Genomic DNA, 57,671 nt, shown 5'->3' with positions numbered 1-57,671 from the left:
GGTTCGGCGTTTTCGTCCTCGCGCGGCTGGCCGAAATCGAAGGTCGGCACCAGTTCGTCGTTGAGCTTGATGTCGGCGTTGAACAGCCGGCCCATCTTGTTGCGGAAGCCCATCAGCGGGCCGACCTTGCCGTCGCGCAGCAGGGCTTCGATCTCGTCGATCTCGAACTGGCGGCCGGCGACGATCTTCCAGGTGCTCCAGTCGCAGGCCTGACAGGCGAACTTCTTGTAGTTCTCCTTCACCACCCCGCCGCATTTCGGGCACGGCGTCTTGAGCGTGGTGAAATCGCCCGGCACGGTGTCGGATTCGTATTGCTTGGCGCGCTCGACCATGTCGCGCGCCATCTGGGCGATCTCGTCCATGAAGGCATTGCGCGTCAGCCCGCCCTGCTCCATCTGCGACAGCTTGTATTCCCATTCGCCGGTCAGCTCGGGCGAGGTCAGCGACGATACGCCCAGGCCCTTGAGCAGGGTGATCAGCGAGAAAGCCTTGGCGGTGGGGATCAGCTCCTTGCCGTCGCGATGCATGTATTGCTCGCCGATCAGGTTCTCGATGATCTGCGCGCGGGTGGCCGGGGTGCCGAGGCCGCGGCCGGCCATGGCGGCGCGCAGCTCTTCGTCGTCGACCATCTTGCCGGCGCCTTCCATGGCCGACAGCAGGGTGGCTTCGTTGAAGCGCGCCGGCGGGCGGGTCTGCTGCGCCTTGACCTCGATCTCGTCAGTGCTCACGGTTTCGCCGCTGGCGACCAGCGCCAGGGTTTCGGCGTCGTCGCTCGGCTTGTCGCGGCCGACCACCACCAGCCAGCCCGGCTTGACCAGCACCTTGCCCTCGGTCTTGAAGGCTTCGCCCTCGACACGGGTGATACGGGTGGTGACACGGAATTCGGCGGCCGGGTAGAACACCGACAAGAAACGACGGGTGACCAGGTCGTAGATCTTCTGTTCCGGCTCCGACAGCGACTTGGGCGCGGTCCCGGTGGGGATGATCGCGAAGTGGTCGGAGATCTTGGCGTTGTTGTAGATGCGCTTGTTGGGGCCGGCCCAGCCTTCGCGCTTGATCTCGTTGGCGAACTTGGCGTATTCGGCCGGCAGGTTGCCGAGCACCTCCTTGACCGTGTCGACATAGTCTTCGGGCAGGGCGCGGGCGTCGGTCCGCGGGTAGGTCAGCACCTTGTGGCGCTCGTACAGCGCCTGGGCGACCTGCAAGGTGGCGCGCGCCGAGAAACCGAAGCGGCCGTTGGCCTCGCGCTGCAGGCTGGTGAGGTCGAAGAGCAGCGGCGATTGCTGGGTCGACGGCTTGGATTCTTCCTCGACCGAGCCCGGCTTGCCCGCGCACTTGGTGCGGATCGCCTCGGCACGCGCCTTGTCCCACAGCCGTTCGGCGCGAGCGTGCTCGTCGTCGCTTTTCTTGAAGCCCTCGTCGAACCAGCGCCCGGCGTAGCTGCCTTCGGCGCAGCCGAAGCGGGCATGCAGCTCCCAGTAGTCGCGCGCCTTGAACTCGCGGATGCGCCGTTCGCGCTCGACCACCAGGGTGAGCGTCGGAGTCTGCACCCGGCCGACCGTGGTCAGGTGGAAGCCGCCGGTCTTGGAGTTGAAGGCGGTCATTGCCCGCGTGCCGTTGATGCCGATCAGCCAGTCGCTCTCGGCGCGACAGACTGCGGCTTGGCGCAGGCCGTCGACCTCGTCGGCCGAGCGCAGGTGGGCAAAGCCGTCGCGGATCGCGCCAGCCGTCATCGACTGCAGCCACAGGCGCTGCACCGGCTTCTTGGTCTTGGCGTGTTCGGCGATGAAGTTGAAGATCAACTCGCCCTCACGCCCGGCGTCGCAGGCGTTGATCAGGCCGTCGACATCCTTGCGTTTGATCAGCCGGGTGAGCAGCTTGAGCCGGTCCTCGCTCTTGGCGATCGGCTGCAGCGCGAAGCTGGAGGGGATCACCGGCAGGTTGGCGAAAGACCACTTGCCGCGCTTGACCTCTTCGTCGGGCGGCACGGTGAGTTCGAGCAGGTGGCCGACCGCCGATGCCAGGACGTAGTCGTCCGACTCGAAATAGTCCTTCTGGCGGGTGAAGCCGCCCAGCGAACGGGCGATGTCCTGCGCGACGGACGGTTTCTCGGCGATGATCAGTTGTTTGCTCATGGCATGCGGAAGAACCGGCATTCGCCGGTCAAGGTTCCCGGTAAATCAGGTGGTTAAGCGCGGCATCATAAGGAAGCCGCAGCGGCACGCGCAAGTGGCCTGAGCCGTTGCACGCCTTAGTGGAGCAGCGGCGAGACCTCGTCGTCCTCGCTCAGCAGTTCGTCGAGCACCAGCGAATCCATCGGGTAGGCCTGCTTCCACAACACGATCAGCACGATCACCTTCAGCCGCGACACCGAGACCTGCGGGTCCGGCAGCGCCATCAGGCGATCGAGGATCAACTCGCGGGTGGCACCGTTGAGCACGCCGGAATCCTGGAGAAACAACAGGAAACCGATGCCCTCGAGGCCGAGCTTGGCCGTTTCCTCGCCCGAGTACAGACGCACGGCACCGGCAGATGGTTCGCCGAAGGCGGTGTAGTCGCTGGCCGTCTGGTTCAGCTCCGACAGCCAGTCGAGCGCGTCGCTGATCTCGTCTTCCTCGAAGCCTGCAGCCGTCAGCCGGCGTGCCAGCTGCTCCGGCGCCGGGCAGGCCTCGGCGTGGATATAGGTTTCGAAGAGATAGACAAGAACGTCGAACATTGCGGGGCTCTAGATAAGTCGCTGGAAACGGCCCCCAGGCAGTCGCGCCAGATGACCGTCCAGTTCCAGTGAAAGCAGAATGGCGTACAGCGCATCGGCCGTCAAGCCGGTGCGGGTCGCGAGTGTATCAAGGCTCACCGGGTCGTGGCCCAGGGCGGCCAGCACCCCGGCGTCGTCGACAGGGGGCTCGGCCGCGGCGTCGGGGTGACGCTCGGCGGGTGCCGGTGCCGTGTCGGCATGGCCTGAAAAGGCGCTTTCCTCAAGGATGTCCTCGGCGGTTTCGACCAGCTTGGCGCCGTCGCGGATCAGGCGGTGGCAACCTTTCGATTGCGGCGAATGGATCGAGCCGGGGATGGCGAACACCTCGCGGCCCTGCTCGTTGGCCAGACGAGCGGTAATCAGCGACCCGCTGCCGAGCGCTGCCTCGACCACCAGCACGCCCTGCGCCAGGCCGGAGATGATGCGGTTGCGCCGCGGAAAGTTGTGCGCCGCCACCTGGGTGCCCAGTGGAAACTCGGTGACGATGGCGCCATGTTCGACGATGCGCCGGGCCAGCGCCTGGTTGCGTGCCGGGTACATGCGGTCGGCGCCGGTACCGATGACGGCAATGGTGGTTCCCCCAGCGTCCAGCGCCCCGGCATGGGCGGCGGCGTCGATGCCCAGCGCCAGGCCGCTGACGATCGACAGCCCCGCGCGTGCCAGCGCGCCGGCAAAGGCGGCGGCGTTGGCCTCGCCCTGGGCCGTGGCGCTGCGCGCGCCGACGATGGCCAGTGCGGGCCGGTTGAGCAGGTCGGGGTCGCCCTTGACATAGAGCAGCGTGGGCGGATCGGGGAGCTCCAGCAAGCGCTGCGGATAGGCGGCGTCGGCCAGGGTGAGGATGTGATTGCCGGGCTGGGCGACCCAGTCGAGGGCGGCGGCGACCGCCTCGCGGCTGTCGTGTTCGCGCAATTGCCGGGCGGCCTTGTCGCCGATGAGGGGGGCGAGGGCGGCGGGGCCGGCCTGGAAGATGTGCCCGGGCAGCCCGAAGGCGCTGAGCAATCGGCGCTGACGCTCGCCGCCGATGCCGGGGACGAGCGTCAGGCGCAGCCAGTCGGCGAGACCGGCGGTGTCGAGGGTTTCGGTCAGGGCGTGCGGACCGTGTCGCTGACCTTGACCGGAGCGGTGGCGTCGACCACCAGGCCATACGACACCCGGTCGAAGACGCGGAACAGGAAGACCAGGCCGTAGCGATGCTCCGGCAGCTGGAAGTTTTCCTTCTTGTTGGTGTCCTCGTCCTTGTACACCACCGAGCCACGATGGCGGTACAGCGCCAGCACATGGCCGACTTCGACGCCGTCCTGCTGGCCGACGCCGAGGGTGATCACGCCCTGGCGGCCGGTTTCGCTCACGCCACCGTAGATGGCGATGACGCGGCCTTCGACGCTGTTGGTCGGGGCATGCGGCACATAAGACAGCAACTCGGGGCGGTCGGCCGGCAGCATCAGTTCGCCGGTGCCGATCTCCTGGCGCGCCATGGAGATCTCCAGTGCCGCCGGCTCGCCGGGCTGGGTCACGTCGGCGGTGCCCAGATGCACGGCTTCATAGCCGAGGATCTTGTCGTTCAACGGGTCGATCAGCGGCTTGGCCGGGCGATAGATGTGCCAGGTGCCCACGCCAGCGGTCACGTTCTTGGCGAAGACGGTGTCGCCCTGGCCGGTGTAGAGGCGGTTTTCCTGGGTGGCGACGATGGTGGCGGACTGGGCGATGCGCTTTTCGTCGACCACCAGCGGATGGGTCAGGAAGGGCGCGATCTCGTTCTGCGGAATGCTGGGGATCGCCTGGTCGGTCGGTTCGGTGTAGATCTGCGGCTGCAGCTTGCCGTCGCCGACCCGGCGCCCGAGGCGCAGGTAGGGGCCGCTGCGGTCGAGCACGATGACTTGGCCGGGGTAGATCAGATGGGGGTTGTGGATCTGCTCTTTGTTGAGCTGCCACACTTCGGGCCAGCGCCACGGCTCGCGCAGGAACTTGCCCGAAATGCCCCACAAGGTGTCGCCCTTGCGCACCGTGTGGCTGTCGGGTGCGTTTTGCGCCAGCTCGACCGGCGAAGCCGCCACGGCCGGTTGGACGAGGGCGGCGACGCCGATGACTAGAGAGAATATAATGCGGATCATCACTCGCTTCCGTGTCGATGCGGGCGGCATTCCGACGCCCTGCCGGGAATCTGTTCCATCTATGACGGTCAAAATACCCGGAAGTTGAGCGTCCCGATGACAAACGTGCAATCGTCGGGCATGGCAAATTACTTGAAATTCTGCACGTAATCCCATAACGCGGCAAGCTTTTATGGCACTACTCCCAATCCTGCATTTCCCTGATCCGCGGCTTCACACCAAGGCGGCGCCAGTCGCCCGGGTGGACGATCGCATCCGCACCCTGATCCGCGATATGGCCGAGACCATGTACGAGGCGCCCGGCATCGGTCTGGCCGCCACGCAGGTCGACGTACACGAGCGCGTGGTGGTCATCGACGTCACCGAAGACAAGTCCGGTCTGCTGGCGCTGATCAATCCGGAAATCCTCGAGCGTTCCGGCGAACAGGTCGGCGAAGAGGGCTGCCTGTCGGTGCCCGGCATCTACGACAAGGTGGTGCGCGCCGAACGCGTCAAGGTGCGTGCGCTCAACACCCAGGGCGAGCCCTTCGAGCTGGAAGCCGAGGGCCTGCTCGCGGTGTGCATCCAGCACGAACTGGACCACCTCGACGGCAAGGTGTTCGTCGAATACCTGTCGACACTCAAGCAAGGCCGCATCAAGAGCAAGCTGGCCAAGCGCGCGCGCATCACCGCCTGAACCCGGGCGGCGCCGATGAGAATTGCCTTTGCGGGGACGCCCGAGTTTGCTGCCACGGCGCTGCGCGCGCTGATCGACGGCGGCTTCGAAGTGGTGCTGGTGCTGACCCAGCCGGACCGCCCGGCCGGGCGCGGCATGAAGCTGCAGCCCAGCGCCGTCAAGCAGGTGGCGCTGGCGCACGGCATCCCGGTCGATCAGCCGGAGAAGCTGCGCACGTCCGAGCAGCAGGCCGCGCTGCGCGCCGCCGCGCCCGATGTGCTGGTGGTGGCGGCCTACGGCCTGATCCTGCCGCAAGCGGTGCTCGACATCCCGCGCATCGGCTGCCTCAACATCCATGCGTCGTTGTTGCCGCGCTGGCGCGGGGCGGCGCCGATCCACCGCGCCATCGAGGCGGGTGATGCCGAGACCGGCATCACCATCATGAAGATGGACGCCGGCCTCGACACCGGCGACATGCTGCTGCGCCAGGCGGTGCCGATTCCGCCCGACGCCACCACCGCGACGCTGCACGACACGCTGGCCGCGCTGGGCGGCGAGATGATCGTCGATGCCATCTGCCGGCTCGCCATCAAGTCGCTCGAGGCCGAGCCGCAGCCGGCCGAGGGCGTGACCTACGCGCACAAGATCGACAAGGCCGAGGCGCGGCTCGACTGGCGTCGGCCGGCGGTCGAACTGGCCCGCCAGGTGCGCGCCTTCGATCCCTTTCCCGGCGCGGTGGCCGAGTTCGACGGGCGCACCTTCAAGCTGTGGCAGGCAACGGCGGTCGACGCCACGGGCACGCCGGGCACGATTCTGCGGGCCGATGCCGACGGCCTCCTCATCGCCTGCGGCGCCGGTGCGCTGAACGTCACGCAGCTGCAGCAACCGGGCGGGCGCCGGGTGCCGGCCGCGGCCTTCCTGCAGGGCTTTGCGCTGACGTCGGGGCAGCAACTGGCGTTGCCGACGGCCGATTGAATCTTTTGCAGCACCCCCCATCTAAGCGGAGCGCGGGCCGTTTTGCCCGCATCTGACGACGAGGAAACACAATGTTCGGAAACTGGATCAAGACCTCCATCCTGATGGCGGGGATCGTGGCCTTGTTCGGGGTGATCGGCGGCCTGATCGGCGGCCAGCAGGGCATGCTCATCGCACTGCTGTTCGGCGGCGGCATGAACCTGTGGGCCTATTGGTTCTCGGACAAGATGGTGCTGCGCATGTACAAGGCGCGCGAGGTCGACGCGAGCACGTCGCCCTACTTGTACAACATGGTGCGCGAACTGGCCGGCCGGGCCGAGTTGCCGATGCCCAAGGTATACCTCATCGACGAAGCTCAGCCCAATGCCTTCGCCACCGGGCGCAACCCGGAGCATGCCGCGGTGGCGGCCACCACCGGCATCATCCGCATGCTGTCCGAGCGCGAACTGCGTGGCGTGATGGCGCATGAGCTGGCGCATGTGAAGCACCGCGACATCCTCATCTCGACCATCTCGGCCTCGGTCGCCGGTGCCATCTCGGCGCTGGCGCAGTTCGGCATGTTCTTCGGCGGGCGCGGCGAAGACCGGCCGAACCCGATCGTCTCGATCATCATCATGATCCTCGCGCCGATCGCCGGCATGCTGATCCAGATGGCCATCTCGCGTACCCGCGAGTTCGGGGCCGACAAGGGCGGCGCGGAGATTTCCGGCGACCCGGCGGCGCTGGCCGATGCGTTGGCCAAGATCGACGCCTACGCCCGCGGCATCCCCATGCACACGGCGGACGAGCACCCCGAGACCGCGCAGATGATGATCATGAACCCGCTCTCCGGCGGCGGGCTGAAAGGCCTGTTCTCGACCCACCCGGCCACCGAGGAGCGCATCGCCCGCTTGCGCGCCATGCGCTGAGCGCGGCGGCCGGTGCCGTACCGGCGAATGCGTCCGCGGCAGCGGGCGCATTTTTTTTGTCTCGCCCGCATGCTCTAATCGGGCTGATCCAACACGAGGGTGCTGCGCATGGGGGCTGAGGACAAGATCGATCGATCGGTCGACGCACGGCCGCAGTGGTCGGACTACGCGGTGCTGGTGGTCGACGACGAGGCCGGTATGCGCAGCTTCCTGCAACGTGCGCTGAGTGCGCGCGGCTGTGCGGTCGAGGTGGCCGACAGTGCCGAGGCGGCCGCGGCGCTGCTGGCGGACGCCCATTTCGACGTGATCGTGCTCGACATCGCCCTGCCCGGCAAGGCCGGCATCGCCTGGCTGCGCGAGCTGCGCGCCGGTGCCTTTGCCGGCGACGTGATCCTGATCACCGCCTTCGCCGACATGGAAACCGCCATCGACGCCCTGCGCGCCGGTGCGGCCGATTTCATCCTCAAGCCCTTCCGGGTGGATCAGATCGTCAATTCGCTGGCGCGCTGTTTCGAGCGCGCCCGGCTGACCCGCGAGAACTACGTGCTGCGCCGCGAAGTGGCCGATCTGGCCGGCGGCACCGAGGGGCTGGTCGGCCACTCGCTGGCGCTGCGCCAGGTGTGCAACCTGATCCGGCGGGTGGCGCCGACGCCCAGCACGGTGCTGATCCAGGGCGAATCCGGCGTCGGCAAGGAGCTGGCGGCACGCGCGCTGCATCAGATGAGCCTGCGCGCCGAGCGTCCCTTTGTGCCGGTCAATTGCGCCGCGGTGTCGGCCGAGCTGATCGAAAGCGAGCTGTTCGGCCATGTCAAAGGCGCCTTCACCGGCGCCACCGAGAACCGCAGCGGGCTGTTCACCTATGCCAATGGCGGCACGCTGTTTCTCGACGAGATCGGCGAGTTGCCGCTGGCCCTGCAGACCAAGCTGCTGCGGGCGCTCGAAGAGCAACGGGTGCGGCCGGTGGGCTCGACCAAGGAGATGCCGGTCGACGTGCGCGTGATCGCCGCCACCAACCGCGATCTGCGCGCCGAAGTGGCCGCCGGGCGCTTCCGCCAGGATCTGTACTACCGCCTCGAGGTGCTCACCGTCACCCTGCCGCCGCTGCGCCAGCGCACCGACGACATCGTGCCGCTGGCCGAGCACTTCAACACTCAGCTGGCGGCGCGTCTCGGCCTGCCGCCGCTGCCGATCACCGCCGAGGTGGCGGCGCGGCTGGTCGGCTACGCCTGGCCGGGCAACGCCCGCGAGCTGCGCAACTTCATCGAACGGGCGCTGATCCTCGGCCACTTCCCGGTCGAGGCGCCGGTCGCCGCCCTCGGTAGCGAGCCCCTGCCCCTGAGTCTGGCCGACGTGGCGCGGCGGCATATCGAAGCGGTGCTGCGCCAGTGCGATGGCAACAAGAGCCGGGCGGCCGAGCTGCTCGGCGTCTCGCGCAAGACACTGGAGCGCAAGTGCGCCGAGTGGGGCGCCGACCCGGCCGTGCGATGACGTCGCTGGCACGGCTGCGGGCGCGTTTTTCGGCCTCGGTCCGGGCCAAGCTGCTGGCGCTGGTGCTGGCGCCGCTGCTGATCGGCGTGCCGGTGCTGCTGGCGCTGGTGTGGACCTGGGGCAACACCACCTACGACCGCCTGCTGCGGGCCAAGGTCCAGGCCGATCTGGTGATCGCCCACGAATACTTCGACCGCGTGCAGCAGGGCGTCGGCCGCGACCTGCAGGCGCTGGCCGGCTCGAGCCGGCTGGCAGTCGATTTCCCGGCCGGTACGCCGCAGGCCATGACCGCCCTGCTCGACAGCATGAGCGTGCGCTACGGCTTGGATTTCCTGCATCTGCTCGACACCCGCGGCCGGCCGGTGGCCTCGGCGCGCGGGCCGCTCGGTCCGCTGCGCGAACGCACCCGCTGGGCCGCGGTGGCGGCGGCAACGTCGGGGGCCGCACGCACCAGCATCGAGGTGTTCGGCCCCGACGAACTCGACGCCATCGACCCGGCATTGCGGCGGCGCGCGCATATTCCGCTGGTGCCCACCGCGGCCGCCCGGCCGGACAGCCGCGACAGCGAAGAGCGCGGGCTGATGATCCATGCCGCCGCGCCGATCTACGATACGGCCGGCAATTTCATCGGCGTGCTCGAAGGCGGGGCGCTGCTCAACCGCAACCTCGGCATGGTCGATCGCATCAACGCCATCGTCTATCGCGACGGATCCTTGCCGCTCGACAGCCGCGGCACCGCCACGCTGTTTCTCGGCGACACCCGCGTGGCCACCAATGTGCATCTGTTCGAAGGCGTCCGCGCGCTCGGCACCCGGGTGTCCGACGCGGTGCGCACCCAGGTGCTCGACACCGGCCGCGTATGGCTCGACTCCGCCTTCGTGGTCAACGACTTCTACGTGTCGGGCTACGAGCCCTTCGTCGACAGCCAGGGCGAGCGCATCGGCATGCTGTACGTGGGCTTTCTCGAAACCCCCTTCCGCCAGGCCAAGTTGGCGGTGATGGGCGGGCTGTTCGCCCTCTTCGTGCTGATCTCGGTCATCGGCAGCCTGCTCTCGCTGCGCTGGGCGCGCAGCATCTTCCGCCCCATCGAGCGGATCCACACGGTCATCCGGCGGGTCGAGCAGGGCGATGCCGGCGCGCGGGTCGGGCCGCTGGCCAGCCGCGACGAACTGGGCCGGCTGGCGCAGGCCTTCGACCACCTGCTCGACACCCTGGCCAGCAAGCGCGAAGAGCTGCAGCGCTGGGCCGACGAGCTGGACCGCAAAGTGGCCGAGCGCACCGCCGAGCTGGCCGAGGCCAACGCCATCCTGCGCCGTGCGCAGGAGCAACTGGTGATGAGCGAGAAGCTGGCCGCGGTGGGCGAGCTGACCGCCGGCGTGGCACACGAGATCAACAATCCGGTGGCCGTCATCCAGGGCAATCTCGACGTGTTGGCCGATAGCCTCGGCGCCGCCGCCGCGCCGGTACGCGAAGAGATCCGCCTGATCCACCAGCAGACCGACCGCATCCGCCAGATTGTCACCAAGCTGCTGCAGTTCGCCCGGCCGGGCGAATTCGCCGGCTATACCGAACGGGTGGACATGCACGCCCTGATCGCCGACTGCCTGGTGCTGGCGCGCCACACGGTCGACCAGCGCGGCATCGCCGTCGAGCGCCAGGAGGCGGCGACGGCGGATGTCGAGATCAACCGCAGCGAGCTGCAACAGGTGCTGATCAACCTCATCGTCAATGCCGTGCAGGCCATGGACGAAGGCGGCGTGCTGACCCTGGGCTGCGACGACTGGCTCGACGGCGATGCCTGTATCGGCGTGTGCCTGCGTGTGGCCGATACCGGCGCCGGCATTCGCGCGGATGACCTGCCGCACATCTTCGACCCCTTCTTCACCACCAAGAAAGGCCGCGGCACCGGCCTCGGCCTGTCGATCAGCCAGACCCTGGTGCAGCGCTACGGCGGGCGCATCACCGTCGACAGCACACCGGGGCGCGGCACCGTCTTCAGCATCTGGCTGCGCAGCACCCCGGTGTACGACGACAGCCCCAACGCACCGGGCTTCCGGGCGCGCTGGTTCCGCGCGGCCGAGTGAGACATTTTGTCCCGTCTGGGCGAGGGTGCGCGACAGAATGTCCCGCCGCCCGCCCCGGCGGGATCGCCTAAGCCGCTGGCCCGAAAGGAATCTTGCCTTTGGCACGAAAGCTGCCTTGAATGAACTCATAAAGCGGCGCAAGGGTCGGCCTGACGCACATCGAGCGTTATCCGCCAAGCTGCATAACGAGAGGAGACAAGGTGAGCTTTCCGCCACGACGGGGCGCGCCCGATGCGCCCGACTGCGACACCGTGCTGTGCCGTTGCCAGGGCCGGGTGGCCGATGCCGCCATCGAGGCCGCCGGTGTCGATCCGCAGGTCGCCATTACCGATGGGCTGTGCCGCCACGGCACGGTCGACGCCCTGCCCGCATCCGTCCAGCAGATTGGCTGTACCCGCGAAGCGCCGTTGCTCGAAGCGGCGGCCGGCGAACGCGCGCTGCGCTTCTTCCCGGCCCGTGAATACGCCAGCGGCGGCGCCGCCGACGGCCCGCGCCTGGCGGCGCTGATCGCCATGGCCCGGCTGCCCGAGCCGCCGCCGGTCGATGCGGTGAGCTACAGCAGCGCCGGCCGCCTGGCGATTCTGGGCGACGGCCCGCTGGCCATGGCCTGGGCACAGCGCCTGCACGGCAAGGCCGACGGCCAATTGCAGGTCACCGTCTTCGCCGAGGACGAGCAGCCGCTGCCCGCCGCCAGCCCGCGCCAGGTGCCGGTGCACCGCGCGCAGCAGATCGGCGTCGAGGGCTGGCTGGGCGCCTTCGATATCGCCTGGACGCCGGCCAACGCGGTCGACGCCTCGGTATGCACCGGCTGCGGCGCCTGTATCACCGCCTGTAGCTCCGACGCCATCGTGCGCGACGGCGTGGCGGCCTATGTCGACCCGGCGCGCTGCAACGACAAGCGCCGTTGCATCGAGGTGTGCGAGGTCGGCGCCATCGACTTCAGTTTCACCCCGCGCAGCGCGCGCTTCGATCTGGTGCTCGACCTGTCCGACACCCCGCGCCTGACCATGCCGCATCCGCCGCAGGGCTACTTCGCGCCCGGCAGCGACCCGCTGGCCCAGGCCGAGGCCGCGCTGGCGCTCACCGAGCTGGTCGGCGAGTTCGACAAACCGCGCTTCTTCGACTACGACCGTGCCAAATGCGCTCATTCGCGCAACCGCATCGACGCCTGTTCGCGCTGTATCGACACCTGTTCCACCTCGGCCATCCGCGCCGATGGCAACGGCGTGTATGTCGAGCCGCACCTGTGCATGGGCTGCGGCGCCTGTGCCAGCGTCTGCCCGAGCGGCGCCATGCGCTACAACTACCCGGCGGTGCCCGACATCGGCCAGCAGCTGCGCATCGCGCTCGCCGCCTGGACCGAGGCCGGCGGCGCGGCGCCGACCCTGTTGCTGCATGGCCAGTCGCAGGCCGCCCAGCTCAAGGCCTGGGCCGAGACCGACGCCTTGCCCGCCCACCTCTTGCCGCTGGCGGTGCATGACGCGGCCAGCGTCGGCCCCGACCTGCTGCTCTATGCCCTGTGTGCCGGCGCCGGCCGGGTGCTGGTGTGGCAGGACGCGGCCGCGCCGGCCACCTACCAAGCCTCGGCCGGTCGTGCCGTGCGCTTTGCCGAGGCGGTGGTCGACGGGCTCGGCCTGCCCGCCGCCGACGCGCGCTTCGCCGCCGTGTGCGGCGATGTCGACACCCTGCTCGCCAGCTGTACCAGCGCCGCGCCGGCTGCGGTCGGCGCGGCGGCGCGCTTCCATCCGCAACGCGACAAGCGCGCCACGCTCGACCTGTGCTTCGTCCATCTGGCCTCACTGGCCGCGCCCGAGCGCCTGGCCGAACCGCTGGCCGTGCCGGCCGGCAGCGCCTACGGCACGGTCGCCGTGGCCGGCGACAAATGCACGCTGTGCCTGTCCTGTGCCAGCGCCTGTCCGGCGCAGGCCTTGATGGACGATACCGAAGCGCCGCGCCTGCGCATCCGCGAGGCCAGCTGTGTGCAATGCGGGCTGTGCGTGGCCACCTGTCCGGAAGACGCCATCACCCTGGTGCCGCGCCTCAACCTGGCGGCCAGTGCCAAGCAGCCGGCCGTGCTGCATGAAGACACGCCCTGTACCTGCCTGCGCTGCGGCAAGGCCTTCGGCTCGACCGCCACCGTGCGCACCCTCATCGACCGTCTGGTCGGCAACCCCCACTTCGCCTCGCCCGAGCAACGCCGCCGCCTGCAGATGTGCGGCGACTGCCGCGTCATCGACATGATGTCGCCGGCCCCCGGGCAGCGCGAAACCACCATCCACGACCTGTCATGACGCCTGCCACCGCCCCTCTCGCTGCCGACCCGGCCATCGCGCCGGAAGATGCCGACCGCGCCGGTTTCTACGGCGTGCTGTCCAACCTGCTGGCGACGCCGCCGAGCGGCGCGCTGCTCGATGCCCTGGCCACCGCCGGGCCGCTGGCGGTCGACCCGGGCGTGCCCGAGGGACTGGCGCTGGCCGCCGCCTGGGACGGCCTGCGCGCTGCTGCCGGCGAGTCCGACACGGCCGCCGTGCACGCTGAGTGGAACGCCCTGTTCTGCGGCACCGGCCGGCCGCCGGTGCTGCCCTACGCGTCCTACTACGAGACCGGTTTCCTGATGGAAAAGCCGCTGGCCCGGGTGCGCGACGACCTCGCCGCGCTGGGCCTGGCGCGCGAGGGCGATTGCGGCGAGCCGGAAGACCACCTGGCCGCGCTGTGCGATGCCATGCGCGCGCTGATCGGTGACGGCGTCCATGGCATCGACGTGCAGCACCAGTTTTTCCACCGCCACCTTCAGCGCTGGATCGGCCGCTGCTGCGCCGACCTGAGGGGGGCGACCGACGCGCGCTTCTACCGCGCCGTCGGCGACTTTGCCCAAGCGTTCTTCGCCGTCGAGGCGCGGGCGCTGAGTTTCGAGGCCTGACCATGAACACAAGTGCACTGCAGTGCCAATCGGGGAGACACAACCATGAGTGAGACACGCCAGCCACGCACCGGCGCGAACGCCGGCGCACCTTCCAGCCTTGGTCGTCGAAGCTTTCTGCTGGCCGCTGCCGGCACCGGCGCGGCCGGGGTGGCCGTGGTCGCCGGGGTGACGCCGACCGGCAACGCGCCCGAAGAAGCCCTGAGCGAGCCCGATGGCCGCGGCGCGGGCTACCGCGAGACCGCGCATGTGAGCCGCTACTACCGTTCCACCCGCCTGTAAGGGAGACGACCATGCTGGTGAAAAAATCCAACCGGGCCGCCACGCCCGCCCACAGCGGGCTGACCGAAGCCCTCAGCGGCCGGGCCGCGCCGCAGCGCCTCGACCGGCGCAGCTTTCTCAAGCGCTCCGGCCTGACCGCCGGTGCCGGCGCCATCGGTGCCAGCCTGCCTTTCGCCATGGTCAAGCCCTCGCAGGCGGCCAAGGCCGCCGGTGCCGGCGACATCGAGGTCAAGCGCACGGTGTGCACCCACTGTTCGGTCGGCTGTGCCATCGATGCCGAGGTGAAGAACGGCGTGTGGGTCGGCCAGGAGCCGGTCTTCGACAGCCCGATCAACCTCGGCGCGCACTGCGCCAAGGGCGCCTCGGTGCGCGAGCACGGCCATGGCGAGCACCGCCTGCGCACGCCGATGAAGCTGACCGGCGGCAAGTGGGTGCGCATGAGCTGGGAAGACGCGATCACCGAGATCGGCGACAAGCTGCTGGCCATCCGCGAAAAGCACGGCCCCGACGCCACGCACTGGATCGGCTCGTCCAAGCACTCGAACGAGCAGAGCTACCTGTTCCGCAAGTTCGTCAGCATGTTCGGCACCAACAACATGGACCACCAGGCGCGCATCTGCCACTCCACCACGGTGGCCGGTGTGGCGAACACCTGGGGCTATGGGGCGATGACCAACTCCTACAACGACATGCAGCACTCAAAGGCGATCTTCTTCATCGGCTCCAACGCTGCCGAAGCGCACCCGGTGTCGATGCTGCACATCCTGCATTCCAAGGAAGGCGGCGCCAAGGTCATCGTCGCCGACCCGCGCTACACCCGCACCGCGGCCAAGGCCGACCAGTACGTGCGCCTGCGTTCGGGCTCCGACATCCCGCTCATCTACGGCATCATCCGTCACATCTTCGAGAACGGCTGGGAAGACAAGCAGTACATCGACGACCGTGTCTATGGCATGGACCAGATCCGCGCCGAGGCGGCCGAATGGACCGCCGACAAGGTCTTCGAAGTCACCGGCGTGCCCGATGCCGAAGTGCGCCAGATCGCCGAAACCATGGCCATGAACCGGCCCTCCACCGTGGTGTGGTGCATGGGCCAGACCCAGCACACCGTCGGCAACGCCATCACCCGCATGATGTGCGTGCTGCAGCTGGTGCTGGGCAACGTCGGCATCGCCGGCGGCGGCACCAACATCTTCCGCGGGCATGACAACGTGCAGGGCGCCACCGATGTCGGCCCCAACCCCGACTCGCTGCCCGGCTACTACGGCATCGCCACCGGCTCGTGGAAGCACTGGGCGGCGGTGTGGGGCGTCGATTACGAATGGCTCAAGGGCCGTTTCGCCAGCCAGGCGATGATGGAGAAGCCGGGCATCACCGTGTCGCGCTGGATCGACGGCGTGACCGAGAACCCCGAGCTGATGGACCAGCCGACCAACATCAAGGCCCAGGTGTTCTGGGGCATGGCGCCCAACTCGCAAAGCCGCGGCAAGGACATGCTCGAGGCCATGAAGGCGCTGGAGCTGCTGCTGGTGGTCGATCCCTACCCCTCGGCCACGGCGGCGATGGCCGCCTCGGTGCGCAGCGAGGGCGTGTACCTGCTACCGGCGGCGACGCAGTTCGAGACCGTCGGCTCGGTGACCGCCTCCAACCGCTCGCTGCAGTGGCGCGAGAAGGTCATCGAGCCGCTGTTCGAGTCCAAGCCCGACCACACCATCATGTACGCCTTCGCCAAGAAGTTCGGCTTCGGCGACGAGTTCGTGAAGAACATCAAGCTCACCAAGGACGCCAAGGGCTGGGACGAGCCGGATGTCGAGGACACCCTGCGCGAGATCAACCACGGCACCTGGACTATCGGCTACAGCGGCCAGTCGCCCGAGCGGCTCAAGCTGCACATGCAGCACATGAGCACCTTCAACCCGCGCACGCTGAAGGCCGAAGGCGGCCCCTGCGACGGCGAATACTTCGGCCTGCCGTGGCCGTGCTGGGGCAACCCCGAGCTCAAGCACCCGGGCTCACCCAACCTCTACGACACCACCCGCCACGTGATGGACGGCGGCGGCAACTTCCGCGCCCGCTTCGGCGTCGAGAAGGATGGCGTCAACCTGCTGGCCGGCGAAGGCTCGGCCTCGAAGGGCGCCGACCTGCAGATGGGCTACCCCGAGTTCGACCATGTGCTGATGAAGAAGCTCGGCTGGTGGGATGAACTGACCGACGCCGAAAAGACCGCGGCCGAGGGCAAGAACTGGAAGACCGACCTCTCCGGCGGAATCATCCGCGTGGTGATGAAGAACCACGGCTGCATGCCCTTCGGCAACGCCAAGGCGCGCGCGGTGGTGTGGAACTTCCCCGACCCGGTGCCCAAGCATCGCGAACCGCTCTACTCGACCCGCCCGGACCTGGTCGACAAGTACCCCACGCACGAGGACAAGAGCAAGTTCTGGCGCCTGCCCACGCTCTACAAGACGGTGCAGGAGAAATACCGCGATGTGGCCAAGGACTTCCCGCTGATCATGACCTCGGGCCGGCTGGTCGAGTACGAGGGCGGCGGCGAGGAGACCCGCTCCAACCCCTGGCTGGCCGAGTTGCAGCAGGACATGTTCGTCGAGCTCAACCCGCGCACCGCGGCCGACCGCGGCATCGTCGATCTGGACTGGGTGTGGGTCAAGTCGCCGACCGGCGCGCAGATCAAGGTGCGCGCCCTGGTCACGCCGCGCGTCGGCGCCGACACGGTGTTCCTGCCCTTCCACTTCTCCGGCCGCTGGATGGGCGAGGACATGCTCAAGTACTACCCGGAGGGCGCGGCCCCGATCGTGCGTGGCGAGGCGGTCAACACCGCCACCACCTACGGCTACGACGTGGTGACGATGATGCAGGAAACCAAGAGCACGGTGTGTCAGGTCATGAAGGCTTAAAGGGAGACGAACATGGCACGAATGAAATTCCTGTGCGACACCGAGCGCTGCATCGAATGCAACGGTTGCGTGACCGCCTGCAAGAACGAGCACGAAGTGCCCTGGGGTATCCAGCGGCGCCGCGTGGTGACCATCAACGACGGCGTCGTCGGGCAGGAGAAATCCATGTCGGTCGCCTGCATGCACTGCTCCGACGCCCCCTGCATGGCGGTGTGCCCGGTCGACGTGTTCTACCGCACCGAAGACGGCGTGGTGCTGCATGACAAGGACGCCTGCATCGGCTGTGGCTACTGCTTCTACGCCTGCCCCTTCGGCGCCCCGCAGTTCCCGCAGGAAGGCGCCTTCGGCCAGCGCGGCAAGATGGACAAATGCACCTTCTGCGCCGGCGGGCCGGAAGCCGACGGCTCGGATGCCGAGTTCGAAAAGTACGGCAGGAACCGCCTGGCCGAGGGCAAGCTGCCGCTGTGCGCCGAGATGTGCTCGACCAAGGCGCTGCTCGGCGGCGACGGCACGGCGCTGGCCGACATCTTCCGCGAGCGCGTGGTGCGCCGTGGCGGCACCGGCGCCGAACTGATCGGCTGGAACACCGCCTACGGCGGCGGCGAGCAGAAGCGGGAACAGACCCGTGGAGGTGACAAATGAACGCGACCCGAACCGTCATCCTGATCGGCGCCGCCCTCGCCCTGGCCGCCTGTAGCGAGGCGCCTCAGGTGACCCACTACGAGGCCGGCACCTACTCGGGCAAGCCCGACACCCGCCCCTGGGAGTCGGCCGCCTATGGCGGCGACAAGGCCAAGTGGGAGAGCGACATGCGCGCCCGCGCCCGCAAGCAGACCGAAATCGGCCGCATGCCGCCGAGCTGAGGAGACCCCCATGTGCGCACACCTCATCGTGATGTTGCGAACCGCGCTGCTGGCGGCCGTTCTTGGCCTGGGCTGGATCGCCGCGCCGGCCGTGTCCGCGCCGCCGGACAACAACGCCGACGTCTACCGCGCCGTGCGCGAGGGCTCGGCCCAGTCGATCACCTTCACCGCGCCGGCCGATCAAATGCTGATCCAGTCCGAAGGGCAGACCTGGCGGCAGTGGCGCAACGGGCCGATCACCCAGATCGGTGGCTGGGTGCTGGCCGGCGTGTTCATCGCGCTGGTGCTGTTCCGCCTGATCCGCGGCAAGATCAAGCTGGAGGGGCCGCCCACCGGGCGGTTGATACAGCGCTTCACCACGGTCGAGCGGATGACCCACTGGACGGTGGCCGGCACCTTCGTGCTGCTCGCGCTCACCGGCCTCACGCTGCTCTTCGGCAAGCATGTGGTGATTCCGCTGATCGGCTACAGCGCCTTCTCCTGGCTGGCCGCGCTGGCCAAGAACGTGCACAACTTCATCGGCCCGCTATTCTTCGCCGCCACCCTGGTGATGATCGCGCTGTTCGTCCGCGACAACCTATGGCAGTCCATCGACGCGCTGTGGATCCGCAAGGCCGGCGGCCTGCTCAGCGGCGAGCATGTGCCCTCATGGCGCTTCAATTTCGGCGAAAAGACCTGGTTCTGGCTCGGCGTGACCGGCCTCGGCCTGCTGGTGGGCATCACCGGCCTGGTGCTCGACTTCCCGGGCTACGGTCAGATCCGGCAGGACATGCAGCTGGCGCACATCCTCCATGCCAGCGGCGCGCTGATCTTCATGGCCTTGTCGCTGGGGCACATCTACATCGGCAGCGTCGGCATGGAAGGCGCGCTGGAGTCGATGAAGACCGGCTATGTGGACGAAACCTGGGCCAAGGAGCACCACGAGTACTGGTATCGCGAAGCCAAGGGCGCCACGGGCGCGGCACCGGCGGCCCCCACCGGCGCGCGGCCGTCAGGGGCGCACTGAGCGCCCGAGGCGGGATCAGGCCGGCGGCTGGCCGTGGCGGGCCAGCTCGTCGATCGTGTTGATGTTGGCGAAGGCCTCGGGGCAGTCGTCGAAATCGGCGATGGCATGCGCCTGGGTGAATACCCAGCGGTCGATCTTGCGTTCGCCGGCCGCCAGGTAGGCACGAAGCGCGCCGGCGGTGCGCGTGTGGGCCAGCAGGAACACCGGCTGCAACTGCCCCTCGGCGCGGGCGATGGCCACGTCGGCCTCGGCCTCGTGCGCGGCGGCCATCAGCCGGGCGACCAGATCGGGCGGCACGAAGGGCGAGTCGCAGGGGCAGGTGACCACCCAGCCGTCGGCCTCGCCCAGATGCGCCAGGCCGGCATCCAGCCCGGCCAGCGGGCCGACGAAGCCGCTGTGCCGGTCGGCCAGCACCGGAATGCCGAAACGGGCATAGGTGTCGGTGTTGCGGTTGGCGTTGATCAGCAGTTCATCCACCTGCGGCTGCAGGCGGGCCAGCACATGATCGATCATCGGGCGGCCGTCGAGCATGATCAGGCCCTTGTCGGCGCCGCCCATGCGACGGCCCAGACCGCCGGCCAACACCAGGCCGGTAACGCGTGTGTGACTCATTCAGGGGTTCTCGTGATGCGATGCGGATGAGTGTAGACCAGATGACGACCGACCCGTGCCCGGCAGATCAGGGTCACGCCCATGTCCTCGGCCAGCTTCAGCGCCATCTGGGTGAGGCCGGAGCGCGACACCAGGAAGGGCACGCCCATCTGCACCGCCTTCATCACCATCTCGGAAGTCAGCCGGCCGGTGGTGTAGAAGATCTTGCCCGCGCCGGTCTCCTCGTCCAGCCACATGAAGCCGGTGATGGCGTCGACCGCGTTGTGCCGGCCCACGTCCTCGACGTGATAGAGCAGCGGCGCCTCGGGTGTGTTGTGCAGCAGCGCGCAGCCGTGCACCGAGCCGGAGCGCTTGTAGATGGTGTCGAGCGCCAGGATGCGGGCCAGCGCCGCGTCGAGCGTGGCCACCGCCAGCGTGGCGTCGGTGGCCAGTGGCTGCAGCGCGTCGAGCCAGTCGCCGAACATGGTGCCCTGGCCGCAGCCGGTGGTGACGGTGCGCTTGGCCATGCGTTCGAGCGGCGCGCGCGCGCTGTGGGTCGTCACCGCGCAGGCGCCGGTGCTCCAGTCCACATGCACCGATTTGAGATCGGTGAGCGACTCGACCAGCCCCTGGTTGCGCAGATAGCCCATGATCAGCGCCTCGGGCGCCTGGCCCAGCGTCATCAGGGTGACCACCTCGTGCTTGTCGAGATACACGGTCAGCGCATGCTCGCCCGGCACCTCGACTTCGCGCGGCAGGCCTTCATGGTCCACCACCTGCGCCGTGGCCGTGGCCGGACGGCGCGCGCGGGTGATCGACAGACGCGGCGCGTCGGGCGCATCGCCGAGGGGAATCTCGATGGGGGCGTCGTCGTCGACGCGGGCAGGCTCGGTCATATCCGCTGTCGCCCTGGCGGGCCGCTCGCTCCCGGTTTATGGTTGAAGCTGCATTCTAGGACCACTTCAAGGTGAACAGGTTTTTGGGGGCACCATCATGACCGTCACATCGCACCCCGGCGCCGCCGCGCTGGCCGGCGCCGACCGGCTCGCCGTCTGCTTCGCCCGCCAGGCGGTGACCGACAACCCGTGGATCGACCATCGCTGGGCGCTGGTCGGCCTGGCCTTCGGCGCGGTGCCACCGGCCGACGGGCCCGACCGCGCGGTGGTCTCCGGTCTCAGCCTCGAGCTGCATGGCGAAGAGGCCGAGGGCTATCACATGAACGTCTGCGCCGATGAACCCTCGCTGTTCTTCATGCTGCGCCCGGCCGACGAGGCACAGCCCGACGGCCCGCCCACGGTGGCCGCGGTGAGCGCCAACTTCTACGAGGCCGCGCGCTGGATGGACGCCGGCGAGACCGTCGAGCGCCTGCCGCTGCCCGATGGCTGGCGCGAGATCATCGAAGACTTCGCCCGCGCCCACTGGCGCGAGCCGGAGAAAAAGCGCGGCAAGCGCCGCTATGCCAGCAGCGGAGACATGCATGAGCGCCTCGGACACTGAGCCGGTCCGCCCGACGGCGGCAGGCACGGAAGAGGGCGGCTTCCTGCGCCGCTGGTCGCAGCGCAAGCAGGCCGCGGCGCGCGGCGACACGCTGCCCGAGCCGGTGGCCGCCCCGGTGCCGCCGCCGCCCGCCGACGAGCGCGAGACGCCGCCGTTGCCCGACCCCGCCGGCCTCACCCTGGCCGACGATTTCCGCGGCTTCCTGCGCCCCAAGGTGCCGGCCGCCCTCAAGCGTCAGGCGCTGACGCAGCTGTTTTCGCAGGCCCATTTCAATCAGGTGGACGGGCTCGACGTCTACATGGACGACTACAACCTGGTCCCCGACCTGAACGACGCCGATCGCGGCCTGCTCCGCCATGCCCGCGCGGTGCTCGACCCGACGCCGTCCGAGACGCTCGCCGAGCGCGACCGGGCCCGGGCGGCGGATGCACTGGCCGCTGCCGACGATGCCGCGCCAGCCCAGGACGAGGCCGGCGACGACACGGCGCCGGCGCCCGACGACGACCCGGCGCCGGACGCGCCCAGCGCCTGAGCCAGGCCTCACGCGGGCCACCCGACAGCGACCGCTGCCGGGAGAGTGAATGTCACCTTTTAACAAAACGACGCTTGCAAACCAATGCGGATTGCATGGTAGCCTTGCTTGGCAGTCACGCCATCGGCATTTTCGCCGTCTTTTCATGCCGGATGGGCGATGACAAGCGTATGTCACGCTTGTGACAGTCGGGCCGCCCGGCGCCTTGCGTTTGGGCCATTTTTGCCACCTGTATCCCACTCCTTAACGCCATTCAAAAGGACATCCGCATGAATCACGCATCAACTCCGTGCCGGCGCCTGTCGCGGCTCACCCGTTTGCTGATCGGCAGCGGTCTGGTCGCCGGCGGCCTGAGCGTCGGCGCCAACGCCTACGCCGCGCTCAGCTTCACCTTCGACTACTCGACCAACACTCCCGGGGCCGGCTTCCTCGATCCCACCTTCGGCACCGACCGCCAGAACGCGCTGACCGCCGCCGGCAACGCCTTCTCCTCGCTGTTCGGCCAGTACTTCAGCAACTCGGCGAACATCGTGCTGTCGGTGACCTCCTCCGACGACCCGAACTCGCTCACGCTGGCCTCCGCCGGCTCCGAAGCGACCTGGGACGGTGTCACCGAAGGCTTCACCTACCAGGAAGTGGTGCGCAACAAACTCATCAATGGCACCGACCTCAACGGCAGTGCGGCCGACGGCTCGGTGGACGTCAACTGGGGCCAGGCCTGGCATCTCGACCTGAGCAGCGACGCCCCCTTCGGCCAATACGATTTCTACTCCACCGTGTTCCACGAATTCACCCATGCCATCGGCTTTTCGTCGAGCATCGGCCAGAACGGCGAACCGGCCTTCGGCGCCGGCAACTTGGCGTGGAGCGAGTTCGACCGCTTCCTGGGCGACAAGAACGGCACGATGATGATCAACCCGGACTTCACCCTCAACCAGGGCGCCTGGGATGCCGCCAGCGTCGGCGGTGCCAGCCCGGCCGAGGGCATGTTCTTCTACGGCGCCAACGCCATGGCGGCCAACGGCGGCAACCCGGTGGGGCTGTACAGCCCGACCACCTGGGAAGGCGGCTCGAGCGTCTCCCACCTCGACACCGACAACCCCGCCCTGGAGGCCATGATGATGACCCACGCTGGCCCCGACGGTCCGTCGCCGCGCGTGTTCTCGGCCATCGAAGTCGGCGTGCTGACCGATCTGGGCTTCACCGCCGTCACGCCCGTGCCGGAGCCCGAAACCTACGCCATGCTGTTGGCCGGGCTGGGGATGGTCGGCTGGCAAGTGCGTCGTCGCCGCGTTTGATGGCATGTCACCACGCGATGGCGAACGCCCGGCCTTGGCTGGCCGGCCTGTGGGTCGGCTGGGCGATGCTGGCCGGGTCGGCGATGGCTGCTGAAGCCACCGTCGGCCCCGGCGGCCCGCCCGTGAGCTATCGGCTGGACAGCGTCCGTCTCGTGGTGGCGCACGCGCCGGGGCGGGTGGCCGGTGCGCCGGCCCGGCGGCTGGCGCTGTCGGGCGGCGGCCCCGCCCGCCTCGTCGTGGGCGAGGCGGCGCACACCTTCGCCTACCCGGCCGACGCGCTGCTCAGTGCGCTCAACGGCCTCTACCGCCTGCACTTCTTTGCCCTGCCGCCGGATCTGACCCGGCGCCCCTCGGTGTTTCTCAAGGACGACGGCAGCATCGGCACCAGCCTGCTGCGGCTCGCCGATCGTCCCGTCACCACGTTGTGCGTCTACCTGGCGGACTACGAAAAGTGCGTGCGCTTCACCGACGACGGCCCCGAGGCGCTGCGCGCGCTGGTGAATCAGCTCGACGCCGACGCCGACCGGCGGGTGGCGGCGGAGCCGCCCGGCTAGCGGCGGCCCATGCCGGACCGGCGGGCGTCCCTGGCGATCAGGGGCGCCCTTTTTTTTGCCCGAGACCGGGAAAACATCTTGTTGCAAACAAAATCCGGCGCGCCGCGCTGTGAATTCCGCTAGCCGAGAGGCATGAGCGCTACCGCCATCGCACACGCTATCTGGCGGATTTGTCGACGAATTCAGTGATCCGCAAGCCGGCTGCCGGCGCTATCTCGATGACATCGATCCGCGCCGGCAGGGCGGGGCCGTCCGGCGCCGGCGCCGCTTTCGCGCAAGCGTCGGTTGCATTCGAATGGCATCGTTTCTAGATTGAAAAGGCATTGAATCACCCGTTCGGCCCACACCAGCGACGCACAAGGGCGCTGGCGTTTCGGGGCAGGACGTCACCGTGCTCAGGTCGTGTCGATCCACGTGCCGTCGCGGGCAACCGTTGTCGTCTGCTTCGTTTGGGAAACCGTCCGACGGGCATCGCGCGGCCTGAAGCGCGGGCCCGCCGGGCTGACAGAGAACCGGGCCGGTACCTTGCCTTGGCGGCGTGTGCCGGCGTCTCAGCACTGAGGAGTCACGACCATGCCGTCTGCCTTGACCTATCCCGGCGTTTACATCGAGGAAGTCCCCAGCGGGGTGCGCACCATCACCGGGGTTGCCACCTCCATTACCGCCTTCATCGGGCGCGCCCTGCGCGGCCCGGTCAACACCCCGGTGCGGGTACAGAGCTTCGCCGAGTATTCGCGCCTGTTCGGCGGGCTGTGGCAGCCCAGCACCCTGAGCTATGCGGTCAGCCAGTTCTTCCAACATGGCGGCAGCGACGCGCTGATCGTGCGCGTGTTCAACGGCACGGTATCGACCAGCACCGCCACCATCACCCTCGATACCGCCGGCGGCGCGCTGGTGCTCGAAGCGGCCAGCCCCGGCACCTGGGGCAGCGCGCTGCGCGCCACGGTCGACCACCTGACCCGCGACACCGCCGACACCCTGCTGTTCAACCTGCTCATCGAAGAGCTCGACCGCCCCGGCGGCACGCGCGCCATCGCTTCCGAGCAGTTCCGCAACGTGTCGGTCGACCCGCTCAGCCCGCGCTTCGTCGATACCGTGCTGAACGAGCAGTCGGCCCTGGTCAATGTGCGCAGCTCGGCGCCGGCCACCGAGAGCCCGACCGACGCCACCGTGTCGGTCGCCAATCCGGACGGCACCGCCACCGCCGACGGCACCCTGGGCAGCGACGGCAACCCGATCGCCGACGGTCAGATCACCGGCGACCAGAACGCCCGCACCGGCATCTTCGCGCTGGAGTCGGCCGACCTGTTCAACCTGTTGTGCATCCCGCCGCGCACGCCCACCAACGACCTGGCCAACGCCACCTGGGCGGCCGCCGCCGCCTACTGCCAGACCCGCCGCGCGATGCTGATCATCGACGCGCCGGCCGCGTGGACATCCAACCCGACCACCGCCATCGCCACCGCCACCACGGGCATCAACACCTTGCGCGGCGCGGTCGGCAACGACGACGCGATCAACGCCATGGCCTATTTCCCGCGCCTGCGCATGCCTGACCCGCTGGCCGAGAACCGGCTGGCCGACTTCGCGCCCTGCGGCGCGGTGGCCGGCATCATCTCGCGCACCGACGTGCAGCGCGGGGTGTGGAAAGCGCCGGCCGGGCTGGCTGCCAGCTTCTCCGGCGTGCAGGGGCTGACCTACACCATGACCGACGGCCAGAACGGCATCCTCAACCCGATCGGCCTCAACTGCCTGCGCAGCTTCCCCGTCGCCGGGCATCTGGTGTGGGGCTCGCGCACCCTGGCCGGCGCCGACCTGCTGGCCTCCGAGTGGAAGTACGTGCCGGTGCGCCGCCTCGCCCTGTTCCTCGAAGAGAGCCTGTTCCGCGGCACCCAGTGGGTGGTGTTCGAGCCCAACGACGAACCGCTGTGGGCGCAGATCCGCCTCAACATCGGCGCCTTCATGCAGACCCTGTTCCGCCAGGGCGCCTTCCAGGGCAGCAGCCCGCGCGAGGCCTACTTCGTCAAGTGCGACCGCGAGACCACCACGCAGAACGATATCGACCGCGGCGTGGTGAACATCCTGGTCGGCTTCGCGCCGCTCAAGCCGGCCGAGTTCGTGGTCCTGAAAATCCAGCAGATGGCCGGCCAAGTTGACGTGTAAGGAGACATAGACATGGCACAGTTCAGCGTCAATGCACAGCGCTTCGATCCGTACAAGAACTTCAAATTCCGGGTCAAATGGGATGGCCGTTATGTGGCCGGGATCAGCAAGGTGGGCGCGCTCAAGCGCAGCACCGAGCTGGTCGAGCACCGCGAGGGGGGCGATCCGAGCACCTCGCGCAAGTCGCCCGGGCGCACCAAGTTCGAGGCCATCACGCTGGAGCGCGGCGTGACCCATGACGTCGAGTTCGAGCAGTGGGCCAACAAGGTGTGGAATTTCGGTTCCGGCCTGGGCGCGGAGGTCTCGCTCAAGGACTTCCGCAAAGACCTCATCATCGAGGTCTACAACGAGGCCGGCCAGCTGGTGCTGGCCTACAAGGTGTATCGCTGCTGGGTGTCGGAGTACCAGGCCCTGCCCGATCTGGACGCCAACGCCAACGCCGTCGCCATCCAGACGCTCAAGCTCGAGAACGAGGGCTGGGAGCGCGACTACGACGTGACCGAGCCGACCGAGCCGAGCTACACCGAACCGGCCTGAGACCATGGCCGCCATCCGCCCGGAACGCCTCCTGTCGGTCTGGGAGCAGGGCGCACGACGCCATCCGATCGATCGCGCCTTGCTGCTCTACGCCCTCGCAGCGCCCGAGTTGCCCGTCGACCAACTGGCCGATGCGCCGCTGGGCCTGCGCAACGCCGCGCTGATGGCCTTGCGCCAGGCCAGCTTCGGCCGCCAGCTGGCGGCCTGGGTGGATTGCCCGGCCTGCGGCGAGCGCCTGGAATTCACCCTCGACGCCGCCGATCTGCCGCCCTTGCCCAGCGCAGCGCCCGCGCCGGTCGAGGTGGCCGGCATCCGCTTCCAGCCGCCCACCAGTCGGCACCTGGCCCAGGTGGTCGCAGCCGGCGACCCGGAAACCGCCGCCCGCCAGTTGCTGCGTGCCAGCGCCGTGGCGGCGGCCGATCTGCCCACCGATGCGGCGGTGCTGGGCGCGCTGCTCGACGCCGTCGAGGCCGCCCTCGATGCCGCCGACCCGTGGGCCGACCTGGCGCTCGACCTGCAATGCCCGGCCTGCGGCGAAGCCAGCGAGGCCAGCCTCGACATCGCCGGCCTGCTGTGGGACGACATCGACGCGCACGCCCGCGCCCTGCTCGACGACATCCACACCCTGGCACGCGCCTACGGCTGGACCGAGCCCGAGATCCTGGCCCTCTCCGACGCCCGCCGCGCCGCCTATCTCGAACGGGTGGCGCCATGAGCGCGCCCGCCCGGCCGTCCGAAGGGCACGCGACCCTCCCCTGGGGAGGATGTCGCGCCAGCGACAGGAGGGTCGTCCCCGTGAGCGCGCCCGCCCGGCCGCCCGAAGGGCGCGCGAGCCTCCCGCGGGGAGGATGTCGCGTCAGCGACAGGAGGGCTGTCCTGATCGCGCCCGCCCGGCCGTCCGAAGGGTACGCGACCCTCCCTCGGGGAGGATGTCGCGCCAGCGACAGGAGGGTCGTCCCATGACCGGTCTGTTCCGACGCCTCGCCCGGCAGGCCACCGGCCAGCCGCAGCCGACCCTGCACTCGATGGCGCGCCTGCCCTACCAGATGCCGCCCGCGTGGCGCGAGGCCGACGAGAGCGTCGACACCGCGCCCGGCGCCCCGGTCGCCCAGGGGCCGTCCCGCGCCGATCCGCAGACGGCCGCGGCGCCGGCCCTCCACCGCGGCACACCGCCGCCGGCCGCGGACGGCGTGCCATCCCCCGGCATGCGCCAAGCGCCGCGGGACGCCACGCTGGCGCCGACGGAGGTGTCACCCACGCCGGTTGCCCCGGCGCCGATCGCCCCGTCGCCGCGGCCCGAGATCGTCGCTGCCGACACCGACACCGGCCGTGCGCGCCCCGGCGAGGCGCCAGCGCCTCCGCCCGGGCACGTGTCCTCGGGGCGCCGGCCGACCGACCCCACGCCCGAGAGCGCCCGCCCGCCGGTCGCTGGCGATGTGCCCGTCGCCCCGCGCCGCGCGACACCGCCCGTACGCGCCATGGCCGAGCCATTGCCCGCGCCCCTGCTGCCCGCAGATGCGCCGTCGTCGGCGGTCGTCGTCGCCGAGCGCCGGCCGACGCGCGCCACCGCCGCGCCGCAAAACCCGGCCAGGGTCGAATCCAGCGCCGCCGAGCCGGCCTACATCCACATCCACATCGGTCGCATCGAAGTGACCGCCGTGCCCGAGGCGCCGGCGCCCAAGCGCCCCCGCAAGGCCGGCCCGGCGCCGCTCTCGCTCGACGATTACCTGGCCAAGCGCCAGCGGAGGTCCTCATGAGTACGGCCCTGGCCATTGCCGGCGTGACTGCCGTGCTGCGCGACCGGCTCAACGACGGCATGGTCAATCACAACGTGGCCGGCGTCACCGGCAGCACCGTCACCGTTACCGTGATGCCGCCCGACCGCGTGGTGGCCGCCGGCAGCAACGAGGCCAGCGGCATCAACCTGTTCCTCTACCAGCTCACCCCCAACACCGGCTGGCGCAACGAAGGCCTGCCCTCGCGCGACCCCTCCGGCCGCCACCGGCTCAGCAACGCCCCGTTGGCACTCGATCTGCACTACCTGGTGTCGGCCTACAGTGGCGGCGAGTTGCATGCCGAGATCCTGCTCGGCTACGCCATGCAGCTGCTGCACGAGTTCCCGGTGCTCACGCGCGAGATGATCCGCGCCGCGCTCAACCCATCGCCCGATGTCGGCCTCGACCTGCCGCCGGCCTTGCGTGCATTGGCCGAGTGCGGTCTGGCCGACCAGGTCGAGCAGATCAAGATCACGCCGCAGTATCTCAACACCGAGGAGATGTCCCGGCTGTGGACCGCCACCCAGTCCAACTACCGGCCGAGCGCGGCCTTCCAGGTCTCGGTGGTGCTGATCGAGGCCACGCGCCCGACCCGCCCGACCCTGCCGGTGCTCAGCCGCGGCGAGGTGGACCCGGTGTCCGGCCGCGAGCGCGGCGTGGTCGTCACCCCCAGCCTGATCCCGCCGCTGCCCACCCTCGAAGCCGTGGTGCCGGCCGGCAACCAGCCGGTGGTGCGCCTGGGCGAGTCGGTCACGCTCGAAGGCCATCACCTCGACGGCACGGCGCGCGAGGTGCATCTGCGCAACGAGCGCTTCGCCGTCGATGAGCTGATCGCCGCCACCGGGCCCAACGCCGCCGACCGCATGGGACTGGTGATCCCCGCCTCGCGCGCGGCCGATTTCCCGGTCGGCGTGTACGACGTCACCGGCCGCGTGGTGCGCCCGGGCGACACCGCCGCGCGCGAAACCAACCGGCTCGCCGCCATCGTCGCCCCCAACATCACCAACCTGCCGCAGGCGGTGGTGCGCGACGGCAACGGCGACGCGCACATCACCCTCAATTTCACCCCGGCGCTGCGCCCCGGGCAGACGGTGTCGCTGCTCGTCGGCCAGGTCGAAGTGGGCCCCGAGACCTTCGTCGCGCCCACCACCACGCTCGACTTCATCGTCGAAGACGCCGACCCCGGTGCCCCGCTGGCGCGCCTGCGCATCGACGGCATCGAAAGCCCGGTGGCCGACCGCAGCACCACGCCGCCGACCTTCTTCAACCACCGCATCACCATCACATGAACGCCCCGCTCGACCTCGACTGGACCACCGCCAACCAGCGCCTGCTGGTGGCCGAGTTCGCCCGCCTGCGCGCACGGCTGGGAGAGGGCGAGCTCGCCGAGGCCGAGCAACAGTGCGCGCAGGCGGCGCAATGCCTGCCCAGCCCCGCGGCCATCGACACCCTGGCCACACTGTTCGAGCTCAGCGACTTCGAGCGCGATCTGCTCCTGCTGGTGGCCGGTGTCGACATGGATGCCCGTCTGGCGGCCCTGTGCGGCGAGGCGGCGGGCCAGCCCCAGCGGCCATGGGCCAGCTTCGGCCTCGCGCTGGCCGTTCTGCCGGAGCCCCACTGGAGCGCGCTCACGCCCGTTGCCCCCTTGCGGCGGTGGCGTCTGATCGAGGTGGACGAGGCCGCCGGCCTCACCGCCGGCCGTCTGCGGCTCGACGAACGGGTGCTGCATTTCATCGCCGGTCTCAACTATCTCGACCACCGCCTGGCCGCCCTGCTCGAAGCCCTGCCGCCGGCCGGCCTGATGGCCGACGCCCACCAGGACATTGCCGAACAGGCCGCCGACCAACTCGCCGAGCAGTCCGGCCGCCTGCCGGTCGTGATGCTCTCGGGCGACGACCCCGACGGCCAGCGCGACGTGGCCGCGACCCTGGCGCAGACACTCGGCGTCGTGCTGTTCCGGCTGCGTGCCGCCGAGATTCCCGCCGCCGCGCACGAACAGGCGTCGCTGCTCAGCCTGTGGCAGCGCGAGGCGGCCCTGCTGGGCGCGGGCTTGCTGGTCGCGCAGGACGACGCGGCAGCGGCGCCGCTCGCCCGTTTCGTCGCGCAGATCGACGGGTTGGTCATCGTCAGCGGGGCATGCGCGCCGCGCATCGACGGCGCGAGCCTGCACTTCACGGTCGACAAGTGCGATGCGCCCGGCCAGCGCCGGCTCTGGCAAGCCGCGCTCGGCGAGGCGGCCGACGCGCTCGCCAGCACGGTCGACAGCCTGGCCAGCCAATACCGCCTGGGCGCCCGGCACATCGCCGCCACGGCCCGCCGCATCGACCCCGCCGATCCCGCCGATCCCGCCGCGGCGGCGGCCATGCTGCACCGCCTCAGCCGGGGGGACGGCTCGGCCTTGAGCGACATGGCGCAGCCCATCGTGCCGCGCGCCACCTGGGACGACCTGATGCTGCCCGAGGCGCCGCGCCGCACCTTGCAGCAGATCGCCGTGCACGCGCGCCACCGCATCACCGTGCATCACGACTGGGGCTTTGCCGGCAAAGGCACGCGCGGGCTTGGCATTGCCACGCTGTTCAGCGGCGACAGCGGCACCGGCAAGACGCTGGCCGCCGAAGTGCTGGCCGGCGAACTCGGGCTGGCGCTGTATCGCATCGACCTGTCGGCGGTCATCAGCAAATACATCGGCGAGACCGAAAAGAACCTGCGCAAGGTCTTCGATGCCGCCGAAGACATCGGCGCGCTGCTGCTCTTCGACGAGGCCGACGCGCTGTTCGGCAAGCGCAGCGAGGTCAAGGACAGCCACGACCGCTACGCCAACATCGAGGTCAGCTACCTGCTGCAGCGCATGGAGGCCTACCGCGGGCTGGCGATTCTCACCACCAACCACAAGGCCGCGCTCGACGCCGCCTTCCAGCGCCGGCTGCGCTTCGTGGTGCATTTCCCCTACCCCGATGCGGTCCAGCGCGAGGCCATCTGGCGTTGCATCTTCCCTGCCGCCACGCCGCTGGGCGAGCTCGACTATGCCAAGCTCGCCCGCCTCAACGCCACCGGCGGCAACATCCGCAACATCGCGCTGTCGGCCGCCTTCCTCGCCGCCGAGGCCGGCACGCCGGTGAGCATGGCCCACCTGCTGCGGGCCACCCATCTCGAAGCCGCCAAGCGCGAAAAATCGCCCACCGACGCGGAAACCCGGGGGTGGCTATGACACGCGTGGTGGTGCACATCGACACCCTGGTCCTCACCGGTATCGACCGGCATGACGCCGCGGCCGTCTCCGCCGGCGTGCAGGCCGAGCTGCAGCGCCGGCTCGCGCTGCCCGGTGCGGCGGTGTCGCTGGCCGAAGGCGGCGATCGCCACCGGATCCGCGCCGGCGCGGTCCCGGTGGCGCCGGGCTCGGGCGCCCGGGGCATCGGCCACGCGGTGGCCGCCGGCATCGTCCCGGGGGGCAAGTCATGAGCCACAGTGCCGTGCTCTCCCCCGTGGCCGCGGCCACCCCCGACACCGTCGACGGTGTGCTCCAGCGCAAATGCGCCTGCGGCAACCCCGCCTCGGCGACGGGCGAGACCTGCGAAGACTGCCAGCGCCTGACCGGCCTCGGCCTGCAGCCCAAACTGCGCATCGGCCGCCCCGACGACCCGCTCGAAAACGAAGCCGATCGGCTGGCGGAGGCGGTCATGCGCGGGCCGGTGCACCGGCACGGCATCGGCGCCCCGGCCCGCCCGCCGCGCGTGCAGCGGCGCGCGACGGGCGGGGGCGACACCGAGGGCGTTCCGCCGGGTGTGCACGAGGTCCTGAGCGCATCGGGCCGACCGCTCGATCCATCGCTGCGGCGCTTTTTCGAGCCGCGCTTCGGTCGCGACTTCGGCGACGTCCGGATTCACACCGATGCGCGGGCCGACGCCTCGGCACAGGCCGTCGGTGCGCGTGCCTACACGGTCGGCCGCCATGTCGCCTTTGCCGGCGGGCAGTACGCCCCCGGCACCTCGGTGGGGCAACGCCTGCTCGCCCATGAGCTGGCCCATGTCGTTCAGCAGGGCGGCGATGCGCGCACCGGCATGCTGCGCCGCGCGCCGGCGCAAAGTCCGGTGCCGGGCGGTGTGCCGGGGGGTGTGCCGGGCGCGCCCGGCGGGGCCCTCGCGCCCGCCCTACCGCCAGGCGCCAGCCATGTTCCGGCGACCGCCGCGCCAACACCGGCCACGGCCACCGCCAGTGCCGTGTGCCCGGCCTGCGCATGCTCCACCGAGCACGCGTCGCGCATCGATGCCGGCCGCCTCAAGGCCAAGGCCGTGCTCGATACCGCCGCGACGCTGCTGGCGGCCCCGACCAAGGCCATCGAGCGGCAGTTCGAGGACACCTTCGGGCCGGGCAGCAACGACGCCAAGCGCCTGACCGAGACCGCCGACCGCTACCGCGCGGCGGCGCAGTTCCTGGGGCAGAGCACGGTGTCCAACCCGCCCGGATCGGGCAATGTGCATTGCGATCCGACGAACAGCACCAACTTGTGCAAGACCGGCGCGTCGGCCCACTATGGTCAGGGCCATATCGTCGTGTGCAGTGGGAACCCGGCGTCCGCCCAGATGCTCAACCCGCCGAAGGTCGCCCCGGTCTATCGCACCGAAGGCGAAATGGGCAGCCCCGAAGGCATTCGGCAGGTGCCCGACGCCGGGGCCACCCAGGCCAGCCAGGCCGCGTCGGACGCCGCTTTCGCCACCCGTGTCACCGCGGTGATGGCGCACGAGGCGATCCATCATGTCGTGCAGCCGGGCGTGGTCGATGTCTACACCAACGAGCGCCTGTTCCAGTTTCTCGGGGCAGGCTCGAAAAAGCTCGATGTCGATCTCTCCCCGCTGGCGCTGCAAAACCCCGATAGCCTGGTGCTGTTCGCTTTTCGAGGCTTTGTCAGCGACGCGGGCGCCGGTGCCTTGCCCGGCGCCGAGGAGGCCATGGCGCATTCCGAAAAGCTCTCCGGCAAGCTCTCGGTGCGGCCGCTGCTGGGGCGGCGCCGGGCGCGCCTCAGCGTGTCGCTGGCCGAAGAGGCGATCGCCCAGGCCGAAGAGCGCCTGACCGTGCTGCTGTCCGAAATCCAGTCGGTACAAGGCGGCTCGAGCCAGTGGACGCTGTTTCCCACGCTCTCGCAGCAGCTCGTCACCTCGCTCACGACGCTCGGCAAGGAGACCGACTTCGGCCAGCCGGACGCGGCGGCGCTGGCACGGCTGCAGACCATCGTCGACGCCTTCACGCGCTTGAGCGCGGCCATCGGCAGCAAGAAAGTTGTCCTCGGGCGTCGCTTCCTGCAAGACAAGCCGGACAAGCGCATCGAGGTCGCGATTCCCGACTGGCGCGCCTTCAGGAAGCTGTCGCCCGGGGCGCAACTGCCCATCCTGCTCGGCGCGCTGCTCCGGGAAGAGCCGGCCATCGCCGGGCTCGACGCCTTCGTGCTCGACCTGGCAAAAACACGAGGAGGCATGGGAAAGCTATGAGCGCGTTGCTTGCCGCCATTCAGACTGCCCGGCCCGTGTCGACGACGACCTCGGCGCCGTTTCTCCAGCGCAAATGCGCCTGTGGCAACACCGCGAGCAGTGCCGAGGGCGAATGCGAGGCCTGCAAGCGGCGCGAAGCCGTGGGCTTGCAGGCGCGCCTGGCCATCGGCGCCAGCAACGATCCGCTCGAACACGAAGCGGACCGTGCCGCCGCGCAGGTGATGCGCATGGGCAGCGCCGATGTCGCCGCCGCGCCGGACGCGGTGCCGCGGCTGTCGCGGCGCGGCAGTGGGGCGGTGGATCGGCAAGGCGCGGCGCCCGACAGCGTCCAACGCACGCTCGGCCGGGGCGGCGAGCCGCTGGCGCCGAGCCTCCGTGCCTTCTTCGAGCCACGCTTCGGCCATGATTTCAGCCGCGTGCGCGTGCATCGCGACGCCGCGGCGGCCGCCTCGGCGCGCGAGGTCTCGGCCCAGGCCTACACCGTCGGTCACCATCTGGTGTTTGCCACCGGGCGCTATGCGCCGGAGAGCGCCACCGGCCGTGGTTTGCTGGCGCATGAACTGGCGCATGTGGTGCAGCAAAGCGGTGCGCTGCAGCGCAGCGCTGCTGCACCTGAACCGGAAACGCGCACCAACCGCCCGGATGACGAAGCGCCGCGCATGCCCGAACCCATGGACGAGGAAGCGGACGAGGCCGACGGCGCGGGGGGTGTCGGCGGCTTCGGCGGCCCCATCAGCGAGCGCTTTGCCGCGCCCATCGACAGTTCGCTCGAAGGCGCGCCCTTGCCAGTCGGTGTGGAGCGCGATGCGGTCGAGGCCGAGCGCGTCTGCCTGGCCACCGCTGCGCCCGATCCGGCGGAATGCGATCCAGCCCGGGCGCTGACGTGGGCAGATTTCAGCGGCGCGCCGCGGCCGCGGAGCCGCTTCGGCGCCATGACCCATTCGAGGCTGGCCGAGCGCGCCATCAACACCGCGCTGGCGCGCTGCGCGCCCTATACCCGGCCGAACACGCGTGGCGTCCAGGCCGTCTTCACGCCGGCCCGTTCGTGGGTCAAACCGGAATTCGCCAACGCCGCCGACCCCGCGCGCAACGGGTGCCGCCGGACGGTGGCCAGTTGCCAGGCCTTTTTCGACCGGGAGGCTCGGGCAGGCCGCGCCGGCGGCACGTTCGGCATGAGCAGCGCGGCCAGCAGGCGCTGCCCGGCCAGCGCGCGGGCGCGCGGCGATCTGGCCACGTCGCGGGCCGAATGCGCCTCCGTCGTGGCGACCGATTGCACCGATCGCGCCACGGCCGAGTCGGCGCGCCTGCTGGCCCATGAGCAGGGTCACTTCAATCTGACCTGCGCCATGGCCCGCAAGGCCAACACCATGCTTGCCACGGCCCCGAACTTCGACGCCTTGCTACGCGCCGCGCGGACCTCGCTCTCGCGCCAGCAGCGCCGCTACGACAGCCAGACCCGGCACGGCTGCAATGCCGGCGCGCAGTCGGCCTGGGAGACCGCGATTGCCGGTGGCCTGCCTGCCGTGGTCATTCAGGTGCCCGCCGGTCGCGGTGGGCGGGGTCGAAGGAGGGGACGATGAGCGAACCGATCCGCACCAGTCGCCGTTGCGCCAGCACACCGTGCGGTGTGACTGTGCCGTCACTGACCGCGTCCGTGCTGCGCAGCCCCGGCCGCCCGCTGGACTCGGGCACGCGAGCACTCATGGAGCACCGTTTCGGCGAAGACCTCGGCGATATCCGCCTGCACACCGATGCCGCTGCGGCGCAGTCGGCCGACGCCTTGTCGGCGCGTGCTTACACCGTCGGCCGACACATCGTGTTCGGGCCGGAAGGGTATTCGCCGCAGGCGCCGGCCGGGCGGCAGCGCCTGGCGCACGAGTTGACCCATGCGCTCCAGCAGCGCCGGCCCGGCGGGGCGGATCTGAGCACCGCGCAGCGCGAGGGCGAGGCCCGGCAGGCCGCGCGTAGCCTGGCCACCGGGGCGGCGATGCCGGCGATCAGCGCGGCTCGCCCGGCGATCTCGCGCGACCCGGTGCCCGGCGCCGAGGACGACGCGTCGTTTCAGGCCTCGATGGCCGAGGCCACCTGCGACATCGGCACGCTGTGCCGGCTCAGTCTGCGCGCGCCGGAGGCGGTCAGCCGCACACGGCTGTTGCAGATCTATCGCGCCTGCCATCCGGGCGTGAGCCTCACCAGTCTGGTGGCCGGCAACCCCTGCCTGACGCCCAACTTCGGTCTGCCGGCGCGACCCCAAGCCGCCGGCCCGCGCAGCACCATGCACGGTCCCCAGCCAGCGGCGGGCGGGGCTCCGGCGCCGGCCGCGGGCGGCGGGCTGTCGCTGCCCTCGACCACCATCGCCTTCGGTCTCGGGCCGGCGGCCGTCACCATCGATCTGCCGGCCTCGCTGGCGGTGCGCCTGCCGGTGCCTTTCCAGGGCGCCGAGCGGGTGGTGTTCGCGCTCAACGCCAGCCCGAGCGAGTTCTCCTTCAGCGTCACCGTCAATGCCGTGCCGCATGTGCGCATCATCGCCCGCGCCAGCATGACCACCGAGGGGCGCGGCGCCGCCGGGCTGACGGTGCAAACCACGCGCACCGTGTGCCGCGCCGTCGAACCTGCCGCGGCGCGCTCGGCACTGGAGGCCGCCGGCACCCGGCTGCGCGACGCGATCCAGGCCGTGCAGACGCCGCCTGCGCCCGACCCCGAGGCCAGCGAGCTGTCGCGCACCTTTGCGCCACAGGCGCGCTTGGCCGAGGTGGTGGCTGCGGTGGCCAACGTGCATTCCGAAATCGAGCGGGTCAGCGCGCCCTGCCGCGAGGTGCCGGTGGCCGAATTCGAATTCGGCGCCCAGGGCCAGCTGACCGCCCCCGATACCCCGCCCACGCCAGGCACGCTGCCGCCGGCCAGCTTCATCGGCGGTTCGTTACGCCTTCATTTCTAGGAGATCGCGATGATCTACACCTATCGCGGCGGTAAGAAACTGGAACTGGCCAAGCGCCCCGACGCCTTCGTGGCGCGGGCGCTGCCCGGAGCCCTGGAGCGCGCCGGCATCGCCGACGATGCCGAGCAGGTGTCCTCGGGCTCCTCGCGGGTGCGGGCGCGGCCGCAGGATGTGGACGCGTTGATGGCGCGCTCGCGGGCGCTGGGGCCGACCCACCATGCCTACACCCTGGCGGATACGGGCGAGGACTTCCTCATCACCGACCGCATCTTCGTCACCTTCCGCGAGCCGCTATCGGCCGAGGCGGTGGGCGCCTTCGCCGGGCGCTACGGCCTGCTCCTGCGCGAGCGCTATTCGGATCGCGACTACCTGTTCCAGCTCACCGAGCACACCGGCATGAACCCGGTGAAGCTGGTGGTCGCGCTGTCGGAAAACGAGCCGCTGGTGGCGCTGGCCGAGAACGACCTCAACTACGTGGTCACCAAGTACGAACTGGCGCCGCCGAGCGACCCGGACTACGCCAGCCAGTGGCATCTGCATGGCCACTTCTTCCACCCCGAGGTCGACCCGCGCGCCAACGCGCGCTGCGAGCCGGCCTGGCGGCTGCTCGACAGTTTCGGCAGCCCCGAGGTGGTGGTCGGCGTCACCGACGACGGCTGCAAGCTCGACCACCCGGATTTCGATTCGCCCGGCAAGTTCGCCGCCTGGGGCTATTTCGCCGGCACCCGGCTGGTCACCAGCCGCGACATTGATGCCCAGCCCGCCGGCATGTACCAGACCGGCGCCAACCACGGCACCTCCTGCGCCGGGGTGATTGCCGGCGAAACCGACGGCGTGCTCACCGTCGGCGCGGCGCCGGGCTGCCGGCTGTTGCCGATCAAGTGGGAGTCGCAGGGCGCGTCATTGCTGGTGAACGACTCGAAGATGGTCACCGCGCTGAACTTCGTCGCCGACAAGGTGGATGTGCTGTCCAACTCCTGGGGCAGCGTGCCGCGCTTCCTGTTCGCCACCGCGGTCATCAACCGCCTCACCGCCCTGGCGGCCAGCGGCGGGCGGCGCGGGCGCGGCATCCTGCTCTTGTGGGCGGCCGGCAACGAGAACTGCCCGATCCTGCACGAGACCGATGTGGACGTGCCCTACACCCACGGCTGGGTGTTCGAGAACGGCGCCTGGCGCTGGCAGGGGCCGCAGACCGCGCGGCGCTTCGTCAACAACCTGGCCGATGTGCCGGGCTTGCTGCATGTGGCCGCGCTGGCCAGCACCGCGCAGCGCAGCCACTACTCGAATTACGGCACCGGCATCGAGCTGTGCGCGCCGTCGAGCAACAGCCATGCCTACTTCCGCATGGCGGTGGCCGGGCAGGGCATCACCACCACCACCGGCGACAGCGGTTTGCTGACGCACGAGTTCGGCGGCACCTCCAGCGCGACGCCGCTGGTGGCCGGCATCGCCGCGCTGGTGCTGTCGGCCCACCCCGAGTTGAGCGCGTTCGAACTCGGCTCGGTGCTGCGCCGCACGGCCGCCAAGGACCTCGACACCACGCCCTACGTGCGCACCCCGGCGGCCAATTTCGACCCGGACCCGAGCTGGGACGTGTCGCCCATCGCACCCTTCGACAGCGGCGACTTCCGCGACATCGGCCATGCCGATGGCAGCTGGAGCCCGTGGTTCGGCCATGGCCGGGTCGATGCCGAACAGGCGGTGGCGCTGGCGCTGCAGCTGCGCGGCGGCGGCGAGGCGCCCGCGCCGGCACCGGAGAACCGCTGGGTGTCGCGCCCCGGGATCGAGATCCCCGACAACCAGCCGGGCGGCATCGTCGACACGCTGACGGTCTCCGCTGCCGGCCAAGTGAGCTTCGTGCGCGTGGCGGTGGACATCCGCCACTCCTACATCGGCGACCTGGTGGTGACGCTTAGCGCGCCTTCGGGCCATGAGGTGGTTCTGCACGAGCGCGCCGGCGGCAGCCGCAACGATCTGGCCGTCACCTGGGAGGCGGACACGCTGCCGGCGCTGCGCAGCTTTTCGGGCGAGGAGGCGGCCGGGCCGTGGACCCTGTCGGTGCGCGACGAGGCGGCCTTCGACACCGGCCGGCTGGTGGAATGGTCGCTGGAACTTGGCGTGATCGTGCCGCCGCGTACGGTCTTCGTCGAAGACGCGCCGGGCATGGCGATCCCCGACAACCGCGTGGCCGGCATCGCGCGCACGCTGGCGGTGGCCGAGGCCGGGCAGATCGCCGACATCTCGGTGGCGCTCGACATCACCCACACCTATATCGGCGATCTGCGCGTGACCTTGCGCTCGCCGGCCGGCACTGCGGTGGTGCTGCACAGCCGCAGCGGCGGCAGCACCGACAACCTGCGCGCCACCTATGCCTCGGCAGATGTCGCCGTGCTGGCGGCGCTGGTCGGCGAGCCCTGCCAGGGCGACTGGACGCTGCAGGTGCAGGACCTGGCCGCGCGGGACGTCGGCAAGCTCAATCGCTGGTCGCTCGACATCGCCCTGCAGGCGGCGGTGCCGGCCACGGCGAAGCCGAAGAAGAAAGCCGCCAAGGCCAAGGCGCCGGCCAAGGCGAGCACCGCCCGTGCCAAGGCCGCCAAGCCGAAGCGCGCCAAGGCCAAGGCCAAATAGGGAGGCACCATGAGCGGCTACAGCCAGTCCCCCCGTATCGTCAAAGGCGGCATCGTGCTGGTCGATCCGGCCTCGGCCCAGGTGCGCCGGGTGATCGCCCTGCAATACAACCCCGAGAAGCTGACCCGCAGCCTGCAGGTCAAGGGCGCGGGCGAGGGCGCCGATCGCTCCGAGGCGCTGCGCCTGACCGGCCCGGCGATCGAGACCTTCCGCCTGGAGGCCGACATCGACGCTGCCGACCAGCTCGAATTCCCCGACCAGCACGCCAACGTGGTGGCGGCCGGCATCGCGCCGCAGCTGGCGGTGCTCGAATCGCTGGTCAATCCGAGCGCCGCCGACCTGCTCGCCGGCAAGGCGCTGGCCGACTCGGGCACGCTGGAGATCGCCCCGATGGAGTCGGCGCTGGCGCTCTTCGTGTGGGGTGCCGCGCGCATCGCGCCGGTGCGGGTCACCGAGTTCTCGATCACCGAAGAGGCCTTCGACCCCGCGCTCAACCCGATCAACGCCACCGTCAGCCTGAGCCTGCGGGTGCTGTCGATCGACGACCTGGGCTTCGATCACAAGGGCGGCGGGCTGTTCATGGCCTATCTGCAATCGCGCGAAAAACTGGCGTCGAAGGCCGCGACTTTCGGCTTCGACGCCTTGGGTATTGGAGGCATCCCATGAGTGTTTTGCACGGCCGCCCGAAAAAACACGATGTCCCTCTCGGAGGGACCGCGCATCGCGCGAGGGAGCCCAAATGACCGATCCGCTCAAGGCCTTCATGCAGGCCAACGCCCTCACCGCCCCGGCCTTCGCGCCGGACAGCCGCTATCACGGCCTCGACACCGCCCAGTGGACGCGGCCCGACGGCGCGCAGATCACCTATGTGCGCCGGCGCTTCATCCCGCCGCCGGAAAACTTCGCTACCTTGCAGGAGCATCGCGTCGAGAGCGGCGACCGGCTCGACAACCTGGCCGCCAAATACCTCGGCGACCCGCAGCAATACTGGCGCCTGTGCGACGGCAACGGCGCCATGCGCCCGGCCGACCTGACCGACACCGTCGGCGGCCGCCTGCGCATCACCCTGCCCGAAGGCGTGCCCGGAGGGCGCGATGACTAGCGGTGCCGTACATCTCTCCTTGCTGATCGGCCCGGTGATCCCGATCCCGGTGCCGGCGATGATGATCGACGCGCTCGAATCGGTCACCGCCACCACCGCGGCCGGCGCGGCCAGCGGCTTCCAGCTGCGCTTCAAGGTCAACAGCAAGTCGGAGCTGAACACCATCTTCCTCATCGCCGTGGGGCAGAACACCTCGGCCGGCACGCCGCCGCTGCGCGTGGTGCTGATCGTCACCCTCGGCGGGCGGCCGCAGCCGCTGTTCGACGGCGTGGTCACCAATGTGGAGGTCCAGGCCGGCGGCCAGGGCCAGCCGGGCAGCATCACCGTCACCGGCGAGGACCTCACCCGTGTGATGGACATGATCGACTTCTCCGGCCTGCCCTACCCGGCCATGCCGATCGAGGCGCGATTTGCGCTCATCTGCGCCAAATATGCCGCCTTCGGCATCATTCCGCTGCCGATCCCGGCCTTCTTCCCCGATGTGCCGATCCCCATCGAGCGCATCCCCGCCCAGCAGGGCACCGACCTGGCCTACATCCAGCAACTGGCCGAGGAGATCGGCCATGTGTTCTACATCGAGCCCGGCGAAGCGCCGCTGACCAACATTGCCTACTTCGGCCCCGAGATCAAGGTCGGCCCGCCGCAGCCGGCGCTCAACCTCGACATGGACGCCCACACCAATGTCGAGTCGCTCAGCTTCAGCTTCGATCCGACCAAGGGCGTGCTGCCCATCGTCTTCATCCAGAACCAGCTCACGCGGGTGCCGATCCCGATCCCGATTCCCAACCTCAACCCGCTGCAACCGCCGCTGGGGGTGCTCAGCACGCCGCTGGCCAACATCAAGATGATGAAGGACACCGCCAAGATGAACCCCATGCAGGCGATCTCGGCGGGGTTGGCCGAGGCCAAGAAATCGCAGGACTCGGTCAGCGGCAACGGCTCGCTCGACGTGCTGCGCTACGGCCGCATCCTCAAGGCGCGCCGGCTGGTCGGCGTGCGCGGCGCGGGCGTCGCCTACGACGGGCTGTACTACGTGAGCAGCGTCACCAGCACGCTCAAGCGCGGCGAGTTCAAGCAGAGCTTCACGCTCACCCGCAACGGCCTGATCTCGATCACACCAACGGTGCCGGCATGAGATGCGACCGCCCCTTTTCGCGTAGCCCGGATGCAGGCCGAAGGCCGGAATCCGGGATCGGTGTGGCGATCGGGAAGGGATTTTCGATGCGGGGCGGTGTGCCCGATCGGGTCGGTGATCCCGGATTCCGCTTCGCTGCATCCGGGCTACGGGTGGCGCTCGGCCTGGCCGGTTTGAGATACGCGCGACGCCCGTTTTCGCGTAGCCCGGATAGAGGCCGCAGGCCGACATCCGGGAGCGGTGTGGCGATGGGGCTGGCCTTCGGGCGACATGCGAGGGAGGAACGATGACCCAGAAGTACTACGGCAAGTACCGCGGCATGGTGCTCAACAACATCGACCCCATGCAGCAGGGCCGGCTCCAGGTGCAGGTGCCCGACGTGGCCGGCCTGGCGCCGGCCAGCTGGGCCATGCCCTGCGTGCCGATCGCCGGCCTGCAGAACGGCATGATGGCGTTGCCGGTGATCGGCTCGGGGGTGTGGATCGAGTTCGAGCAAGGCAACCCCGACCATCCGATCTGGGTCGGCTGCTTCTGGGGCAGCGCGGCCGAAGTGCCGGCGCTGGCGCTGGCGACTCCGCCGGGGCTGCCGGCCATCACCTTCCAGACCCCGCTGCAGAACGGCGTCACCATCTCCGATCTGCCCGGCCCGACCGGCGGCATCATGCTCAAGAGCGCCACCGGCGCCACGCTGATCGTGAACGACACCGGCATCTACATCCAGAACGGCAAGGGCGCGATGATCACGCTGGTCGGCCCGACCGTGACGATCAACAACGGCGCGCTGACGGTGATCTGATGAGGATTTGGGCCCCCACGCTCGCTTTGCTCGCTGCCCCCCAAGGGGGCTGCCCTTCCTTGGGGCGGCCCGGCGGAAGGGCGGCGCTTCTGCGGTCGGCATCGGCGACTCCGCGAGCGGACGCTTCGACTTCTGGCTGCGTCAATGCCGCGATTCGGCGTAGGGCGGGATTCATCCCGCCGCAACGGTTCTGGCCGGTTGAAACCGGCCCGATGAAGTGCAGCCGCGCAGGTTGGGTCGAGCGCAGCGAAGCCCAACAAACGATGTGCCAGTCCGATACGCCAGATGTTGGGCTTCCTGCGTCAGCCCAACCTACATTGCTCGCGCGCCCGCCCGCCCGCCGGGCCGCCCCAAGGGCGGGCGCGGCCCCCTCGGGGGGCAGCGAACGAAGTGAGCGTGGGGGCCCTTGACCATGCCCGGCCCCCTCCTCCATCTCGGTGCCACGGTGCTGTGCGCCCACGGCGGCAGCGCGACGCCGACTGCGCCCAATCCGCGGGTGCTGGTCAGTGGCCAGCCGACGGTGCTGATGACCGCGCCCTATGTGGTGGCCGGTTGCCCGTTCAATGTCTCCGGCTCTCCGGTGCCCTGCGTGACCGGGCAGTGGGTGGTGGCCGCCACGCGGGTGATGTCCAACGGCCAGCCGCTGGTGTTGATGGACAGCCAGGCCGTATGTGCGCCCAACGGCACGCCGCTCTTGCCGGTGGCGGCGCAGACACGGGTGATCGGGAGCTGATGATGCGCGCGACGACGACACCTCGTAGGGCGGATAAGCCGCAAGGCGGCGTCATCCGCCATCGGCGGGGCACGTATCCGGCGGATGACGCCTGCGGCGTATCCGCCCTACGACGGATCACGGAGATTTCCCCATGACCACCCGACTCCACTTTCCCTACCAGTTCGACGGCCGCGGCCGCACGCGCGAGGACGACGAGGCGGCGTGGATTCGCGGCCTGATCGAGCAGGTGTTGTTCACCGCGCCGGGCGAGCGCGTGATGCGCCCCGACTTCGGCAGCGGCCTGCGCGAGCTGGTGTTCGCGCCCAACAGCCCGGAGCTTGCGGCGACCACGCAGTTTCTGGTGCAGGGCGCCTTGCAGCAATGGCTGGCCGAGCTGATCACCGTCGAGGCGGTCGAGGTCGAGGCGGTCGATGCGCGCCTGTCGGTGACGGTGCAATACCGCATCCGCCGCACCGAAACCCGTCAGCGCGAGTCCTTCGTGCAAGGGGGGGCAGCATGAGCGCGCCCGCCCGGCCGCCCGAAGGGCGCGCGAACCTCCCTCGGGGAGGGTGGAGCAAGGGTTTCGCGGAGCATTGCTCCGCGCTTGCGGAACGGGTCGGCGGTGCAAAGCCGACCCACTGTCGCCATCGCGACAGGAGGGTAGTCCAGTGAGCGCTATATATACCTGCTGCGAAGAAAACCGCCGCGCCGCGGTGGAGCTGCACCCCACGCTCAACGGCATCGACTACCTGGAGGTGCTCGATCTCGACGCCCCGGCCGGCAGCCCGCGCCAGCGCACGCTGATGCTGCGCCTGCTCAAGCCGGTGCCGGCCGGGCTCACGGTCGACAATGTGCGCATCGACGGCGGCGAGCGCATCCGCCGGGTCGGCATCGAGTGGGTCGGCATCGCCAGTGCGCCGCCGGCCCAGGCCACGGCGGCCGAGGCGGCCTTTTTCACCGCCCTGCCCGAGGCCGACCATGTGCTGCTGGTGCGCACCGACACCGCCGGCGACTTCTCCACCTACCGCCTGCACTTGGTGCAGGGCGCCGGCAACGACGCGCCGCTGCCCGACTTCGACCCGCGCCTGTCGGCCATCGACTTCGCCTTCAAGGTCGAATGCCCCAGCGATTTCGATTGCGCGCCGCGCCACGACTGCCCGCAGGAGCCGCCGCCGCCGCCCGACATCCACTACCTGGCGCGCGACTACGCCAGCCTGCGCCGCCTGCTCATCGACCGCCTCAGTCGCCAGATGCCCGGCTGGCGCGACCGCAGCCCGGCTGATCTGGCCACCACCCTGGCCGAGCTGATCGCCTATGTCGGCGACCAGCAGCACTACCAGCTCGACGCCGTCGCCACCGAGGCCTATCTGCACACCGCGCGCCGGCGCAGCAGCCTGCGCCGCCATGCCCTGCTGGTGGACTACGCCATGCACGAGGGCTGCAATGCGCGCGCCTGGCTGCATCTGGAGGTCAGCGGCGCCGCCTTCGCGCTGCCGGCCGACCTGCGCTTTCTCACCCGCGTGCCCGGCGTGCCGGCGCGCATCGTGCCCGCCTCGCCCGACGAGCGCGCCGCGCGGCAGGCCGGTCCGCTGGTGTTCGAGCCAATGCACGGCGCCACGGTGCGCATCGAGCACAACGACTTCGACTTCTACACCTGGGGCGATGCGCGCTGCTGCCTGCCGGTGGGCGCCACCGCCGCCACGCTGCGCGGCCACTGGCCCGACCTGGCGGTGGGCGACGTGCTGATCTTCCAGGAGGTGCTCGGCCCGCTGAGCGGCGCCCCCGAAGATGCCGACCCGGCCCATCGCCACGCGGTGCGCCTGACTGCGGTGCGCGCCTTCGACGGCACCGACCCGCTGGTCGACCCGCTCGACGACAGCCCGATCACCGAGATCCGCTGGCATGCCGACGATGCCCTGCCCTTCGCCCTGTGCCTGTCGGCCGAGACCGACGAAGCCCACGGCAGCGTGCTGATCGAGGATGTGAGCATCGCGCTGGGCAACAACATCCTGGTCGACCACGGCCGCAGCATCGTCGACGAAGCGCTCGGCAGCGTGCCCGCCGCGCGCCTGCAATACCCCGCGCTGGCCGGCGACCCCTGCGATCGCGCCGCGCCCGAGCCGCTGCCGCCGCGCTTTGCGCCGCGCCTGGCCGAGGGGCCGGTGACGCGCCAGGGCACGGTGCTCAAGACCACCGTGGCGCACGGCCTGCACAGCAGCGAGCGGCTCACCTTCGACCCCGAAGCCCCGGCCGCCGCGGCGCTCGTCTGGCGCACCGCCGAGGCGGTCCCCGCCATCACCCTGGAGAGCACGCTGGGCAGCAGCGTCGAGCCCTGGCGCGCGCGGCGCGACCTGCTGGTGAGCCGCGCCACCGATACCCATTTCGTGCTCGACACCGAGGACGACGGCAGCGCCTGGCCGCGCTTCGGCGACGACCGCCACGGCCGCCGCCCCGACAGCGGCACCGCCTTCACCGCCAGCTACCGCGTCGGCAACGGGCCGGAGGGCAATGTCGGCGCCGGCGCCATCGCCCATGTGGTGACGACCGAAGGGCGCATCGTGGCCGTCACCAACCCGCTGCCGGCCACTGGCGGCGTGGCCCCCGAAACCGCCGCCGAGCTGCGCCGCCATGCACCGCAGGCCTTCCGCACCCAGGAGCGCGCCGTCACGCCGGCCGACTATGCCGAGGTCACCGAGCGCCTGGCCGGCGTGCAGCGCGCCGCTGCCGCCCTGCGCTGGACCGGCAGCTGGCACACCGTGTTCGTCACCGTCGACCGCGACGGCGGCGCGCCGGTGGATGAGGCCTTCGCCGCCACCGCCGTGGCCCACCTCGACCGCTACCGCATGGCCGGCCACGACCTGCGCGTGCGCGACCCGATCCATGTCTCGCTGGAGATCGACCTGCTGGTGTGTGTCGAGGCCGACGCCTTCCGCAGCAATGTGCGCCGCGGCCTGCTCGAGGTGCTCGGCAGCCGGCTGCGGCCCGACGGCACCCGCGGCCTGTTCCACCCCGACAACTTCAGCTTCGGCCAGACGGTGTTCCTCAGCCCGCTGTATGCCGCCGCGCGCACCGTGGCCGGCGTGGCCTCGGTGCAGGTCACGCGCTTCCAGCGCCAGGGCCAGAGCGACCCGACGCCGCTGGCCGACGGCTTCATGCCGCTCGGTGCGCTGGAGATCGCCCGGCTCGACAACGATCCGAACTTCCCCGAGCACGGCGTGCTGCGCCTGACCCTGCACGGAGGCAAATGATGCCCACCCCGTCCGCCACCCCTGCCACCTGCGGCTGCTGCGCCGGCATCGATGCCGTCACGCCGGCACGTGTCGACAACCCGCCCGGCCTGTCGCAGATCGGCTACCGCATCGGCCGCCATGGCGATTTCGTCGAATCGATGCGCGCCCGCCTGTCGAGCGCCGACACCCCCGCGCTGGCCGCGCTCACCACCCGCGAGGCCAGCGACTTCACCCTGGCGCTGACCGACGCGCTGGCCTGCTCGCTCGACGTGCTGGCCTTCTACACCGAGCGCTTCGCCAACGAGCACTACCTGCGCACCGCCACCGAGCGCCTGTCGGTGCGCGAAATGGCACGCCTCATCGGCTACGAGCTGGCCCCCGGCGTGGCCGCCGGCACGCACCTGGCCTTCACCCTGCAGGCGATTCCCGGCGTGCCGGCCGAGCCGATCACCATCCCGGTCGGCACGCGGGTGCAAAGCGTGCCGGGGCAGGACGAACAGGCGCAGAGCTTCGAGACCGTGGCGCCGGTGCCGGCGCGCGCCGAGTGGAACGCCATTCCAGTCCAGACCACCGTGCCCTGGCGCCCCGAATTCGGCGACACCGAGCTGTGGCTCGAGGGCGTGGCCACGCAGCTGCAGCCGGGCGACGCGATCCTCGTCGTCGGCGCCGACCGCATGACCACACCGGGCAGCGAGCACTGGGACGTGCGCGTGCTCGACGCGGTCGAGCCCGACAACGCCAACGGCCGCACCCGGGTGCGCTGGAGCCATCCGCTGGGCAGCGTGTTCCCGCACATGGACCCGGCCAGCATCGGCGCCCAGGTGCATGCCTTCCGCCAGCGCACCGCGCTGTTCGGCCACAACGCCCCCGACCCCAACCTGATGGGCAACGACGATTCCAATGTCGACAAGCTGATCAACAAGAACAACACCAACAACTGGCAGTGGAACAACTTCGCGGTCGACCCCGAGGCCATCGACCTCGACACCGACAACGCCAAGATCACCGCCGGCAGCTGGATCGCGCTGGTCTCCAACCAGCCCGGCATCGGCAGCGCCGCGCTGCCCGGCTACACCGAGCTGTACCGGGTGAGCCGCGTCATCCACCGCAGCCGCAACGCCTTCGGCATCTCCGGCAAGATCACCCGCGTCACCCCCGACACCGACGAAAACCTCACCAGCAGCCGCTTTCCGCTGCGCCGCACGCTGGTGCTGGCGCACAGCGAACGCCTGGCCACGGTCGACACGCCCATCTTCCACCCGGTGTATGGCGACGCCCTGAGCCTCGGCCGCCGCGTGCCCGAGCTGCTGCCCGGCCAGCCGCTGGCCCTGTCCGGCCCGCGCCAGCGCATTGCCATCGCGCCGCGTGCCACCGGCCTGTCGCTACTGCTCGATGCCGGCGGCAGCGCCGCGCTGACCGAGGGCGACGAGTTGTTCATGACCGCCCCGGCGGTGCGCCTGTTCGGCAGCACCCCGGTGGCGCTGAGCGCCGAGACCTTCGCCGCCCAGCTCGGCAAGAGCAGCGTCACCCTGCGCCTGGCGCTGGAAGATCGCGACGGGCAGCGCGGCACGCTGGTGGCCAAGGGCAATCAGCTGCGCCTCGCCGACAGCCGCAAGGACGACCCGGAGGTGGCCGAGATCGCCTTCATCGCCACCGCCAACGACCCGATCGTGCACGACCGCGACCGCAGCCATCTCAAGCTCGCCGCGCCGCTGGCGCAGGTGTATGCGCGCGCCGGGCTGCGCATCAACGCCAACGTGGCGCCGGCCACCCATGGCGAAACGGTCGAGGCGATCCTCGGCAGCGGCGACGGCAGCGTGGCCAACCAGCGCTTCGCCCTCGGCCAGTCGCCGCTCACCTTCGTGAGCGCCAGCACCCCCAGCGGCCGCGCCTCGACGCTGGCCCTGCGGGTGAATGACGTGTTGTGGACCGAGGTGCCCAGCCTGTATGGCGCCGCGCCCGACGCCCGGGTGTACGAAACGGTGCAGGACGACGAAGGCGCCACCACCGTGCAGTTCGGCGACGGCCGCGAAGGCGCGCGCCTGCCCAGCGGCTCGACCAACCTGCGGGTGCGCTACCGCAAGGGCCTGGGGGTGGCCGGCAACGTGGCCGCCGGCAAGCTCACCACCTTGCTCAGCCGGCCGCTCGGCGTGACTGGCGCCAGCAATCCGGCGCCGGCCACCGGCGGCGAGGATGCCGAGCCCCTGGCCCGCGCCCGCGACAACGCGCCGCTCACCGTGCTCACGCTGGAGCGCGCGGTGTCCATCGACGACTACGCCAACTTCGCCCGCGCCTTCGCCGGCTTCGACAAGGCGCATGCGCTGTGGCTGCCCGCCGGGCCGGCGCAAGGCGTGTTCCTCACCATTGCCGGCGTCGATGGCGCGCCGGTGCCCGAGGACAGCGATCCCTACAAGAATCTGCGCGGCGCGCTGGCCACCTATGGCGACCCACTGGTGCCGCTGCGCCTGGTCAACTACCGCGACGCGCGCTTCCGCTGTCGGCTGTCGGTCAAGGTGGACGCCGCCTTCGAGACCGACGCCGTGCTGCTCGCCGTCGAGGCGGCGCTGCGCGAGGCCTTCGGCTTTGCCCGCCGCGCCTTCGGCCAGACCGTGTCGGTCGACGAGGTGGCAGCGGTGGCGCAGGGCGTGGCCGGCGTGGTGGCGGTGCATGTGACCCGCCTGCACCGGGTCGGCCAGAACCCCAACGTGGTGGTGCCGCGCCTGTTCGCCGCGTTGCCGGTGGCCTCGCTCACCGCCGTGCCGCAGGCCGCCGAGCTGCTCACGCTGGCCGACGACCCGATCGAACTGGAGGTGCTGCCGTGAGTATCGACGCGCAAAAACTGTTCGACCTGCTGCCGGCCATCCACCGCATCCGCGATGCCGAGCAGGCCGCCGCCGAGGGGCTGGCGCGCGGCCCGCTCGAAGAGCTGATCGGCGTGCTGGCCGAGCAGCTGGCGGTGGCCGACGAGAGCCTGGAACAACTCTACGACGACCTGTTCATCGAAACCTGCGCCGACTGGGTGGTGCCCTACATCGGCGACCTGATCGGCTACCGCAGCCTGCATGACGTGGCGCCCGGCATGGCCAGCGCCCGCGCCGAGGTGGCCCACACCATCGCCCTGCGCCGGCGCAAGGGCACGGCGCTGGTGCTCGAACAGCTGGCGCGCGATGTCACCGGCTGGGACGCCCGCGCGGTCGAATACTTCCAGCGCCTGTGCACCACGCAGTACATGAACCATACGCGCCCGGCCAGCCTGCAGTCGCCCGATCTGCGCCAGGCCGAGCCGCTCGAATGGATCGGCACCGCCTTCGAGGGCGCCAGCCGCACGGTGGATGTGCGGCGCATCGAATCGGGCCGCGGGCGCCACAACATCCCCAACATCGGCCTGCACCTGTGGCGCATCCAGGCCTACCCGAGGCGCGAGGCGCCGACCACCCGCGCCGGCGTGCGCCGCTACCGCGCCAGCCCCCTGGGCCACGACCTGCCGCTCTACAACCGGCCGCGCGCCGAGGACGACATCACCCACCTGGCCGAGCCGGACAACGTGCCCTGGCCGCTGTCGCGCCGCCGCCTCGACACCCACCTGGCGCGCCACTACGGCGAGCGCGCCACGGCCGGCGCGCCGCTCGACAACCCCGAGCCGGCGCTGATTCTGCGGGTGGATGGCACCGTCATCGAGCGCGACCAGATCCATGTGTGCAACCTCTCCGACGATGCCGGCAGCTGGGCGCACACCCCGCCGCCCAACGGCATCTACGCCATCGACCCGGTGCTCGGCCGCATCGCCCTGCCGGCCGACGCCGCCGACCCGGCCGAGGTGCAGCTCACCTGGCACGAAGGTTTTTCGGCCGACATCGGCGGGGGCGAGTACGAGCGCGGCAACACCCTGCCGCAGCCGCCGGCTGGCGCGACCGTGGTGCGCGTGCCCGACGACCATGCCACGCTGGCCGCCGCGCTCACCGCGATTGCCGGCGACGGGGTGATCGAGATCACCGACAGCGCGCGCTACAGCGAGACGCTCGCCATCGACGTGATCGCCGACGGCAGCGTCGAGATCCGCGCCATCAACGGCCGCCGGCCGGTGCTCGAACTGGGCGGGCTCACCGTCACCGGCGCCGCCAACAGCGCCTGCACGCTCAACGGCCTGCTCATCGCCGGCGCGCCGCTGGAAGTGCCCGACGCCGGCGGCAACGCACTGGCGCAGCTCAAGCTGATCCACTGCACGCTGGTGCCCGGCATCGCACTAAACGCCGACGGCAGCCCCACCCAGCCGACCGCGCCCAGCCTGCAACTGGCCATCGCCGGGCTGGAGACCGACATCGACCGCTGCATCGTCGGCGCCATTCGCAGCCATGAACGCAGCGAGCTGCTCGCCATCGACAGCCTGATCGACGCCACCGCGCGCGACGGCGTGGCCTATGCCGCACTGGACGACGCCGGCCCCGGCGCGGCGCTGTCGCTGATTGCCTGCACCGTGGTGGGTAAGGTGCACACCGCCGAGGTCGGGCTGATCTCCAACAGCATCCTGTTCGCCGCGCTGGCCGCCGCCGATACCTGGGCCGTGCCGGTGCGCGCGGTGCGCAAGCAGGTCGGCTGCGTGCGCTTCTCGTGGCTGCCCTTCGACGCCATCGTGCCGGCGCGCCACCGCTGCCAGCCCGATTCGGCACAGGCCGCCGGCCACATCGCCCCGCGCTTCACGTCGCTGCACTACGGCACGCCGCCCTACGGCCAGCTCACCACCGCCACGCCGGTCGAGATCCGGCGCGGTGCGGACGACGAGAGCGAGATGGGCGTCTTCCATCACCTGTACGGCGCGCAGCGCGAGACCAACCTGCGCATCCGGCTCGCGGAATACCTGCGGGTCGGGCTGCGCGCCGGCGTTTTCTACGAATCTTGAGGGAGTCCACATCATGAGTTTCGATCTGAGCCGCATCCGCTTCGACGCCCGCCGGGATTTCTTCGGCGTCGTCATGCAGCAGGGCCGGGTCCAGCTGGACGCGGACTGGAACGAATGGGTCGCCGAGCTGGCCCGCCGCCTGCAGGCCGGCACGCTGGACACCTTCGGCGGCAACGTGGTGCCGCGCATCACGCCCGACGGTTTCCGCATCGAGGCGGCCGGCGGCGATTTGACCATCGGCCCCGGGCGCATCTATGTGGACGGCCTGCTGGCCGAGAACCACGGCGGCACGCCCGACGCCTGGGAGCCGCGCCTGGCCGAGCTGGCCGGCACCGCGCCGCTGGCCTACACCGCCCAGCCCTACTACCCCGACCCGCCCGCGCTGCCGGACGGCGGCCCGCACCTGGTGTTTTTGGACGTGTGGCAGCGCGACATCACCGCCATCGAAGACCCCGGGCTGATCGAGCCCGCCGTGGGCGTGGACACCACCGGCCGGCGCCAGACGGTGTGGCAGGTCAAGGTACTGCCCAACGTGGGCAACGCCACCTGCGCCAGCGACGACGAAGATGTCGACGGCTGGCTGGCCGAAACCGCCCCCTCGGCCGGGCGCCTGAGCACCGACACCGGCGACCCCGCCTTCGAGCCCAACCCCTGCCAGGTGCCCCCGGTTGCCGGCTACCGCGGGCTGGAGAACCAGCTCTACCGCGTCGAGGTGCACACCGGCGGGCCGATCGGCACGGCCACCTTCAAGTGGTCGCGCGACAACGCCACGGTGGCCTCGCGGGTGACCCACATCAACCCGGCGCGCGACCGCATCACGGTCGAGTCGATCGGCCGCGACGATGTGCTGCGCTTTCATGACGGCGACTGGGTGGAGGTGACCGACGACCACCGCGAGCTGCACGGCCTGCCCGGCGAGCTGCGCCGCATCCAGGTGGCCGGCGGGGTGGACGACACCGCGCGCACGCTGAGCTTCGACATCGCGCTGTCGCCCGGCCTGTTTCCCACCGATGCGCAGCAGGCCACCACGCCGTCGCGCAACACCCGCGTGCGCCGCTGGGACCAGTCCGGCCAGGTGCGGCGCGAGAACGGCACCGTGGCCACCAACCTCGACACCAGCACCACCGGCGAGATCCTCATCCCCGGCGGGGCCACGCGGCTGTTTCTGGAGCACGGCATCCTGGTCGATTTCAGCCTCGACCCGGCCGGCGGCGAGTTTCATGTCGGCGACTACTGGGTGTTCGCCGCGCGTAGTGCCGACGCCAGCATCGAGATCCTCACCGATGCGCCGCCGCTGGGCATCCACCACCACTACGCGCGCCTGGCCATCGTCAACTTCCCCGACGACGAGACCGACTGCCGCGTGCTGTGGCCGCCGATCGCCGAAGGCGAGGGCTGCGACTGCACGGTGTGCGTGAGCGCCGAGAACCACAACAACGGCACCGCCACGCTCCAGCAAGCCATCGACAGCATCAAGGACGTGGGCGGCACCATCTGCCTCGGCATCGGCACCTACACCATCGACGCCCCGCTGAGCATCGACGGCGCCCGCTCGCTGCGCCTGCGCGGCCAGGGCTGGGCCACGATGCTGGTCGGCGCCGAGCCGGGCGGCATCATCGACATCCAGGGCAGCACCGGCGTGGCGCTGGAAAACCTCACCGTGATCGGCTCGGCCGCCACCTCGGGCGACACGGCCATGATCGCCGCGCGCGGCGTGGTGGACCTGCGCCTCGAACACCTCAACGTGCTCGGCCTGGCGGTGGCCGACGGCACCAGCGTGGCGCTCGGCCTCGCCGGCAATCTGCTCGGCCTCAGCGTGAGCGACTGCGCCCTGGTGGCCGAGCGCGGTGTGGCCGCGGTGGCCGGCGGCAACAGCAACTATGTGCTCACCGCCGAGATGCGCCTGCTGCGCAACCTGTTCTTCTGCAGCCAGCGCGCGCTCAGCTTCGATGGCACCAGCCTGCACTACGGCACCAGCCGCATCGACGGCAACTTCATGCTCAACGGCACCCAGGCGGCCGTGGTGGCCACCGGCGCCGTGCTGCCCGGCTCCAACTTCGCGGTGGCCGACAACGTGATCTACACCACCGGCGACGGCATCCGCGCCGGGGTCGACGGCCTGGCCATCGAGCGCAACGAGATCACCGGCGTGGGCGAGCGCAGCGGCCACGGCATCGTGCTCGAAGAAGGGCTCGACCCGGTCGCCATCGACGCCGTGCGCATCAGCGCCAACCGTCTGCTCGGCCTGCGCGGCCACGCCATGCTGGTGACCCACGCGCTCGACGAGGCCATCGTCACCGACAACCTGATCGACGGCATCGGCCTCGGCGCGTTGGTCATGGCCGAAGGCGGCGGCGCCGGCCGGCTGCGCTTTGCCGGCAACCAGTGCCTGAACCTCGGCCAGGTGCTGAGCAACGACAACAGCGCCTTCGTCGCGGTGCAGCTGATCCGTGTCGAACGCGGCGACGTGCTCGACAACGTGATCGCCCAGGTGGCCCGCTCGGCGCTCACCAGCCCCGGCATCGACGCACTGCGCTGCGCCGCCGTCGGCCAGCTGCGCATCGCCGGCAACCGCTTCTACGGCATCGGGCCGGACCGCCTCAGCGCGCCGGTGGCCGCCGTGCGCGTGCTGCCGCCCTTCGACCGCTGCGCCATCGACGACAACAGCATCGAGCGCATCGGCGACGCCGGCCAGCAACCCATCATCATCGAATGGCGCGCCGTGCACATCGGCCCCGAGCCGGCCGGCGCGGTGCCGGGCTTCGCCGCCGCCGGCTTTTTTGCCGCTGCCGACACCGCCTGGCTGCTCACCCTCAACCGGGCCTTTGCCGTGGCCGTGCGGCCGGCGGCGGTGTCGATCCGCGGCAACCAGCTGCACGGGCGCGCGACCAACGTGCCGCTCAACCGGTGTGTCGGCGTCGATAGCTGCCTGTTTGCCGACAATCACTGCCAGGTGGCGGGCGATGTCGCCCGCGAGCCGCTGCTCGGCGACCTTCGCGCGCGCACCCTCGATGCCAACCACAACCGGCTCATCGCGCCCAGCGACCAGGACACCCTGCACCTGCATCCGCAGCAGGAGCTGGCCATCGTCATGGGCAACACCAGCACCGGCAACATCCGCGTGCAGGGCGGCTCGCCGGTGCCGGCCGACATCAACCTGACCAACATCATCGGACTGTGAGGAGCCCCGCCATGCCCATCGCAACCTTCCGCGGCGAAAAATCGGTGGCCGAGATCGCCGACAAGCTCTTCGTCAAACTCACCCCCAGGCAGCGCGAAAAGGCCGAGGCCGCCCTGCTCAAGGAAAACCCGCAACTGCGCGAGATCGCCAAGGTGCGTGAAGGCACCGTGCTGCGCGTGCCCAACCTGCCCGAGCTGCGCGCCAAAACCACCCGCAGCCTGGAAAACCCCGACGCCCAGATCGCCCGCGAACTGGCCGACACGCTGTCGGCCTACGGCGACCGCCTGGCCGAGCGCACCAAGGCCGACGAAGCCGCCATCAAGACCCAGCAAGCCACGCTCAAGAGCGCCGCGCTGCGCAAGGCGCTGGCCGACGCACCGGCCTGGCAGCCCGTGGTCGAGCAAGCCAGCAAGGCACTCGACGCGCGCGCCGCCGCGCTCAAAGAGCAGCAAAAAGCCACCGCACAGGCCATCAAGCAAGCCACCGCGGCGCTCGACGTGGGCAAACGCTGAGGGGGAGGGCGGCCCGCCGCGTGGCACGGTGAACGCCGTGATTCCCCGCCCCCGGCGTCGGGCCTTTGGCCCTCGGCCGGGCTACGCCAACGACCGGGCGGACGAAATCGAAGATCACCGACGACCAAACACGTAGCCCGGATGCAGCGCAGCGGAATCCGGGAACACCATCCCGCATCCGCACCCCGTCCCCGGCGTCGGGCCTTTGGCCCTCGGCCGGGCTACGCCAACGAGCGTGCGGACGACATCGAAGATCACCGACGACCAAACACGTAGCCCGGATGCAGCGCAGCGGAATCCGGGGTCATCGTCGCGCGCCGGCGCCACCGTTCCCGGATTCCGCTTCGCTCCATCCGGGCTACATGGATGTCCGCCCCTACAACGGCCAGAACACCGGGATCAGCACGCTGGCGGCCAGCCAGAGGAGGAGGTTCATCGGCACGCCGAGGCGGGCGAAGTCGGCAAAGCGGTAGTTGCCGGCCGAATACACCAGGGTGTTGGTCTGGTAGCCGATGGGCGTGGCGAAGCTGCAACTGGCGGCGAACATCACGCCCACCACGAAAGGCCGCGGATCCACACCCAGCTGCTGCGCCACGCCGATCACCACCGGGGTGAACAGCACCGCCACCGCGTTGTTGCTGAGGAACTCGGTGGCGATCGAGGTGATCAGGATCACCAGCGACAGCATCATCCACGGCGACAGGTCGGCCCCCACCTGCACCAGCGCACCGGCCATCATCGCGGCCAGGCCGGAGTCGCGCATGGCGATGCTGATCGCCAGCATGCCGAAGATCAGCACCAGGATCGGCCACTCGATGGCCTTGTAGGCTTCGTCGCTGCGGATGCAACCGGTGAGCATCACCACCGCCGCGCCGATGATGGCCAGCGTCTCGATCGGCATTACCTTGAGCGCGGCCAGCAGCATCACGCCGACGATGGTCGCCAGCGCGATCGGCGCCTTGGCGCGGCGGTGCGCCTCGCTGCGCCCCTCGGTCAGGGCGAACAGATCGCCGTTGTCGCAAAAGCGCTTGATCTGCGCGGGCGTGCCCTCGACCAGCAGCACATCGCCGAACTGCAGCTGAAAATCGTCGCCGATGGCCAGAATCGAGGCATTGCGCCGATGCACCGCCACCAGGTGGATGCCGTAGCGCGCCGTCAGGTCGAGGTCGCGGATCGGGCGCTGCACATAGCGCGACGTCTGGCCGACGATGGTCTCGACCACCACCACGTCGCGCCGGCGCAGAGTTTCCAGGTCGTGCGCCTCGTCGCTGCGGCTGTGCAGGCCGACCAGATCGGTGCTGTGCAGGTTGAGCATGTCGTGGCTGCGGCTATGCACCACCAGCCGGTCGCCGGCCGCCAGCCGGGTGTCGGCGCCCGGCGTGGACCACGCCTCGTCGCCGCGAAACAGCTTGAGCACCTGCACGCCGCCATTGGCCAGGCGCGCCTCCTGCAACGTGCGGCCGGCCAGGCGCGAATCCTCGGGTACGAACAGCTCGGTCATGAACAAGCGGTCGCCAGCGCCGGTGAACTGCTGCGTCAGCGTCTCGCGCACCGGCAGCAGGCGCCGTGCGAACACCAGCATGAAGCCGCAGCCGAGCGCGCCCAGGATCAGCGCCGGTGCGCTGATCTCGAACATGCCGAAAGGCGCGAGCCCCATCTCGCGCGCCACGCCGTCGACCAAAATATTGGTCGAGGTGCCGACCATGGTGACCATGCCGCCGAGGATCGTCGCGTACGACAGCGGAATCAGCAGCCGCGACGGCGCCACGCCATAACGCCCGGTCATGGTGATCACCGCCGGGATCATCACCATCACCAACGGCGTGTTGTTGATGAAAGGCGACACCCCCATGCCGACAAGCAGCATCGCCACCAGCAAGCGCCGCTCGCTATGCCCGGCCATGCGCCCCAGCCACTCACCGAGCCGGTCCACGCAACCCGTTTTGCTCAGCGCTCCGCTGATGATGAACAGGCAGGCGATGGTGATCGGCGCGCTGTTGCCGAACACGCCAAGCACCTGCTTGGCATCGAGCAGCCCCAGCGCCATCAACAAGGCCACCGCCGCCATCACCGCCACATCGGGCTTGATCCACTCGCGCACGAAGCCCACGAACAGGACGACCAGGATCGCGCCGACGGTCAGGGCATGAAGGGATTCGGGCAGAGCCATGATGTGGCGGTCTTCGTGAAAGGAGTGGGGACGGCTGCGACGATAGCCTGCGGCGTATAGAACTGGAATGAATAAACGGTTATCTGTTTATTCATTCCAGTTCTATACGGTAATCGAGGCCGGCGTGAGTGGCGGTGGGCGCTGTCGTTGGGGGACACCTGGTGAGATGAGACGTAACAGAGAAGTGCGACGGAGTGCGAGGTGTCGCAAGGGAACAGATGACGGTAGAGGGGGTTACTGACCCGAAACGACTCGAAGCAGACGGCCAAATCGGGAGTGTCAGAATTTCTGTGTGTGAGGCGCTCTGAATCGCTTCCTGAGTTGGAAACGCGGTTTTCATTTTAGGCGATGATCCGTGAAGCGGTCCTCGTAGAGGATCGCGAACTGATTCATTGCCGCCTTCCAGTCCTTGGCCGCCCGCCCCCAGTCGGCCGTGATGTTGCGCAGGGCCAGCCAGATGAGCTTGGTGGCCGCCTCATCGCTCGGAAAGTGCCCGCGAGTCTTGATGATCTTGCGCAGCCGGGCGTTGATGCTCTCGATCGCGTTGGTGGTGTAGATCACACGGCGGATCGGTGAGGGAAAGGCGAAGAACGGAATCACCCGATCCCACGCTCGGCGCCAGGCAGCGACCACGGTCGGGAATTTCTGACCCCACGGCCCTTGCTCAAACGCATCCAATTCGGCCTGAGCGGCCTCGGCGCTGGGCGCCGTGTAGATCGGCTTGATCGCCCCTGCCAGCGCCTTGCGATATTTCCAGCTGGCGTAGTCGAGGCTGTTGCGGATCAGATGCACGATGCACGTCTGTAGCGTGGTGGCCGGAAACACCGCCTCAAGCGCTTCAGGCATGCCCTTCAAACCATCGGTGACCGCGATCAGAATGTCGGCTACCCCACGCGTCTTGAGGTCGTTGAACACCTTCATCCAGAACTTGGCCCCTTCGGTGCCCTCGATCCACAAGCCCAGGATGTCGCGCGTGCC

At 69.9% G+C, this 57,671-nt stretch carries 46 protein-coding genes (1 of these 46 running past the window's edge); 38 read left to right on the top strand and 8 right to left on the bottom strand.

Annotated elements, in window-relative coordinates; all coding sequences use genetic code 11:
• From I8J34_RS01910 to I8J34_RS01895, 4 genes are all read right to left on the bottom strand, one after another.
• A protein-coding gene (locus tag I8J34_RS01910; RefSeq protein ID WP_214359680.1) for a DNA topoisomerase III crosses the window boundary here: on the bottom strand, nucleotides 1–2,135 show its 5' portion. Its footprint begins 358 nt before the window's first position; only the first 2,135 of its 2,493 coding nucleotides appear in the window; the start codon lies at nucleotides 2,133–2,135; its stop codon lies off the left edge, out of view.
• A 116-nt stretch (nucleotides 2,136–2,251) separates the two neighbouring features.
• A complete protein-coding gene (locus I8J34_RS01905) occupies nucleotides 2,252–2,716 on the bottom strand; it encodes a Smg family protein (protein ID WP_214359679.1) in 465 nt (154 codons plus the stop codon).
• Nucleotides 2,717–2,725: 9 nt separating this feature from the next.
• Nucleotides 2,726–3,841 carry a DNA-processing protein DprA gene (gene dprA / locus I8J34_RS01900; protein ID WP_214359873.1) on the bottom strand — a complete coding sequence of 372 codons (1,116 nt, stop codon included), beginning with the start codon at nucleotides 3,839–3,841 and terminating at the stop codon, nucleotides 2,726–2,728.
• Entirely contained in the window at nucleotides 3,838–4,866 is a 1,029-nt protein-coding gene (locus I8J34_RS01895) for a LysM peptidoglycan-binding domain-containing protein (protein ID WP_214359678.1), read from the bottom strand. Before I8J34_RS01895 ends, dprA begins: the two co-directional genes overlap by 4 nt.
• Nucleotides 4,867–5,038: 172 nt before the next feature.
• Between I8J34_RS01895 and def the strand changes: the two genes are divergently transcribed.
• The 12 genes from def (at nucleotide 5,039) to I8J34_RS01835 (ending at nucleotide 18,959) form a co-directional block, all read left to right on the top strand.
• Nucleotides 5,039–5,542 carry a peptide deformylase gene (gene def / locus I8J34_RS01890; protein ID WP_214359677.1) on the top strand — a complete coding sequence of 168 codons (504 nt, stop codon included), beginning with the start codon at nucleotides 5,039–5,041 and terminating at the stop codon, nucleotides 5,540–5,542.
• 15 nt (nucleotides 5,543–5,557) lie between these two features.
• Nucleotides 5,558–6,496, top strand: a complete 939-nt coding sequence (gene fmt / locus I8J34_RS01885) for a methionyl-tRNA formyltransferase (protein ID WP_214359676.1) — start codon at nucleotides 5,558–5,560, stop codon at nucleotides 6,494–6,496.
• Nucleotides 6,497–6,567: 71 nt separating this feature from the next.
• Entirely contained in the window at nucleotides 6,568–7,404 is an 837-nt protein-coding gene (htpX, locus tag I8J34_RS01880) for a zinc metalloprotease HtpX (protein WP_214359675.1), read from the top strand.
• A gap of 108 nt (nucleotides 7,405–7,512) precedes the next feature.
• Nucleotides 7,513–8,892, top strand: a complete 1,380-nt coding sequence (locus I8J34_RS01875; RefSeq protein ID WP_214359674.1) for a sigma-54-dependent transcriptional regulator — start codon at nucleotides 7,513–7,515, stop codon at nucleotides 8,890–8,892.
• The gene (locus I8J34_RS01870) at nucleotides 8,889–10,976 is read left to right on the top strand and encodes a sensor histidine kinase (protein ID WP_214359673.1); all 2,088 of its coding nucleotides are present in this window, start codon (nucleotides 8,889–8,891) and stop codon (nucleotides 10,974–10,976) included. Before I8J34_RS01875 ends, I8J34_RS01870 begins: the two co-directional genes overlap by 4 nt.
• A gap of 200 nt (nucleotides 10,977–11,176) precedes the next feature.
• A complete protein-coding gene (locus I8J34_RS01865) occupies nucleotides 11,177–13,267 on the top strand; it encodes a 4Fe-4S binding protein (RefSeq protein ID WP_214359672.1) in 2,091 nt (696 codons plus the stop codon).
• Nucleotides 13,264–13,896, top strand: coding sequence for a TorD/DmsD family molecular chaperone (locus I8J34_RS01860; protein ID WP_214359671.1), 633 nt, complete (start codon nucleotides 13,264–13,266; stop codon nucleotides 13,894–13,896). The genes I8J34_RS01865 and I8J34_RS01860 overlap by 4 nt, the downstream gene beginning before the upstream one ends.
• A gap of 45 nt (nucleotides 13,897–13,941) precedes the next feature.
• Nucleotides 13,942–14,178 (top strand): hypothetical protein, encoded by a 237-nt coding sequence (locus tag I8J34_RS01855; RefSeq protein ID WP_214359670.1) that lies wholly within the window; start codon nucleotides 13,942–13,944, stop codon nucleotides 14,176–14,178.
• Nucleotides 14,179–14,189: 11 nt separating this feature from the next.
• Nucleotides 14,190–17,090 carry a molybdopterin-dependent oxidoreductase gene (locus I8J34_RS01850; protein WP_214359669.1) on the top strand — a complete coding sequence of 967 codons (2,901 nt, stop codon included), beginning with the start codon at nucleotides 14,190–14,192 and terminating at the stop codon, nucleotides 17,088–17,090.
• Nucleotides 17,091–17,102: 12 nt separating this feature from the next.
• Nucleotides 17,103–17,732 carry a formate dehydrogenase FDH3 subunit beta gene (gene fdh3B / locus I8J34_RS01845; protein WP_214359668.1) on the top strand — a complete coding sequence of 210 codons (630 nt, stop codon included), beginning with the start codon at nucleotides 17,103–17,105 and terminating at the stop codon, nucleotides 17,730–17,732.
• The gene (locus I8J34_RS01840) at nucleotides 17,729–17,953 is read left to right on the top strand and encodes a hypothetical protein (protein ID WP_214359667.1); all 225 of its coding nucleotides are present in this window, start codon (nucleotides 17,729–17,731) and stop codon (nucleotides 17,951–17,953) included. The genes fdh3B and I8J34_RS01840 overlap by 4 nt, the downstream gene beginning before the upstream one ends.
• A 10-nt stretch (nucleotides 17,954–17,963) precedes the next feature.
• Nucleotides 17,964–18,959 (top strand): formate dehydrogenase subunit gamma, encoded by a 996-nt coding sequence (locus I8J34_RS01835; protein WP_214359666.1) that lies wholly within the window; start codon nucleotides 17,964–17,966, stop codon nucleotides 18,957–18,959.
• A 15-nt stretch (nucleotides 18,960–18,974) separates the two neighbouring features.
• Here I8J34_RS01835 and mobA read toward each other — a convergent pair whose 3' ends face one another.
• Complete coding sequence (gene mobA, locus I8J34_RS01830; protein WP_214359665.1) at nucleotides 18,975–19,571, bottom strand: molybdenum cofactor guanylyltransferase MobA; 597 nt, start codon at nucleotides 19,569–19,571, stop codon at nucleotides 18,975–18,977.
• Nucleotides 19,568–20,446: a formate dehydrogenase accessory sulfurtransferase FdhD gene (locus I8J34_RS01825; RefSeq protein WP_214359664.1), complete on the bottom strand. Its 879-nt coding sequence runs from the start codon at nucleotides 20,444–20,446 to the stop codon at nucleotides 19,568–19,570. The genes mobA and I8J34_RS01825 overlap by 4 nt, the downstream gene beginning before the upstream one ends.
• A 97-nt stretch (nucleotides 20,447–20,543) precedes the next feature.
• Between I8J34_RS01825 and I8J34_RS01820 the strand changes: the two genes are divergently transcribed.
• The 26 genes from I8J34_RS01820 to I8J34_RS01695 all read left to right on the top strand — a co-directional run bounded on the left by I8J34_RS01820 (nucleotide 20,544) and on the right by I8J34_RS01695 (nucleotide 54,523).
• Nucleotides 20,544–21,047 carry a DUF3305 domain-containing protein gene (locus I8J34_RS01820; protein ID WP_214359663.1) on the top strand — a complete coding sequence of 168 codons (504 nt, stop codon included), beginning with the start codon at nucleotides 20,544–20,546 and terminating at the stop codon, nucleotides 21,045–21,047.
• Nucleotides 21,028–21,579: a DUF3306 domain-containing protein gene (locus I8J34_RS01815; protein WP_214359662.1), complete on the top strand. Its 552-nt coding sequence runs from the start codon at nucleotides 21,028–21,030 to the stop codon at nucleotides 21,577–21,579. Before I8J34_RS01820 ends, I8J34_RS01815 begins: the two co-directional genes overlap by 20 nt.
• Before the next feature lie 269 nt (nucleotides 21,580–21,848).
• Nucleotides 21,849–22,877 carry a PEP-CTERM sorting domain-containing protein gene (locus I8J34_RS24585; protein WP_230411665.1) on the top strand — a complete coding sequence of 343 codons (1,029 nt, stop codon included), beginning with the start codon at nucleotides 21,849–21,851 and terminating at the stop codon, nucleotides 22,875–22,877.
• A 17-nt stretch (nucleotides 22,878–22,894) separates the two neighbouring features.
• Nucleotides 22,895–23,431, top strand: a complete 537-nt coding sequence (locus tag I8J34_RS01805; RefSeq protein ID WP_214359661.1) for a hypothetical protein — start codon at nucleotides 22,895–22,897, stop codon at nucleotides 23,429–23,431.
• Nucleotides 23,432–24,004: 573 nt separating this feature from the next.
• Nucleotides 24,005–25,594, top strand: a complete 1,590-nt coding sequence (locus I8J34_RS01800) for a phage tail sheath family protein (protein ID WP_214359660.1) — start codon at nucleotides 24,005–24,007, stop codon at nucleotides 25,592–25,594.
• A gap of 12 nt (nucleotides 25,595–25,606) precedes the next feature.
• Nucleotides 25,607–26,131, top strand: a complete 525-nt coding sequence (locus I8J34_RS01795; RefSeq protein WP_214359659.1) for a phage tail protein — start codon at nucleotides 25,607–25,609, stop codon at nucleotides 26,129–26,131.
• 4 nt (nucleotides 26,132–26,135) lie between these two features.
• Nucleotides 26,136–26,846 carry a hypothetical protein gene (locus tag I8J34_RS01790; protein WP_214359658.1) on the top strand — a complete coding sequence of 237 codons (711 nt, stop codon included), beginning with the start codon at nucleotides 26,136–26,138 and terminating at the stop codon, nucleotides 26,844–26,846.
• A gap of 244 nt (nucleotides 26,847–27,090) precedes the next feature.
• On the top strand, nucleotides 27,091–27,888 hold the full coding sequence (locus tag I8J34_RS01785; RefSeq protein WP_214359657.1) for a hypothetical protein: 798 nt from the start codon (nucleotides 27,091–27,093) through the stop codon (nucleotides 27,886–27,888).
• A complete protein-coding gene (locus I8J34_RS01780; RefSeq protein WP_214359656.1) occupies nucleotides 27,885–29,195 on the top strand; it encodes a Pvc16 family protein in 1,311 nt (436 codons plus the stop codon). The genes I8J34_RS01785 and I8J34_RS01780 overlap by 4 nt, the downstream gene beginning before the upstream one ends.
• Entirely contained in the window at nucleotides 29,192–31,114 is a 1,923-nt protein-coding gene (locus tag I8J34_RS01775) for an ATP-binding protein (protein ID WP_214359655.1), read from the top strand. Before I8J34_RS01780 ends, I8J34_RS01775 begins: the two co-directional genes overlap by 4 nt.
• Entirely contained in the window at nucleotides 31,105–31,365 is a 261-nt protein-coding gene (locus I8J34_RS01770; protein WP_214359654.1) for a hypothetical protein, read from the top strand. The genes I8J34_RS01775 and I8J34_RS01770 overlap by 10 nt, the downstream gene beginning before the upstream one ends.
• Entirely contained in the window at nucleotides 31,362–33,389 is a 2,028-nt protein-coding gene (locus I8J34_RS01765) for an eCIS core domain-containing protein (protein WP_214359653.1), read from the top strand. Before I8J34_RS01770 ends, I8J34_RS01765 begins: the two co-directional genes overlap by 4 nt.
• Nucleotides 33,386–34,969 (top strand): eCIS core domain-containing protein, encoded by a 1,584-nt coding sequence (locus I8J34_RS01760; protein ID WP_214359652.1) that lies wholly within the window; start codon nucleotides 33,386–33,388, stop codon nucleotides 34,967–34,969. The genes I8J34_RS01765 and I8J34_RS01760 overlap by 4 nt, the downstream gene beginning before the upstream one ends.
• Entirely contained in the window at nucleotides 34,966–36,327 is a 1,362-nt protein-coding gene (locus tag I8J34_RS01755) for an eCIS core domain-containing protein (RefSeq protein WP_214359651.1), read from the top strand. Before I8J34_RS01760 ends, I8J34_RS01755 begins: the two co-directional genes overlap by 4 nt.
• A gap of 9 nt (nucleotides 36,328–36,336) precedes the next feature.
• Nucleotides 36,337–38,955: a proprotein convertase P-domain-containing protein gene (locus I8J34_RS01750; RefSeq protein ID WP_214359650.1), complete on the top strand. Its 2,619-nt coding sequence runs from the start codon at nucleotides 36,337–36,339 to the stop codon at nucleotides 38,953–38,955.
• Nucleotides 38,956–38,964: 9 nt separating this feature from the next.
• Nucleotides 38,965–39,621 carry a hypothetical protein gene (locus I8J34_RS01745; RefSeq protein ID WP_214359649.1) on the top strand — a complete coding sequence of 219 codons (657 nt, stop codon included), beginning with the start codon at nucleotides 38,965–38,967 and terminating at the stop codon, nucleotides 39,619–39,621.
• Between the two features lie 73 nt (nucleotides 39,622–39,694).
• The gene (locus I8J34_RS01740; protein ID WP_214359648.1) at nucleotides 39,695–40,057 is read left to right on the top strand and encodes a LysM peptidoglycan-binding domain-containing protein; all 363 of its coding nucleotides are present in this window, start codon (nucleotides 39,695–39,697) and stop codon (nucleotides 40,055–40,057) included.
• Nucleotides 40,050–41,192, top strand: coding sequence for a hypothetical protein (locus I8J34_RS01735; RefSeq protein ID WP_230411664.1), 1,143 nt, complete (start codon nucleotides 40,050–40,052; stop codon nucleotides 41,190–41,192). Before I8J34_RS01740 ends, I8J34_RS01735 begins: the two co-directional genes overlap by 8 nt.
• A gap of 286 nt (nucleotides 41,193–41,478) precedes the next feature.
• A complete protein-coding gene (locus I8J34_RS01730; protein ID WP_214359647.1) occupies nucleotides 41,479–41,988 on the top strand; it encodes a phage baseplate assembly protein V in 510 nt (169 codons plus the stop codon).
• A gap of 412 nt (nucleotides 41,989–42,400) precedes the next feature.
• Entirely contained in the window at nucleotides 42,401–42,721 is a 321-nt protein-coding gene (locus I8J34_RS01725; protein WP_144176065.1) for a hypothetical protein, read from the top strand.
• A 133-nt stretch (nucleotides 42,722–42,854) separates the two neighbouring features.
• Nucleotides 42,855–43,223, top strand: coding sequence for a GPW/gp25 family protein (locus I8J34_RS01720; protein WP_214359646.1), 369 nt, complete (start codon nucleotides 42,855–42,857; stop codon nucleotides 43,221–43,223).
• Between the two features lie 148 nt (nucleotides 43,224–43,371).
• The gene (locus I8J34_RS01715) at nucleotides 43,372–45,951 is read left to right on the top strand and encodes a putative baseplate assembly protein (RefSeq protein WP_214359645.1); all 2,580 of its coding nucleotides are present in this window, start codon (nucleotides 43,372–43,374) and stop codon (nucleotides 45,949–45,951) included.
• Nucleotides 45,951–48,755, top strand: coding sequence for a putative baseplate assembly protein (locus tag I8J34_RS01710; RefSeq protein WP_214359644.1), 2,805 nt, complete (start codon nucleotides 45,951–45,953; stop codon nucleotides 48,753–48,755). Before I8J34_RS01715 ends, I8J34_RS01710 begins: the two co-directional genes overlap by 1 nt.
• A complete protein-coding gene (locus I8J34_RS01705) occupies nucleotides 48,752–50,830 on the top strand; it encodes a hypothetical protein (RefSeq protein WP_214359643.1) in 2,079 nt (692 codons plus the stop codon). The genes I8J34_RS01710 and I8J34_RS01705 overlap by 4 nt, the downstream gene beginning before the upstream one ends.
• Before the next feature lie 13 nt (nucleotides 50,831–50,843).
• The gene (locus I8J34_RS01700; protein ID WP_214359642.1) at nucleotides 50,844–54,011 is read left to right on the top strand and encodes a DUF6519 domain-containing protein; all 3,168 of its coding nucleotides are present in this window, start codon (nucleotides 50,844–50,846) and stop codon (nucleotides 54,009–54,011) included.
• Between the two features lie 11 nt (nucleotides 54,012–54,022).
• Entirely contained in the window at nucleotides 54,023–54,523 is a 501-nt protein-coding gene (locus I8J34_RS01695) for a hypothetical protein (protein ID WP_214359641.1), read from the top strand.
• 376 nt (nucleotides 54,524–54,899) lie between these two features.
• Here the strand turns inward: I8J34_RS01695 and I8J34_RS01690 are convergent, their stop codons facing one another.
• Both I8J34_RS01690 and I8J34_RS01685 read right to left on the bottom strand, forming a co-directional pair.
• Complete coding sequence (locus I8J34_RS01690; RefSeq protein ID WP_214359640.1) at nucleotides 54,900–56,693, bottom strand: SLC13 family permease; 1,794 nt, start codon at nucleotides 56,691–56,693, stop codon at nucleotides 54,900–54,902.
• Nucleotides 56,694–57,029: 336 nt separating this feature from the next.
• Nucleotides 57,030–57,671 (bottom strand): IS256 family transposase (locus I8J34_RS01685; protein ID WP_214359639.1); only part of this gene is annotated, 642 nt, incomplete at its 5' end.

The organism is Denitromonas iodatirespirans (genome assembly GCF_018524365.1).
Taxonomy (GTDB): Bacteria; Pseudomonadota; Gammaproteobacteria; order Burkholderiales; family Rhodocyclaceae; genus Nitrogeniibacter; species Nitrogeniibacter iodatirespirans.
Note: the sequence above shows the minus strand (reverse complement) of the source record. Positions and strands in the feature narration are given on the sequence as shown.

What these genes read in the sequence shown, in the direction of transcription:
- I8J34_RS01700 (WP_214359642.1), top strand. Translation starts at nt 50,844, where the DNA reads ATGAGTTTCGATCTGAGCCGCATCCGCTTCGACGCCCGCCGGGATTTC.
- htpX (WP_214359675.1), top strand. Translation starts at nt 6,568, where the DNA reads ATGTTCGGAAACTGGATCAAGACCTCCATCCTGATGGCGGGGATCGTG.
- I8J34_RS01735 (WP_230411664.1), top strand. Translation starts at nt 40,050, where the DNA reads ATGACTAGCGGTGCCGTACATCTCTCCTTGCTGATCGGCCCGGTGATC.
- I8J34_RS01795 (WP_214359659.1), top strand. Translation starts at nt 25,607, where the DNA reads ATGGCACAGTTCAGCGTCAATGCACAGCGCTTCGATCCGTACAAGAAC.
- I8J34_RS01800 (WP_214359660.1), top strand. Translation starts at nt 24,005, where the DNA reads ATGCCGTCTGCCTTGACCTATCCCGGCGTTTACATCGAGGAAGTCCCC.
- I8J34_RS01710 (WP_214359644.1), top strand. Translation starts at nt 45,951, where the DNA reads ATGCCCACCCCGTCCGCCACCCCTGCCACCTGCGGCTGCTGCGCCGGC.
- I8J34_RS01805 (WP_214359661.1), top strand. Translation starts at nt 22,895, where the DNA reads ATGGCGAACGCCCGGCCTTGGCTGGCCGGCCTGTGGGTCGGCTGGGCG.
- I8J34_RS01755 (WP_214359651.1), top strand. Translation starts at nt 34,966, where the DNA reads ATGAGCGAACCGATCCGCACCAGTCGCCGTTGCGCCAGCACACCGTGC.
- I8J34_RS01750 (WP_214359650.1), top strand. Translation starts at nt 36,337, where the DNA reads ATGATCTACACCTATCGCGGCGGTAAGAAACTGGAACTGGCCAAGCGC.
- I8J34_RS01720 (WP_214359646.1), top strand. Translation starts at nt 42,855, where the DNA reads ATGACCACCCGACTCCACTTTCCCTACCAGTTCGACGGCCGCGGCCGC.
- I8J34_RS01895 (WP_214359678.1), bottom strand. Translation starts at nt 4,866, where the DNA reads ATGATCCGCATTATATTCTCTCTAGTCATCGGCGTCGCCGCCCTCGTC.
- I8J34_RS01835 (WP_214359666.1), top strand. Translation starts at nt 17,964, where the DNA reads ATGTGCGCACACCTCATCGTGATGTTGCGAACCGCGCTGCTGGCGGCC.
- fdh3B (WP_214359668.1), top strand. Translation starts at nt 17,103, where the DNA reads ATGGCACGAATGAAATTCCTGTGCGACACCGAGCGCTGCATCGAATGC.
- I8J34_RS01860 (WP_214359671.1), top strand. Translation starts at nt 13,264, where the DNA reads ATGACGCCTGCCACCGCCCCTCTCGCTGCCGACCCGGCCATCGCGCCG.
- def (WP_214359677.1), top strand. Translation starts at nt 5,039, where the DNA reads ATGGCACTACTCCCAATCCTGCATTTCCCTGATCCGCGGCTTCACACC.
- I8J34_RS01740 (WP_214359648.1), top strand. Translation starts at nt 39,695, where the DNA reads ATGACCGATCCGCTCAAGGCCTTCATGCAGGCCAACGCCCTCACCGCC.
- I8J34_RS01790 (WP_214359658.1), top strand. Translation starts at nt 26,136, where the DNA reads ATGGCCGCCATCCGCCCGGAACGCCTCCTGTCGGTCTGGGAGCAGGGC.
- mobA (WP_214359665.1), bottom strand. Translation starts at nt 19,571, where the DNA reads ATGAGTCACACACGCGTTACCGGCCTGGTGTTGGCCGGCGGTCTGGGC.
- I8J34_RS01745 (WP_214359649.1), top strand. Translation starts at nt 38,965, where the DNA reads ATGAGCGGCTACAGCCAGTCCCCCCGTATCGTCAAAGGCGGCATCGTG.
- I8J34_RS01725 (WP_144176065.1), top strand. Translation starts at nt 42,401, where the DNA reads ATGCCCGGCCCCCTCCTCCATCTCGGTGCCACGGTGCTGTGCGCCCAC.
- I8J34_RS01760 (WP_214359652.1), top strand. Translation starts at nt 33,386, where the DNA reads ATGAGCGCGTTGCTTGCCGCCATTCAGACTGCCCGGCCCGTGTCGACG.
- I8J34_RS01855 (WP_214359670.1), top strand. Translation starts at nt 13,942, where the DNA reads ATGAGTGAGACACGCCAGCCACGCACCGGCGCGAACGCCGGCGCACCT.
- I8J34_RS01875 (WP_214359674.1), top strand. Translation starts at nt 7,513, where the DNA reads ATGGGGGCTGAGGACAAGATCGATCGATCGGTCGACGCACGGCCGCAG.
- I8J34_RS01820 (WP_214359663.1), top strand. Translation starts at nt 20,544, where the DNA reads ATGACCGTCACATCGCACCCCGGCGCCGCCGCGCTGGCCGGCGCCGAC.
- I8J34_RS24585 (WP_230411665.1), top strand. Translation starts at nt 21,849, where the DNA reads ATGAATCACGCATCAACTCCGTGCCGGCGCCTGTCGCGGCTCACCCGT.
- I8J34_RS01765 (WP_214359653.1), top strand. Translation starts at nt 31,362, where the DNA reads ATGAGCCACAGTGCCGTGCTCTCCCCCGTGGCCGCGGCCACCCCCGAC.
- I8J34_RS01775 (WP_214359655.1), top strand. Translation starts at nt 29,192, where the DNA reads ATGAACGCCCCGCTCGACCTCGACTGGACCACCGCCAACCAGCGCCTG.
- I8J34_RS01870 (WP_214359673.1), top strand. Translation starts at nt 8,889, where the DNA reads ATGACGTCGCTGGCACGGCTGCGGGCGCGTTTTTCGGCCTCGGTCCGG.
- I8J34_RS01785 (WP_214359657.1), top strand. Translation starts at nt 27,091, where the DNA reads ATGACCGGTCTGTTCCGACGCCTCGCCCGGCAGGCCACCGGCCAGCCG.
- I8J34_RS01850 (WP_214359669.1), top strand. Translation starts at nt 14,190, where the DNA reads ATGCTGGTGAAAAAATCCAACCGGGCCGCCACGCCCGCCCACAGCGGG.
- I8J34_RS01730 (WP_214359647.1), top strand. Translation starts at nt 41,479, where the DNA reads ATGACCCAGAAGTACTACGGCAAGTACCGCGGCATGGTGCTCAACAAC.
- I8J34_RS01905 (WP_214359679.1), bottom strand. Translation starts at nt 2,716, where the DNA reads ATGTTCGACGTTCTTGTCTATCTCTTCGAAACCTATATCCACGCCGAG.
- I8J34_RS01840 (WP_214359667.1), top strand. Translation starts at nt 17,729, where the DNA reads ATGAACGCGACCCGAACCGTCATCCTGATCGGCGCCGCCCTCGCCCTG.
- I8J34_RS01695 (WP_214359641.1), top strand. Translation starts at nt 54,023, where the DNA reads ATGCCCATCGCAACCTTCCGCGGCGAAAAATCGGTGGCCGAGATCGCC.
- fmt (WP_214359676.1), top strand. Translation starts at nt 5,558, where the DNA reads ATGAGAATTGCCTTTGCGGGGACGCCCGAGTTTGCTGCCACGGCGCTG.
- I8J34_RS01690 (WP_214359640.1), bottom strand. Translation starts at nt 56,693, where the DNA reads ATGGCTCTGCCCGAATCCCTTCATGCCCTGACCGTCGGCGCGATCCTG.
- I8J34_RS01825 (WP_214359664.1), bottom strand. Translation starts at nt 20,446, where the DNA reads ATGACCGAGCCTGCCCGCGTCGACGACGACGCCCCCATCGAGATTCCC.
- I8J34_RS01780 (WP_214359656.1), top strand. Translation starts at nt 27,885, where the DNA reads ATGAGTACGGCCCTGGCCATTGCCGGCGTGACTGCCGTGCTGCGCGAC.
- I8J34_RS01815 (WP_214359662.1), top strand. Translation starts at nt 21,028, where the DNA reads ATGAGCGCCTCGGACACTGAGCCGGTCCGCCCGACGGCGGCAGGCACG.